General features: G+C 38.8%; 58 protein-coding genes and 1 pseudogene (2 of these 59 running past the window's edge). 44 read left to right on the top strand and 15 right to left on the bottom strand.

Annotation, left to right across the window (positions count from 1 at the left end; all coding sequences use genetic code 11):
* The 5 genes in view from BQ9859_RS12040 to BQ9859_RS12020 are tightly spaced (at most 44 nt apart) and all read left to right on the top strand, a layout consistent with a single transcriptional unit that may run on beyond the window.
* Positions 1-1617, top strand: partial view of an ABC transporter ATP-binding protein gene (locus BQ9859_RS12040; RefSeq protein WP_075878394.1) — the 3' portion only. 117 nt of this gene lie to the left of the window's left edge; only the last 1617 of its 1734 coding nucleotides appear in the window; the start codon falls outside the window, past its left edge; the stop codon is at positions 1615-1617.
* A complete protein-coding gene (locus tag BQ9859_RS12035; RefSeq protein WP_075878393.1) occupies positions 1607-3406 on the top strand; it encodes an ABC transporter ATP-binding protein in 1800 nt (599 codons plus the stop codon). Before BQ9859_RS12040 ends, BQ9859_RS12035 begins: the two co-directional genes overlap by 11 nt.
* A 44-nt stretch (positions 3407-3450) precedes the next feature.
* Positions 3451-4077: a hypothetical protein gene (locus BQ9859_RS12030; protein ID WP_075878392.1), complete on the top strand. Its 627-nt coding sequence runs from the start codon at positions 3451-3453 to the stop codon at positions 4075-4077.
* A 40-nt stretch (positions 4078-4117) separates the two neighbouring features.
* Positions 4118-4897, top strand: a complete 780-nt coding sequence (gene murI, locus BQ9859_RS12025; RefSeq protein WP_075878391.1) for a glutamate racemase — start codon at positions 4118-4120, stop codon at positions 4895-4897.
* Positions 4890-6272 carry an aminopeptidase gene (locus BQ9859_RS12020; RefSeq protein WP_202613499.1) on the top strand — a complete coding sequence of 461 codons (1383 nt, stop codon included), beginning with the start codon at positions 4890-4892 and terminating at the stop codon, positions 6270-6272. The genes murI and BQ9859_RS12020 overlap by 8 nt, the downstream gene beginning before the upstream one ends.
* Positions 6273-6311: 39 nt before the next feature.
* Here the strand turns inward: BQ9859_RS12020 and BQ9859_RS12015 are convergent, their stop codons facing one another.
* A complete protein-coding gene (locus BQ9859_RS12015) occupies positions 6312-6905 on the bottom strand; it encodes a TetR/AcrR family transcriptional regulator (protein WP_075878389.1) in 594 nt (197 codons plus the stop codon).
* Positions 6906-7080: 175 nt separating this feature from the next.
* Here BQ9859_RS12015 and BQ9859_RS12010 point away from each other — a divergent pair, with 175 nt between their 5' ends.
* Complete coding sequence (locus tag BQ9859_RS12010) at positions 7081-8028, top strand: flavodoxin family protein (protein ID WP_075878388.1); 948 nt, start codon at positions 7081-7083, stop codon at positions 8026-8028.
* Between the two features lie 51 nt (positions 8029-8079).
* Here BQ9859_RS12010 and BQ9859_RS12005 read toward each other — a convergent pair whose 3' ends face one another.
* Together BQ9859_RS12005 and BQ9859_RS12000 are read right to left on the bottom strand one after the other, a co-directional pair.
* Positions 8080-9147 (bottom strand): branched-chain amino acid aminotransferase, encoded by a 1068-nt coding sequence (locus BQ9859_RS12005; protein ID WP_075878387.1) that lies wholly within the window; start codon positions 9145-9147, stop codon positions 8080-8082.
* Positions 9148-9337: 190 nt separating this feature from the next.
* On the bottom strand, positions 9338-10216 hold the full coding sequence (locus BQ9859_RS12000) for a class I SAM-dependent methyltransferase (RefSeq protein WP_075878386.1): 879 nt from the start codon (positions 10214-10216) through the stop codon (positions 9338-9340).
* A gap of 165 nt (positions 10217-10381) precedes the next feature.
* On the opposite strand from BQ9859_RS12000, the gene BQ9859_RS11995 reads away from it, so the two are divergent.
* The 5 genes from BQ9859_RS11995 to BQ9859_RS11975 all read left to right on the top strand — a co-directional run bounded on the left by BQ9859_RS11995 (position 10382) and on the right by BQ9859_RS11975 (position 14717).
* Positions 10382-11545 (top strand): alanyl-tRNA editing protein, encoded by a 1164-nt coding sequence (locus BQ9859_RS11995; protein WP_075878385.1) that lies wholly within the window; start codon positions 10382-10384, stop codon positions 11543-11545.
* Between the two features lie 130 nt (positions 11546-11675).
* Complete coding sequence (guaA, locus tag BQ9859_RS11990; RefSeq protein WP_075878384.1) at positions 11676-13217, top strand: glutamine-hydrolyzing GMP synthase; 1542 nt, start codon at positions 11676-11678, stop codon at positions 13215-13217.
* Between the two features lie 215 nt (positions 13218-13432).
* Positions 13433-13618 (top strand): hypothetical protein, encoded by a 186-nt coding sequence (locus BQ9859_RS11985; protein ID WP_075878383.1) that lies wholly within the window; start codon positions 13433-13435, stop codon positions 13616-13618.
* A 20-nt stretch (positions 13619-13638) separates the two neighbouring features.
* A complete protein-coding gene (locus BQ9859_RS11980) occupies positions 13639-14184 on the top strand; it encodes a sugar O-acetyltransferase (RefSeq protein ID WP_202613498.1) in 546 nt (181 codons plus the stop codon).
* Positions 14185-14363: 179 nt separating this feature from the next.
* Positions 14364-14717 (top strand): helix-turn-helix transcriptional regulator, encoded by a 354-nt coding sequence (locus BQ9859_RS11975; protein ID WP_075878382.1) that lies wholly within the window; start codon positions 14364-14366, stop codon positions 14715-14717.
* A gap of 400 nt (positions 14718-15117) precedes the next feature.
* On the opposite strand, the gene BQ9859_RS11970 is transcribed toward BQ9859_RS11975, so the two are convergent.
* Both BQ9859_RS11970 and BQ9859_RS11965 read right to left on the bottom strand, forming a co-directional pair.
* Positions 15118-15642 carry a flavodoxin domain-containing protein gene (locus BQ9859_RS11970; RefSeq protein ID WP_075878381.1) on the bottom strand — a complete coding sequence of 175 codons (525 nt, stop codon included), beginning with the start codon at positions 15640-15642 and terminating at the stop codon, positions 15118-15120.
* Between the two features lie 29 nt (positions 15643-15671).
* Positions 15672-16076 carry a helix-turn-helix domain-containing protein gene (locus tag BQ9859_RS11965; protein ID WP_075878429.1) on the bottom strand — a complete coding sequence of 135 codons (405 nt, stop codon included), beginning with the start codon at positions 16074-16076 and terminating at the stop codon, positions 15672-15674.
* 799 nt (positions 16077-16875) lie between these two features.
* Here BQ9859_RS11965 and BQ9859_RS12685 point away from each other — a divergent pair.
* From BQ9859_RS12685 to BQ9859_RS11945, 6 genes are all read left to right on the top strand, one after another.
* Entirely contained in the window at positions 16876-17379 is a 504-nt protein-coding gene (locus BQ9859_RS12685) for an IS110 family transposase (protein ID WP_202613497.1), read from the top strand.
* A gap of 12 nt (positions 17380-17391) precedes the next feature.
* Positions 17392-18012, top strand: a complete 621-nt coding sequence (locus BQ9859_RS12680) for a transposase (protein ID WP_235846447.1) — start codon at positions 17392-17394, stop codon at positions 18010-18012.
* An 869-nt stretch (positions 18013-18881) separates the two neighbouring features.
* Complete coding sequence (locus BQ9859_RS12825; protein WP_268874606.1) at positions 18882-19013, top strand: hypothetical protein; 132 nt, start codon at positions 18882-18884, stop codon at positions 19011-19013.
* Positions 19014-19139: 126 nt separating this feature from the next.
* Positions 19140-22355, top strand: a complete 3216-nt coding sequence (locus BQ9859_RS11955; RefSeq protein ID WP_075878380.1) for a hypothetical protein — start codon at positions 19140-19142, stop codon at positions 22353-22355.
* A 503-nt stretch (positions 22356-22858) separates the two neighbouring features.
* The gene (locus BQ9859_RS11950; RefSeq protein WP_075878379.1) at positions 22859-23089 is read left to right on the top strand and encodes a hypothetical protein; all 231 of its coding nucleotides are present in this window, start codon (positions 22859-22861) and stop codon (positions 23087-23089) included.
* A 317-nt stretch (positions 23090-23406) separates the two neighbouring features.
* Positions 23407-23826: a DUF2871 domain-containing protein gene (locus tag BQ9859_RS11945; protein WP_075878378.1), complete on the top strand. Its 420-nt coding sequence runs from the start codon at positions 23407-23409 to the stop codon at positions 23824-23826.
* Between the two features lie 193 nt (positions 23827-24019).
* Here BQ9859_RS11945 and BQ9859_RS11940 read toward each other — a convergent pair whose 3' ends face one another.
* Positions 24020-24205 carry a hypothetical protein gene (locus tag BQ9859_RS11940; protein WP_075878377.1) on the bottom strand — a complete coding sequence of 62 codons (186 nt, stop codon included), beginning with the start codon at positions 24203-24205 and terminating at the stop codon, positions 24020-24022.
* Positions 24206-24235: 30 nt separating this feature from the next.
* Entirely contained in the window at positions 24236-24607 is a 372-nt protein-coding gene (locus BQ9859_RS11935; protein WP_075878376.1) for a hypothetical protein, read from the bottom strand.
* A gap of 123 nt (positions 24608-24730) precedes the next feature.
* On the opposite strand from BQ9859_RS11935, the gene BQ9859_RS11930 reads away from it, so the two are divergent.
* Positions 24731-25273, top strand: coding sequence for a TetR/AcrR family transcriptional regulator (locus tag BQ9859_RS11930; protein WP_075878375.1), 543 nt, complete (start codon positions 24731-24733; stop codon positions 25271-25273).
* 110 nt (positions 25274-25383) lie between these two features.
* Complete coding sequence (locus BQ9859_RS11925; RefSeq protein ID WP_075878374.1) at positions 25384-25896, top strand: helix-turn-helix domain-containing protein; 513 nt, start codon at positions 25384-25386, stop codon at positions 25894-25896.
* Positions 25897-26104: 208 nt separating this feature from the next.
* Here BQ9859_RS11925 and BQ9859_RS11920 read toward each other — a convergent pair whose 3' ends face one another.
* Entirely contained in the window at positions 26105-26650 is a 546-nt protein-coding gene (locus BQ9859_RS11920) for a PadR family transcriptional regulator (RefSeq protein ID WP_075878373.1), read from the bottom strand.
* A gap of 160 nt (positions 26651-26810) precedes the next feature.
* On the opposite strand from BQ9859_RS11920, the gene BQ9859_RS11915 reads away from it, so the two are divergent.
* The 5 genes and pseudogenes from BQ9859_RS11915 to rbr all read left to right on the top strand — a co-directional run bounded on the left by BQ9859_RS11915 (position 26811) and on the right by rbr (position 32922).
* A complete protein-coding gene (locus BQ9859_RS11915; protein ID WP_075878372.1) occupies positions 26811-28067 on the top strand; it encodes an L-lactate MFS transporter in 1257 nt (418 codons plus the stop codon).
* On the top strand, positions 28064-30010 hold the full coding sequence (locus BQ9859_RS11910; RefSeq protein WP_075878371.1) for an oxidoreductase: 1947 nt from the start codon (positions 28064-28066) through the stop codon (positions 30008-30010). The genes BQ9859_RS11915 and BQ9859_RS11910 overlap by 4 nt, the downstream gene beginning before the upstream one ends.
* A gap of 466 nt (positions 30011-30476) precedes the next feature.
* Positions 30477-30881: a Fur family transcriptional regulator gene (locus BQ9859_RS11905; protein ID WP_075878370.1), complete on the top strand. Its 405-nt coding sequence runs from the start codon at positions 30477-30479 to the stop codon at positions 30879-30881.
* Positions 30871-32211: pseudogene (locus tag BQ9859_RS11900) on the top strand ([FeFe] hydrogenase, group A); the annotation flags it as partial. The gene BQ9859_RS11905 and the pseudogene BQ9859_RS11900, both read left to right, overlap by 11 nt.
* 45 nt (positions 32212-32256) lie before the next feature.
* Positions 32257-32922 carry a rubrerythrin gene (gene rbr / locus BQ9859_RS12675; RefSeq protein WP_202613504.1) on the top strand — a complete coding sequence of 222 codons (666 nt, stop codon included), beginning with the start codon at positions 32257-32259 and terminating at the stop codon, positions 32920-32922.
* A gap of 116 nt (positions 32923-33038) precedes the next feature.
* Here rbr and BQ9859_RS11895 read toward each other — a convergent pair whose 3' ends face one another.
* Positions 33039-33887 (bottom strand): MurR/RpiR family transcriptional regulator, encoded by an 849-nt coding sequence (locus BQ9859_RS11895; RefSeq protein WP_075878368.1) that lies wholly within the window; start codon positions 33885-33887, stop codon positions 33039-33041.
* 284 nt (positions 33888-34171) lie between these two features.
* Between BQ9859_RS11895 and gnd the strand changes: the two genes are divergently transcribed.
* The 14 genes from gnd (at position 34172) to BQ9859_RS11825 (ending at position 46424) form a co-directional block, all read left to right on the top strand.
* Positions 34172-35074: a phosphogluconate dehydrogenase (NAD(+)-dependent, decarboxylating) gene (gene gnd / locus BQ9859_RS11890; RefSeq protein WP_075878367.1), complete on the top strand. Its 903-nt coding sequence runs from the start codon at positions 34172-34174 to the stop codon at positions 35072-35074.
* Between the two features lie 11 nt (positions 35075-35085).
* Positions 35086-36084 (top strand): D-isomer specific 2-hydroxyacid dehydrogenase family protein, encoded by a 999-nt coding sequence (locus BQ9859_RS11885; protein WP_202613495.1) that lies wholly within the window; start codon positions 35086-35088, stop codon positions 36082-36084.
* An 11-nt stretch (positions 36085-36095) separates the two neighbouring features.
* Entirely contained in the window at positions 36096-37205 is a 1110-nt protein-coding gene (locus BQ9859_RS11880) for an iron-containing alcohol dehydrogenase family protein (RefSeq protein ID WP_075878365.1), read from the top strand.
* A gap of 18 nt (positions 37206-37223) precedes the next feature.
* Positions 37224-38057, top strand: coding sequence for a PTS mannose/fructose/sorbose/N-acetylgalactosamine transporter subunit IIC (locus BQ9859_RS11875; protein ID WP_075878364.1), 834 nt, complete (start codon positions 37224-37226; stop codon positions 38055-38057).
* A 20-nt stretch (positions 38058-38077) separates the two neighbouring features.
* Positions 38078-38932 carry a PTS system mannose/fructose/sorbose family transporter subunit IID gene (locus BQ9859_RS11870; protein WP_075878363.1) on the top strand — a complete coding sequence of 285 codons (855 nt, stop codon included), beginning with the start codon at positions 38078-38080 and terminating at the stop codon, positions 38930-38932.
* Between the two features lie 13 nt (positions 38933-38945).
* Positions 38946-39446, top strand: a complete 501-nt coding sequence (locus BQ9859_RS11865; RefSeq protein ID WP_075878362.1) for a PTS sugar transporter subunit IIB — start codon at positions 38946-38948, stop codon at positions 39444-39446.
* Between the two features lie 66 nt (positions 39447-39512).
* Positions 39513-40394: a hypothetical protein gene (locus BQ9859_RS11860; RefSeq protein ID WP_075878361.1), complete on the top strand. Its 882-nt coding sequence runs from the start codon at positions 39513-39515 to the stop codon at positions 40392-40394.
* Positions 40388-40825 carry a PTS sugar transporter subunit IIA gene (locus BQ9859_RS11855; protein ID WP_075878360.1) on the top strand — a complete coding sequence of 146 codons (438 nt, stop codon included), beginning with the start codon at positions 40388-40390 and terminating at the stop codon, positions 40823-40825. Before BQ9859_RS11860 ends, BQ9859_RS11855 begins: the two co-directional genes overlap by 7 nt.
* Before the next feature lie 15 nt (positions 40826-40840).
* Complete coding sequence (gene uxuA, locus BQ9859_RS11850; RefSeq protein WP_075878359.1) at positions 40841-41920, top strand: mannonate dehydratase; 1080 nt, start codon at positions 40841-40843, stop codon at positions 41918-41920.
* Positions 41917-42531, top strand: a complete 615-nt coding sequence (locus BQ9859_RS11845) for a bifunctional 4-hydroxy-2-oxoglutarate aldolase/2-dehydro-3-deoxy-phosphogluconate aldolase (protein ID WP_075878358.1) — start codon at positions 41917-41919, stop codon at positions 42529-42531. Before uxuA ends, BQ9859_RS11845 begins: the two co-directional genes overlap by 4 nt.
* Positions 42503-43240 (top strand): HAD family hydrolase, encoded by a 738-nt coding sequence (locus tag BQ9859_RS11840; protein WP_083662893.1) that lies wholly within the window; start codon positions 42503-42505, stop codon positions 43238-43240. Before BQ9859_RS11845 ends, BQ9859_RS11840 begins: the two co-directional genes overlap by 29 nt.
* A 706-nt stretch (positions 43241-43946) precedes the next feature.
* Entirely contained in the window at positions 43947-44732 is a 786-nt protein-coding gene (locus tag BQ9859_RS11835) for a sulfite exporter TauE/SafE family protein (RefSeq protein WP_075878357.1), read from the top strand.
* A 15-nt stretch (positions 44733-44747) separates the two neighbouring features.
* Positions 44748-45899 (top strand): iron-containing alcohol dehydrogenase, encoded by a 1152-nt coding sequence (locus BQ9859_RS11830; RefSeq protein ID WP_075878356.1) that lies wholly within the window; start codon positions 44748-44750, stop codon positions 45897-45899.
* A gap of 12 nt (positions 45900-45911) precedes the next feature.
* Positions 45912-46424, top strand: a complete 513-nt coding sequence (locus tag BQ9859_RS11825; protein ID WP_075878355.1) for a heme-binding protein — start codon at positions 45912-45914, stop codon at positions 46422-46424.
* Positions 46425-46451: 27 nt separating this feature from the next.
* Here BQ9859_RS11825 and BQ9859_RS11820 read toward each other — a convergent pair whose 3' ends face one another.
* Complete coding sequence (locus BQ9859_RS11820; RefSeq protein WP_075878354.1) at positions 46452-47357, bottom strand: LysR family transcriptional regulator; 906 nt, start codon at positions 47355-47357, stop codon at positions 46452-46454.
* A gap of 75 nt (positions 47358-47432) precedes the next feature.
* Between BQ9859_RS11820 and BQ9859_RS11815 the strand changes: the two genes are divergently transcribed.
* From BQ9859_RS11815 to BQ9859_RS11795, 5 genes are all read left to right on the top strand, one after another.
* Entirely contained in the window at positions 47433-48851 is a 1419-nt protein-coding gene (locus BQ9859_RS11815; protein ID WP_075878353.1) for an SLC13 family permease, read from the top strand.
* 619 nt (positions 48852-49470) lie between these two features.
* Entirely contained in the window at positions 49471-50700 is a 1230-nt protein-coding gene (gene pnuC / locus BQ9859_RS11810) for a nicotinamide riboside transporter PnuC (protein ID WP_075878352.1), read from the top strand.
* 82 nt (positions 50701-50782) lie between these two features.
* Complete coding sequence (gene efp, locus BQ9859_RS11805) at positions 50783-51340, top strand: elongation factor P (RefSeq protein ID WP_075878351.1); 558 nt, start codon at positions 50783-50785, stop codon at positions 51338-51340.
* Between the two features lie 17 nt (positions 51341-51357).
* Positions 51358-52104, top strand: a complete 747-nt coding sequence (locus tag BQ9859_RS11800; RefSeq protein ID WP_075878427.1) for an SDR family NAD(P)-dependent oxidoreductase — start codon at positions 51358-51360, stop codon at positions 52102-52104.
* An 81-nt stretch (positions 52105-52185) separates the two neighbouring features.
* On the top strand, positions 52186-52851 hold the full coding sequence (locus tag BQ9859_RS11795; protein ID WP_075878350.1) for a transaldolase family protein: 666 nt from the start codon (positions 52186-52188) through the stop codon (positions 52849-52851).
* A 67-nt stretch (positions 52852-52918) separates the two neighbouring features.
* Here the strand turns inward: BQ9859_RS11795 and BQ9859_RS11790 are convergent, their stop codons facing one another.
* The 5 genes from BQ9859_RS11790 to BQ9859_RS11770 all read right to left on the bottom strand — a co-directional run bounded on the left by BQ9859_RS11790 (position 52919) and on the right by BQ9859_RS11770 (position 57351).
* Positions 52919-54190, bottom strand: a complete 1272-nt coding sequence (locus tag BQ9859_RS11790) for a methionine gamma-lyase family protein (protein ID WP_075878349.1) — start codon at positions 54188-54190, stop codon at positions 52919-52921.
* A 133-nt stretch (positions 54191-54323) separates the two neighbouring features.
* Positions 54324-55505, bottom strand: coding sequence for an iron-containing alcohol dehydrogenase (locus tag BQ9859_RS11785; protein ID WP_075878348.1), 1182 nt, complete (start codon positions 55503-55505; stop codon positions 54324-54326).
* A gap of 13 nt (positions 55506-55518) precedes the next feature.
* The gene (locus BQ9859_RS12775) at positions 55519-55842 is read right to left on the bottom strand and encodes an NAD(P)H-dependent oxidoreductase (RefSeq protein WP_235846444.1); all 324 of its coding nucleotides are present in this window, start codon (positions 55840-55842) and stop codon (positions 55519-55521) included.
* Between the two features lie 210 nt (positions 55843-56052).
* Positions 56053-56559, bottom strand: coding sequence for a cyclophilin-like fold protein (locus BQ9859_RS11775; RefSeq protein WP_075878347.1), 507 nt, complete (start codon positions 56557-56559; stop codon positions 56053-56055).
* 21 nt (positions 56560-56580) lie between these two features.
* Positions 56581-57351: an SDR family NAD(P)-dependent oxidoreductase gene (locus BQ9859_RS11770; RefSeq protein ID WP_075878346.1), complete on the bottom strand. Its 771-nt coding sequence runs from the start codon at positions 57349-57351 to the stop codon at positions 56581-56583.
* A 192-nt stretch (positions 57352-57543) separates the two neighbouring features.
* Between BQ9859_RS11770 and BQ9859_RS11765 the strand changes: the two genes are divergently transcribed.
* Positions 57544-57671 carry the 5' end (the start) of a YbjQ family protein gene (locus tag BQ9859_RS11765; RefSeq protein ID WP_075878345.1) on the top strand. It continues 994 nt past the right edge of the window, so the window shows 128 of its 1122 coding nt (coding positions 1-128); the start codon lies at positions 57544-57546; its stop codon lies off the right edge, out of view.

The following is a 57671-nucleotide window of genomic DNA, read 5'->3' as shown; positions in this document are numbered from 1 at the left end:
ATCGATGAAGGCGTTCTGCGTCAAGACCGTCAATATTTATTTCAAAGCGGGATGATCATTGCGATCATTTCGATCGTCGGTGTTTGCGGAACGATCTTGTTGGGGTATTGTTGTGCCAGGATCTCCACTTCGGTGACAAGAGATATCCGCAACGATGTGTTTGCGCAGGTACAGCACTTTTCGCATGCACAGATGAATCAGTTCGGCGTTTCCTCTTTGATCACCCGAACGAATAATGATGCGTATCAGATCATGATGTTCATGAATGTGATCTTGCGTACGGCATTGCTGACACCGGTGATGATCATCGTCAGTTTTGCCTTGACGATCCGCTCCAGCCTGCAACTTTCAATGATCATTGCTTCTACGATCCCCGTCATTGTCGTCGGCGTGGTCGTTGTCGGGAAAGTATCGCAGCCAATCAGCGAGCGTCAGCAAAGTTCGTTGGACCGTTTGAATCGGATCTTCCGCGAGAATTTGACCGGGATCCGCGTCATTCGTTCCTTTAATAATGATGCCTATGAGACCAGGCGTTTCGATCAGGAAAACCGTTTTTTCATGACACAGTCCAAAAATATCTTCAAGCTGATGTCTTCCACTGAACCGATCTTCTTTTTAGTGATGAATTTAGCGGCGTTGGCGATTTATTATGTGGCGGCAGGAATGATCGATGCCGATCTGCTGCAAGTTGGAAAACTGGTGGCTTTCATGGAATATTTATTTCATGCCATGTTGTCTGTGATGCTGTTTTGCACAGTATTCATGATGTATCCGCGTGCAAATGTATCGGCGAAACGCATCCAGAAGGTGCTGCATGCACAAAGCAGCATCCAGGACCCGATCGATCCCAAAAAACTGCAGAAAATCGAAGAAATCACTTTTGATCATGTAACGTTTGCCTATCCGGATGGCGAAGAAGCCGTCTTGAGCGATATCAATTTTACGGTGCGCAAAGGGGAAACGATTGCTTTTATCGGTTCGACCGGCAGCGGGAAATCCACATTGGTTTCTTTGGTACCGCGCTTTTATGATGTGAGCAGCGGCAGCATCCGGATCAATGGCGAGGATATTCGCTCGTATGCTGTACAAGATCTTCGCGCAAAGATCGGATATGTGGCACAAAAAGCAGTGTTGTTCCGCGGTTCTATTGCCGATAATATCCGCTTTGGCAACAAGCAGGCAGATAATGAAGAAATTGAGCATGCGGCAAAGATTGCCCAGGCGTACGACTTCATCATGGAAAAACCAAACCAGTTTGAGGAGCGTATCGTAGAAGGGGCAACCAATGTCTCGGGCGGGCAGAAACAGCGTTTATCGATTGCCCGTGCCATTGTACGCCATCCGCAGGTTTATATTTATGATGATTCTTTTTCAGCATTGGATTTTGCGACCGATGCCAGACTGCGCAAAGCGTTAAAAGGAGAAGTCAAAGATGCGATCATGATGATCGTTGCCCAGCGGGTCTCTACGATCATGCAGGCAGATCAGATCGTGGTGCTGGATGAGGGGAAAGTCGTCGGACAGGGCACCCATCGTGCGCTGTTAAAGAATTGTCCGATCTATCATGAAATTGCGGCGTCTCAGTTAAGCGAGGAGGAAATGGGCTATGGAAAGTAAAAAAGCAGCGGTTTCTTCCTGCATCCGCGGCGTGCTGTATTTTATGAGACCGTATCGTTGGAAAGCATTGCTTGCCTTGGGAATGGTCATCGTATCCCAGCTGACTTTCGCATTGAATCCAAGCGTAGAAGGGTGGATCACGACCCAGCTGACACAAGATGCAATGGAGATCATGCAGGGAGTGCCCGGGGCACATGTTCATTTCGATGTGGTGATCAAGATCATGATGATCCTGCTGGGACTGTATTTCTTAAAGACATTCTCCCAGCTGATCACGGCCTTTTTCTTGACCGATGCCATCCAAGGGTCCATGCATGATCTGCGCAATGCCTTGCAAAAGAAGATCCAGCGTCTTCCGGTGCGTTACTTTGATGATCATCCTTTTGGCGATGTATTGAGCCGGGTGACCAATGATGTCGATGCGCTCAGCAATGCACTGCAGCAAACATTGACCCGTGTCTTTGGCGGTATCTTGACATTTATTTTTGTCATTATGATGATGCTGAGCATCCATGCGACGATGACCTTGGTGGCAATGATCATCATTCCGCTTTCTTTATTGATCACGCGCATCATAGTGAAACATTCGCAGCGTCTGTTTGATGAACAGCAAACGACGTTAGGGGAACTCAATGCGACGATCACAGAGATGTATGGCGGTTTTAATGAGATCATTTTGTATGGCAAACAGGAAGATGCGATCACTGCCTTTCATGCGGTCAATGAACGCATGTGCCGTTCCAGTTTTTTGGCGCAGTTTGTCTCCAGTTTGATCTCGCCGCTGATCTCGCTGTGTACGTATCTGACGATCGGAAGCGTGGCGGTGCTCGGGTGTTTATTTGTATTGGATGGATCGATCCGGGTAGGGCAGCTGCAGGCGTTCATTCGCTATATCTGGCAGATCAATGATCCTTTGTCGCAGATCTCTCAATTATCTTCCCAGGTACAGGCGGCTTTTTCTGCCATGGGACGTATATTTGGATTGTTACAGGAAGAGGAAGAAATCCCGGACAAAGAACCTGCCGCCATGATCGAACAGGTACAGGGACAGGTTACGTTTGACCATGTGCAGTTTGGGTATGATGACACATTGTTGATGAAAGATGTCAATATCCATGTACAGCCGGGGCAGATGGTCGCATTGGTGGGACCGACCGGTGCAGGAAAGACCACGCTGATGAATCTGCTGCTGCGTTTTTATGATGTCAAAGGCGGTTCCATCCGTATCGATGGTGTCGATATTCGTGATATGAAGCGCGAAGATCTGCGATCCTTGTTCTCCCTGGTCTTGCAGGATACGTGGCTGTTTCAAGGATCGATCTATGACAATTTGCGCTATGGGCGTTTGACGGCACGAAAAGACGAGGTGATCGAAGCTGCCAAAATGGCCAATATCCATCATTTTATCCGTACATTGAGCCATGGTTATGATACGGTCATCAACGAAGAAGGAAATAATATCTCGCAAGGAGAAAAACAGCTGCTGACCATTGCCAGGGCCATCTTGAAAGATCCGCAGATCCTGATCCTGGATGAAGCAACAAGCTCGGTAGATACCCGTTTGGAAAAGATGCTGCAGGAAGCCATGGCGCGGGTCATGGAAAATCGAACGAGCTTTGTCATTGCCCATCGTTTGTCAACGATCAAAAATGCTGATCTGATCCTGGTCATTCAGCATGGGGACATCGTGGAACAGGGAACTCATGAAAGCCTGCTGGCAAAACAAGGCGTATACGAAAAACTTTATCATTCGCAGTTTGCGGATCAGGAAGAAGGAACGGCTGCATAAGCAAAGTTCCTTTTTCTGTTGCAAGGAAAAAAGAGATGTTTATAATGAATAGAGAGATAGAAGAGGTGCAGGATATGGAAAGAAAAGAAATCGGAAATTCAGGAAGCGTGCTGTATGAACAAAACAGCAGCCACTGTATCGTGCTGCTGCCGGGATTTGGCTATCTGTTTGACCGCCCTTTGTTAGCGGAAATGAAAGAGCTGGCTTTGCAAAAGGGATTCAATGTGCTCGAACTTTCTTTTGGAGAGCTGCCGTATGATAAAACAAAGATGAAAGAATCGATAGCAGCATGTGTTCCATTAGCAGCTGCCCGGGCAAAAGCAACATTGGAACAGCTGATACCCATGCAGTTTCATTTTGTTGCTAAGAGCTTTGGTACGATCATTGCCTGCATGCTGCGTGAATCTTACACAAATCAGCCGGCGATCTTGCTGACGCCGTTGAAACAAACGATTCCGCTGATCCAAACAAAAGATATCATCGCTTACGGAGATGAAGATCCGTTTTTGGATGAGGAAGATCTGTCTGCACTTTCGATGCTGGATTGCAAGACGAAGATCTTCTGTCCGGGTGCCAATCATTCTTTGCTGCATGCATCTCAAGGTTTGAGCGCATTCTATTTAGCGGATGTCAAAGACGAGATGCAGCGTTTCCTGGATGAAATTTCATAGGAAAAAGAGTATAATAAAGATTGCTATGAGAGGTGAAAGCATGGACAAGCAACAGCCCATCGGTATCTTTGATTCCGGCTTAGGCGGAATCAGCGTGCTCAAAGAAATGCGTGCATTGATGCCGCAGGAACATTTTCTGTATTTCGGCGACAGTGCCTTTGCACCTTATGGTGTCAAGGACAAGGAAGTGATCACACAGCGCTGTATCGAAATCTGCGATCATTTTATCGCTCAGGATGTGAAAGCCATCGTCGTAGCCTGCAATACGGCTACCAGTGCCTGTGTCAATGTGCTGCGTGCGCGGTATGATCTGCCGATCATCGGCATGGAGCCGGCATTGAAAGTCGCCTGTGAGCTGGGAGAGCGGCAGCATATCATCGTTATGGCCACACCGCTCACATTGAAAGAAGAAAAGTTTGCAAAACTGATGCAGCGCTTTCAGGATGCCCATACGATCTATCGTCAGCCATGTCCGCGTCTGGTCGAGATCGTTGAACATGATGAGCTGGGGAATGAGGAAGTAGTGACGGCCCAGCTGCAGGAATATCTGCAGGCATATGATCTTTCAAAGATCAACAGCATCGTATTAGGCTGTACACATTTTGTTTTTTACCGCTCATATTTTAAAAAACTGCTGCCGGCACACATTCACGTGATCGATGGAAATCACGGAACGGCCCTGCATTTGGAAGATCTGCTGCAGCAGCAGGGGAAAAGATGCAAAGAGGGAAAGGGCAGCGTACATATCGAAAACTCAAAACAGGATCCGCAGCTGATCCTGCTATGTAAGAAATTGTTAGGAGGTCATGATGATGAGTGAAAAGAATGCTTGGGAAACTTATGATGAAAAAGAATTAGAAAATGTATTTGCTTTAGCAGAAGATTACAAAAAATTCATCAGTGAAAATAAAAGTGAACGTGCTTGTGTAAAAACAAGCGTGGCCATGGCAAAAGAACATGGTTATCAAGATCTGCGGGAAGTGATCGCCAAAAACGAAACATTAAAACCGCAGGATAAGGTCTATTTGACGATGATGGACAAATCGATCGTATTGTTCCATTTGGGCAATCGTCCATTGGAAGAAGGAATGCATATTCTGGGAGCCCATATCGATTCCCCGCGCCTGGATCTCAAACAGAATCCGGTATATGAAAACACAGAGATCGCTTATTTAGATACGCATTATTATGGCGGCATCAAAAAATATCAATGGGTCACTTTGCCTTTGGCCATGTATGGCGTGATCGTTAAGAAAGATGGAACAAAGGTGGATGTCTGCATCGGCGATCAGGAAGATGATCCGGTATTTGTCGTATCCGATTTGTTGGTGCATCTCTCTGGTGATCAAATGCAGAAAAAAGCAACGACGGTCATTGAAGGAGAAGATCTGAATGTGACATTTGGTTCAATGCCTTTAAAAGGGGAAGAAAAAGAAAAAGTCAAAGCCAATGTCTTACAGATGCTGAAAGAACGTTATGATGTGGAAGAAAGTGATTTTATATCTGCAGAAATCGAGATCGTACCAGCAGGAAAAGCGCGTGATCTTGGCTTGGATCGTTCGATGGTGATCGGTTATGGACAAGATGACCGTGTTTGTGCGTATACGAGCTTAGTGGCTATGCTGGAGATGGAAGAAGTAGAAAAAACTGCTGTCTGCTTGCTGGTCGATAAAGAGGAAGTCGGCAGTCAGGGAGCAACCGGCATGCAGTCCCATTTCTTTGAAAATGCCTTGGCGGAAGTGATGGATCGTATGGGTGCATATTCTGAATTGAAACTGCGCCGTGCATTGCAGAATTCCAAGATGCTGAGCAGCGATGTTTCTGCTGCCTTTGATCCAAACTATGCAAGCGTCATGGAACCAAACAACTGCGCTTATTTTGGCAAAGGACTGGTATTCAACAAATATACCGGTGCACGTGGCAAGAGCGGCTGCAATGATGCCAATGCGGAATATATGGCAGAACTTCGCATGATCATGGAAAAAGGCAATGTTGCTTATCAGACCAGTGAATTAGGCAAGGTCGATCAAGGCGGAGGCGGTACCATCGCTTATATCTTAGCAAACTACGGCATGGAAGTGATCGACAGCGGCGTCGCTTTGCATAATATGCATGCACCATGGGAAGTCAGCTCCAAAGCCGATATCTATGAAGCAAAGAAAGGGTATGTCGCATTCCTGACATATGCTGGATAATAACAAAGGATGTCTCCAGAAATTGGAAACATCCTTTTTTCATGAACTTTTCTTTGTAAAATGTTTGAAGCTTTGAAACATGCCGATGCGCATGTTGGAAGCCATGATCGCTTCTAATTCATCGGCAGCGATCGTGTGGGGATGCTGTAGGCCCCAGCGGATGATCGAAAGCATGTCGGAAGCAAACAAAGAAGCATAGAGAGAGGCATACTTGTTTTTTGTCTGCATGGTAGCTACCAGCTTTTCCTGGATGATCGCCAGCATTTCATCATAGATCTTGCGCGGGATATCGGCTTCCCATAAAGTCATGAAAATTTCTCTTCTTTCATATAGAAATTGCAAGATCTGCTGAAAGCTGTCCATATAGATCGTATCGTGGATATGCATGGGGTTAGCCAGAATAAACTGCACATCGACTTTTTCTTTGAACAAAGATAACTGCTGTTCGATAAAGCGTTTTAGAAAATCTTCTTTGTCCTGATAATAACTGTAAAAGGTGGAACGATTGACCATTGCTTTTTGGCAGAGCTGTTCGATCGTAATCTTATGAAAGGGAGTTGTTTGTAAACAATTCAATAATGCCAGCTCTAACTGCCGGTGCGTTTTGATGATGCGCAGATCTTGTTTTGCCATAGTGCCTCCTTATCCAACGAAAATAAGAGGATCTGTTGGATATCCAACAAAATAAAAAAAGCTGATGATGGTTTTTGAAAAAAGTGTTTGTTAAAATGAGAAATTGGAAACAGACAGCTTTTTAATCAAAAAAATTATAGCACACAAATAGTGGGCGAGAAAGGATGAGAGAGGTATGACATATAAAATTATGGGAATTACCGCTGGCCGAAAAAACGGCAACAGCGAAATTTTGTTGAAAGAGGCCTTGATGCGCTGTGAGGAACAAGGCGCCGATGTGACGATGATCAATCTGCGTGATTATCACATCATGGATTGTACAGGATGTACGGCTTGTACAAAAGCAATGTCGCAGGGAAAACATATTGGATGTGTGCTGGATGACAAAGATGACAAGAAAAAGATCATGGATGTCATGCTGGATCAGGATGCGGTGATCTTCTCTGTGCCGACATATGATCTGATGCCGGCTTCCGTTTATTTATCATTTGCGCATCGCAGCTTGAGCTATGAAACTTCCTTTTTGGAAACGATCGGCGTCATTCCGCACAAAGATCGTGTAGCCGGCCTGATCGCGGTAGGAGGTTCTACACGTTCCTGGCAGTCAATGTCATTAGAAGGTTTACAGGCAACGATGTTTACGACCGATCTGAAAGTCGTGGATATGCTGTTGGCAACCAGAGTGCCGGGAAATGGACAATGCTTGTTGAATGAGGAACTGATGCAGCGTGCTACTTTGTTAGGCGATCATATCATGCAGGCAGTGCAGACACCGGCAGAACAGAGAAAGTGGTTGGGAGAAGAAGACAAGGGCTGGTGCCCGAATTGTCATTCCAATGCCCTTGTATTAGGTGAACCGCAATGGGACGGCGTCTATTATCCAGTGGAGTGCCAGGTATGCGGTGCCGGCGGTACCTTAGAACAAGATGAGAATGGAAAATGGAAGTTTGTCATCCAGTCAGACGGCTTGTTAAAAGATCGTACCACAGTAGCCGGCCGTGCAAAGCACTTGGAAGAAATCGCGGAAACACAGGGTACTTTCTACAGCAATCCGGAAAACTTAAAACTGGTACAGGAAAAGAAGAAAAAATATATCGCCAAGAAATTCAAGACGATCGAATAAATAAAAAATGTGCGGGCTGAATTGCCTGCACATTTTGTTTATCTGAATGATTTATTTGACTTCCTTTGTCCAGCCGAATGTATCTTCTACATTGCCCCATTGGATACCTGTCAGTGTATCGTAGAGTTTCTGTGTCAGTTCGCCTGTCTTGAAATCATTGATCGTAACTTCTTCCCCTTTATAAAGCAGTTCGCCGATCGGTGAAATAACTGCAGCAGTACCGGTACCGAAGGCTTCCTGCAATGTCTTGTCTTCGCCGGCTTTCATCAGATCGTCGATCGACAAGTGCATTTCATTGACTTTATAGCCCCAGGATTTCAAGATATGGATGATGGAATCACGTGTAACGCCCGGCAATACGGTTCCATCACAAGGAGCGGTGTAGATCTCGCCGTCGATCATGAACATAACGTTCATCGTACCAACTTCTTCGACGTATTTGCGATGCACGCCGTCCAGCCACAATACCTGGGTATAGCCCATCTTTTCCGCCTTGACCTGTGCAGCGATGCTGGCAGCGTAGTTACCTCCGCATTTAGTAAATCCGGTACCGCCTGGTGTGGCACGAACAAATTCGTCTTCTACATAGATCTTGACCGGATTGACACCTTCTGGATAGTAAGCGCCGACTGGTGATAGGATGATGATGAATTTATAAGAGCTGGCCGGATGTACGCCGACAGCAGCTTCTGTTGCGAACATGAATGGGCGGATGTAAAGAGAAGTTCCTTCCTGTGCAGGTACCCAGTCTTGTTCATAAGCAACTAATTTGGTAACTGCTTCTACAAAGTCTTCTTCTGGAACTTCCGGCATGCATAAACGACGGTTGGAATTGGCAAAACGTCTTGCGTTCATTTCCGGACGGAACAACAAGATGCGGTTGTCCTTTGTACGGTATGCTTTTAATCCTTCAAAAGTTTCCTGTGCATAGTGGAGAACCATGCTGGCAGGATCCATCGGGATCGGTCCAAATGGAACGATGCGTGCATCATGCCACCCCTGATCTTTATCCCAGTCCATCACAAACATGTGATCGGTATAATATTTACCAAATCCCAATACGGCATCAGCAGCTGGTTTTGGTTTTAAAGTTTTTGCTCGTTCAATTTTAATTTCCATGAAAATTACCCCTTTCGAATATCTATATTTATAAGGGTAGTACGAAGTATGTTATTCGTCAAGAGGAAAAAGAAACTAATTTCATTTTTTTGAAAATATTATTGAAAATAAATGAAAATATTTAAGAAAACGTGGGAAATACCGCAGGCTGATATAAAAAAGGAATGCAGCTGCACTCCTGTTGAAATAGTTACTTTTGTTTGACCCAGCGTCCATAGATGCCGCAAGGCAGAACAGTCTTTGTTTTGGTGATCGGCAGTCCGATCTCGCCGTATTCGATCACGCCGTTTGGATGCTGTTTGGCAACGGTTGCGCAAAGAATATTGTTTAAGACACTGGCCGGGAATCCGGTCGTATAGGAATTGATCAAAAAGAACAGCGCCTCAGGATCTAAGATCTGCATGCAGGCCTGTACCAGAGGATATAATTGTTCTTCGATCTTCCAGATCTCTCCTTTTGGACCTCTTCCATAGCTTGGCGGATCCATGATGATCGCATGATAGGTGCGGCCTCTGCGTTTTTCCCGTTCGACAAATTTTAAGACATCGTCAACGATAAAACGGATCTTATGATCTTCCAAGTGGGAGAGCATCATGTTTTCTTTGGCCCACTGTACCATGCCTTTGCTGGCATCGACATGCACGACTTCACGGGCACCTCCGTAAGCGGCTGCCATCGTGGCTCCTCCTGTATAGGCAAACAGATTCAAGACACGGATGTCTTGTTTGCTGCGGCGGATCTGATCGATGATAAAATCCCAGTTGGCTGCCTGTTCCGGGAATAATCCGGTATGTTTGAATCCGGTCGGACTGACCTTGAAACAAAGCTCGCGATAATGCACCTGCCAGCTTTCCGGTACTTTTTTCTTATATTCCCAATGACCTCCGCCTTTATTTGAACGATGATAGTGGGCATGGGGATGGATCCAAAGATCTTTTTCTTCTTCGATCGGCCATAAGGCGAGGGGATCCGGCCGGCGCAGGATCACGTCTTTCCAGCGTTCCAGTTTTTCGCCGTTTCCAGCGTCGATGCATTCATAGTCTTTCCATTGATCAGCTACTTGATTCATGTGCTCACTCCCGTCTGTCTTTGCGTATTATAGCATGCTTTGCCTTGAATGAACACAATATTTCACACAATTTAGAAAAGAGAATGCCAAGATTGCGGAAAGGTTTTGTGCTACAATGGGATTAACAAACATTTCAGGAAGGAATCATGGAATGGAGGTAAGCAGATGATCAATAAAATGTTAGATGATTGTTTTAAAACGGAGCTCAATACAAAAGTAGAGGAGGTGCGTGAAGATCACGGCCTGTACTGGCATTGTTTCAAAGATACGATCTTTTACCAGGGCAAGGGCGGCATGGCAGAAGACAGCGGTATGATCAATAAAAGACCGGTAAAAGGATTGAAAGTGGAAGAAGGCAGATTCTGGCATTTGTTAGATGAAAAGCTGGAAGGCAATGTCATGATGAATGTCAATCCGCATACGCGTTTCTTAAAATGTCAGGCCCATACCGCACAGCACTTGATCAGTGCGCTGGTAGAAAGCATTTACGGTGTACAGACAGTGAGCCACCATGTCGGCATCGATGAATGTAATGTTGAATTTGATCTCAAAGAATTTAATAAGAAAATGGCGATCGAGCTGCAGGTCACTTGCAATGGATTGATCCGGGATGATCTGCCGGTCACCATTTTGTATCCTTCACAAAAAGAAGCACAGCAACTGTGTCCGAACAAAAAATTGCCGGCACAGGATATCCGGTTGGTGCGAATCGGCAATCTGGATATCGAGCCTTGCGGCTGCATGCATGTTCCATCCTTGCGCTATCTGCAGATGTTACAGATCATCGGGTTTGAAAAGAGCTCGCGCGGGTATCGCATTTTATATGCCTGCGGGGATCAGTTGTTGAATAATATCACCCAGCGCTATGAGGTGCTGGATGAAGCCTGTGAGACATTGTCGGTACCGCATATTTATCTGAATACCGGCATTGCGAAGCTGATTGCACAGAAAAATGCCATGCAGAAAGAATTGGACGGATGGCGTCGTCTTTACTTTGACAAAGAATGCAAAGAGATCCAAGAGGCAGCCCAGCCATGTCTTTACCGTACCTATACGGACTACAGTGCAGCCGATATCCGCATCTTAGCAAAGATGATCGCGGAGAACAGCGAGAAAGCGGTGTGCTTTTTATGGAGAGAAAATGAAAAAGCAAAAGTCATGTTAGCAAAAGGGGAAAAGAGCACCTATGACTTGCAGCCGCTGAAACGCCTGTTGATCGATGCATTTCATTTCAAAGGCGGAGGAAGCCTGAGTTTTATGGAGTTTGGCGGAACGTATACAGAGCAATTGGAAACAGCATTGCAGGAAATGGTTCAAAAAGGCGAATGATCACAAAAGCAGGAACAATAGCATCCTGCTTTTTTTAAGGAAATTGCAGCCGTGTTTTGTCGGGTTTCTTGTTTTCTTGTAGTATTATTTATGATATGATATTCTAGAGAAAAATGAAGGAGTGTCCACAATGTCAGATAAGATTATTGTTTTAGATTTCGGCAGTCAATACAATCAGCTGATTGCCCGCAGAATACGTGAATTTCATGTGTATTCGGAACTGCATCCCCATACGATGACCTTAGAGGAAATCAAAGCGCTGGGCGATGTCAAAGGCATCATTTTCAGCGGCGGTCCAAACAGTGTGTATGATAAAGATGCGCTGTACTGTGATCCGGCGATCTTTACATCCGGTATTCCGATCTTGGGCATCTGTTATGGCATGCAGATGACACATTACATGAATGGCGGCAATGTCAAATCCTGTGAGGCAAAAGAATACGGCCGTACGCAGATCAAAGCCGATACGACCTGTCCACTGTTCAAAGGTCTGCCGCAGGAACAAGTGGTATGGATGTCACACGGCGATCAGGTTTCTGCATTGGCACCTGGCTTCCATGCAGTCGCAAGCAGTGAAACTTGTCCATATGCAGCAAGCGCCAATGATGAAAAGAAGATCTATACGCTGCAGTTCCATCCGGAAGTTCGTCATTCCGTGTATGGAAATGACATCCTGCGCAACTTCGTATTTGAAGTGTGTCAGGCAAAAGACGACTGGTCCATGCATGACTTTATTGAAGTACAAGTAGAAAAGATCCGTGCACAGGTCAAAGAAGACAAAGTGCTGTTAGCATTGTCAGGCGGAGTAGATTCCAGTGTCGTAGCGGCATTGTTGCATAAAGCAATCGGTCCACAGCTTTACTGCATGTTCATCGATCACGGATTGCTGCGTAAAGGCGAGGCCGAAAGCGTTGTTGAAATGTTTGGCAAGAACATGAAGATCAACTTGACCAAGATCGATGCCAAAGATCGTTTCTTAAGCAAATTGGCCGGTGTCAGCGATCCGGAAAAGAAACGCAAGATCATCGGCAACGAATTCGTTTATACATTCGATGAAGAAGTGAAGAAGCTGGTAGTTGGTGAAGATATCAAATGGCTGGCACAAGGTACGTTGTATACCGATGTGATCGAAAGCGGTACAAAGACTGCGCAGACAATCAAGTCGCATCACAATGTCGGCGGTCTGCCGGAAGATATGCAGTTCCAATTGATCGAACCGTTGAACACCTTGTTCAAAGACGAAGTTCGTGCATTAGGCATGGAACTTGGTTTGCCGGAAGAAATGGTATGGCGTCAGCCGTTCCCAGGACCTGGGCTGGGAATCCGTATCTTAGGGGATATCACCGAAGAAAAACTGGAGATCGTGCGTGAATCCGATGCGATCTTACGTGAAGAGATTGCAAAAGCAGGGCTGCAGAAAGAAATTTGGCAGTACTTCACCTGCCTGACCAACATGCGTTCTGTCGGTGTCATGGGCGATCAGAGAACCTATGACTATGCAGTAGCTATCCGTGCCGTAACATCGATTGACGGCATGACCGCAGACTGGGCAAAGATCCCATATGACGTGCTTGATATCATCTCCAACCGCATCGTCAACGAAGTTGCACACGTTAACCGCGTTGTCTACGACATTACATCGAAGCCTCCGGGAACGATTGAGTTCGAATAGTAGTATTCGGCTTGGACGTTGTCAAAAAGCCTTTATTTATCGGTGCTAGCCACGTGATTATTATTCTTAAGAGGATTTTTGCAACGATTTTGCAACGATTTATCTCAAAATCGTTTTTGCAACAGTTGCAATTGTTCCATTTGGCTTGTAGTTAAAGGTGTTAAAATTAGTTTTTTTAAAAGGGATGATTATGGATAATAAGAAAGAGATTAAAGATGAAACCAAAAACTTATATGTTAGAAGGAATGTCAATAGGAATGTGTATTGGAACATCATTGGGAGTTGTTGTAGGTATTTTTACTGACAACATCCCTTTATGTATATGTTTTGGTGTAGACATAAGTTTATGCTTGGGCTTGGGAATAGGTTCTTTAATCAAAAAAGATAAGAATAGTTTATAGCATTAAAAGGAACCATAAGATTGAAAACAGAAAAAGAAAAAATGATAGCTGGAGAAAAATACAATCCGGCTGATTCCAAACTTGTTCTTGATCGAGCACGAGCAAGCAGAATATGTACCAAGTATAACAAGAGAAGTTTCGATGAGATAAATATGAAATCACGATTGATGAGAAAATTAATCAATACTGATGGCGTATTTTGGATCAAACTACCTTTTTACTGTGATTATGGATACAATATCTCTATCGGAAAAAACGTAATGCTTAACTATGGCTGTGTGATACTAGATGTTTGCCCTGTAAAAATAGGAGAACATACTTTGATCGGACCAAACACCCATATTTATACTGCTTGCCATTCACTAGATCTAGAAGAAAGGATTGCGGGTGTTGAATTCGGGAAACCTGTAACTATTGGCAAAAATGTCTGGATCGGGGGAAATTGTACTATATTGCCTGGAGTTACAATTGGAGATAACTCAGTTATTGGTGCCGGGAGTGTTGTAACAAAAGATATTCCAAGCAATTCGATAGCATTTGGTAATCCAGCAAAAGTGAAATCATAATCAAAGGGATGTCTTCGGATGTTCCTTTTAAAGTCTTTAGACATTCATTTATTGAAGGGAAACAAGTTCATATACCTTTAAATTTACCAATGTTAAATATCTTTGACACAATTCCAAAGACCTTCGCTAGAAGGTAAAATAGAAAATTGGATATAGTGATGACTAAGGAGGATAACATTATGTTAGGTGAAAATATCTTAAGATTAAGAAAGGAAGCAAATCTTTCGCAAGAAGCACTAGGCGATATCATTGGTGTTACAAGACAGACGATATCCAATTGGGAGTTAGAAGAAACAGCACCTAATCCCGAACAACTAAAACTCTTGTCAAAAGCCTTTAATGTCAGTATTGATGATCTTTTAAACAACGATATCCAAAATATCATCGTCAAAAAAGTCAGCGATACTGAGATCGTCGTTAATGCCATTATGAAGGTACTTAAAGTCATTGGTATTGCCTTTGTAGTATTTGTGATCATTATTGCGATTGCAGCACTTGTCATTGTGCTTACTGCATCTGTGCCATCGTTATAAGAGGGAAAATTTAGCCAAAAATGAGCTTCTGTATTGTATGCAGGGAGCTCTTTTTTTAATACTAGTACATTAGATTAAACACAAAAAATCCTCTGAATTGAAGCGAGCATCTTCAAAACAGAGGGTTTGTTTTTTATAACGAAACTCTTTTACATTTCAACATTTTGATGAGGATATCATCAACCGCATCAGTATATCTTCCTTGTCTGATGAGATCACTCTTTAAATTGATCAAACAATGAATAATCAAGTCATATTCATCTTTAGATAGATGTAACCAATATTTCTTATTAAAGAACATCTTCACCACTCATTTATGATTTCATTATAGTCATAGATAAAAGAAGTGAGAAATGTGCGACGGGTACGTATAAGAATTCTATGAATTATGATTATGGGTTTATCGAATCACCTCTACAATTTGGTTTAGTGAATCATAATCAACAAAATCTACTTTTTTATTATAGGTTTCTATCAGTGCTTTGTCTTCTTGCGTAAGGTTTTCGATCGGCTTATTTTTAAGCGAATGATATAACATTTTCATTATAGTCTTGTGCTTGAAATTTAATTTACTGTAATCTATGCCGCCTCTTAAATGAAATACAGATGAAGCTTTTAGTAGATTCTCTGGCACTTGTTTTCTTATGGAATTTTGGATGTTGCTTATATTTTCTTTATCCGATACATCAGCTAATCCCACGGTCACGATTATCAGCTTTGTATTTGGAGACATTCTGCTAACTGTTTTCTTTAAACCTTTGACACCGCCTGCGTATAAAGCGCCAAAATAAATTATCTGCTCATAATCATCTAATGTCTTTACATCTTCATAGCTGGTAACTGGAAAATGTGATATTTCTGCCAATTTTTCTGCATATCGTTTTGTTGTGCCATACTGACTGCCATATATAATCAAAGTATTCATATACTATTTCCTCAACAAGTTGGAATTTATTATTCTTCATCTTTCTTTGCAAGAGAAGTTATTGCAAGACAAGCAAGACCTATTCCAAGCATTCCCATTCCCGAATTGACATCTAGTTCCTTGAGAATAGAAAGAACAACGACACCTACACCCATTGCAAGTGCAATTGCTTTCATAATCATATGGATCATCGGTGTTATATCTTTCCTGGTTTCATTCTGTGATTCGGCTTTGATCTGCATCAATTCATCAACACTGATTCCAAATACTTCTGCAAGTTTAGGAATCGTATTTACATCAGGACAAGAAAGATCTCGTTCCCATTTGGATACAGCTTTATCCGTCACTCCCATTTTCTCCGCAAGTTCAAACTGTGTCATGCCATTTTCTTTTCTTAATGACGCTATCATCATACCAAGTGTTTTCTTCTTCATATTTTCTTGGCTCCTTTCTTTTGATGCCTGCATCATATCACCTCCTTTTTGATCCTCTCAACCGACCTCTAGTTTAGTTTTGTAGACTCATGGTTTACTCACTATTCTACTGATTTTAATTTATACAACTTCCAATTTGATCGATCTTTAATGTTCTTATTATACCATCTGTTTTCGAGTTCTAAATAGGCGCAAGATTAAAAATTTTCAAAAAAATAAGAAATATTTGGCATATTTGGGTGTCCATTTCAGGGGTGCTTGTCTAAATAGGTGAAGGGACTAGTTTTATCTTCTCTTCGCTTGTTATTTGAAAATCGAATATACAGGTCACAAAGACTTTACTTTGGGTGACTTTAGCTACTTTATCAGGTACGCGATGACCCTATGATGGATATAGGCTAAGCGAGAACTCCTGATATAACTATCAAATAGCCTTTGATATTGGCAATGACAACCCAAATGATAATGATACTTCTCTACGGAGCTGGCGGAGAACCCGGCAGAGGTGAGATTCCTATGATGTAAGTAAGCTGATTACTACTTTGTGATTTCCCAATAGCTTATGGCTTGGCAAGGGGTGTTAGGAACAAATATTGCCATCGACCATTTAGGAAATGAAATGGTCAAGTGCATTAGACATAACTTTTATGCATCTAATGTAGACAATATGAAATGACGGAGGTGGTACAAAAAAAGTAACCATCCTTAATTTGTTGAAACGTGGATTTACCATTATACTTTGATTAGAAAAAATTCATAGTATTGTGGGATTACCGCAAACAAATAAGGAGGGTTACCTATGAATAGAATAATCAAAATTGGCATGGATGTCCATACTACAAACTATACTTTATGTATTTTTGAACCATCTTTTGAGAATAAAGGCACTGTTCACTTTGTTACTCAGGTAAAACCAAATGTTAAAAACATTGTTCGAGTTATTGATACCTTCAAGAGAAAAAACGAAAATGATGAATTGAGAATTACTTGTGGCTATGAAGCTGGATGCTTAGGGTATTCTTTGTATCGCGAATTGAAAGACAAGGGCATTGATTGTGTTATCTTGGCGCCAACAACCATGAAGACGGAAAAAGGCGGCCGTAAAATCAAAAACGATTACAGAGACGCCAGAATGATTGCCGAATGTCTTGCCTATGGTGGATATTCTGCTGTACATATTCCAAACGAATTGGATAACTCTGTGAAGGAATATATTCGTATGCGTGATGATATTCATGAAAACTTAAAAAAAAATCAAACAGCAGATCATTTCATTGATGACACGAAATGGAAAGCAATTTGATGGAAAAAGTTATTGGACAAGAAACATTTGGATTGGATCAAGGCTACAGCGTTCCAAGAAGAATTTCTGAATGAAACACTGGATGAATACATGATCGAATACCATCATCTAATCGATCGAGTAGAAGCCCTCGATAAGCGTATTGAAGAAATATCAACGAAAGAAGAATATGTAGAGAAGGTGCAGCAGTTACAATGCCTGATTGGAATCAAGACACATACGGCACTGTCTTTGATCGTGGAAACAAGTGACTTCACACGCTTTACAAAAGGAAATGTATTCGCTGCATATCTGGGACTGATACCAGGAGAAGATTCATCTGGTGAAAAAGAAAATCGACTAGGTATCACGAAAGCAGGAAACCGTCATTTAAGGAAATTAGTGGTCGAATCAGCACAAGGATATACAAGGGGCCAAATTGGATTCAAATCAAAAGATCTGAAAGCTCGGCAGTCAAAGTGCAGCAATGAAGTGATTGCCTATGCCGATCGCTGCAACGAAAGGTTAAGAAGAAAGTATTATCGAATGATAGCAAGAGGAAAAAGCTACAATGTGGCAAAAGTAGCTGTAGCAAGAGAACTTGCATGTTTTGTATGGGGAATCATGACAGATCGTATGGAATTAAGTAAATAAGAAGAAAAATTAACAAATCAAAGAATTTAATGAAGTAAAAGAAGTAGAAACGAATCAAGGACATTGGACAGGGAATTTCTAGAAACGGAAGGTTAAAGTTATTCAAGACCTCTCTATGTAGACAATCCTTATATCCATAAGAATTGATTCACGATGGTAGACAATGAAACTTGCGGTGAAACCATTGACCTGAGGTAACCAATCCACGAATAACAGAGTGGCCAACCACCGATAATTCTGTACAGAAGTTTCCTGTCTAATGTCCTTGATTTAAACAAATAGGCGATTATCAAAGGAAAATGATATTTCTACTTGACAATCGTCATTTCATAACAGAGAGGAGCCATAGAGAAGATCAAAAAAGGTTTTATAACAAAATAACGTTTTATTCCATAGAAGATGCACAGATACAATTAAAGAAATACCTGAAAAGATCCAATAACAGACCAATGAGACCTCTTGGTTATTTATCTCCAAATGATACAATCGTTAAGTTATCAAATGTGTAATACATCATTTACAAACCTACAATTTCATGTATAAAATGCTGTAGTTATACTAATTTTAATGTCTATAAATTCAATTAACTTTTTTTTAACACAGTTTTGATACAGATTACAAAAATATAAAAAAGATTGCTAATTAAAAATAAATTGCGAGTTTACAATAGGAAAGATGGAAAATTATTTATAAGGGAATGTAAAAATATAGCTTAAATATTTGAAAGTTGCTTTATGTTCTGATAATATTTTATTGAATAAATCTTAAAACATGAATTCATGAATTAAAGGGGGTAATTTCATGGTACAACACAAAACATCAAGACGTTTTTAGCAGTGTTCTTATCACTGATATTAGTGATGGGCATAATGCCTGTAACTGTATTTGCAGAAGATGGAGATGTGACTTATTCGGATGAAAATGGGGATGTGCAGACGATCAATAACCCAACGCTTGTTCAAAATATCACGTCTATGGGTGCCAATGGACAGACAACATGATATGCCGCATTAGAAAGCACGACTATTTCGGCGAATTATCTTGAAGTCTATGGGGACGTAAATCTGATTTTAGCGGATGGAGTTACACTGAAAACCTCAACGATAAAGCTAAATCAAAATAGTTCCTTGACCATTTATGGTCAGTCGGCACAAACCGGTCAGTTAATTGCGACAGGTTATAGCTATACTTATTTTACAGGTTATGGCAGTGCGGCAACCTGCTATTCAGGAATTTATGTTCCTCAGACGACGACGCTCACCATTAATGGTGGAAATATTGAAGCATATGGTACGTCTCGGGAACCTGGAAACAATGATGTAGCGGCTTCGCCTGGAATTGGCGATTATGATGATAGTGGCTACATAAAGTCTTCAGACGTTGGGACGATTGTTATTAATAGGGGTAATGTTTTGGCAAAGGGTACATCGGCCGGTGGATGGTGGACTACGGCACATCAGGCAGCAGGTATCGGATCTCGTAACGGTCAAAATGACACAGGAAGCCTCATTATCAATGGGGGCAGTGTTACCTCTACATCTGGATGGGGTGCCTTTTCTGTCAACTCCTTGGAAATGAACGGAGGTACAGTCAATACTGGTGAAGGCCTGAAAGGTCAAGCTAAGGGTCTGACTGCAAATAACTTTGCCTTGAACGGTGGTACCATGGTACTGGATAATGTAAATGTTGATGAGCAATTTACAGCCGATGGTACAAATGGCCCTGTGCTTAACTGTACGGGTCTTTCTGGTAAATACAATGAAGCAGATTTAAACCTTCTTGTTTGGATAGGCAGCAATGGTACCGTGTATGGGGGCTATCACCTTATAGAAGCTCTTACGATTGCTGCAGATGAAGTCTTGACCATCAATGATAATGCAGAGTTGAATGTGGGAGATCAAACATTTACCAACAATGGGACTTTGCGGTTTAATATGGGCAGCAGCTTGAGTGGGGCGAGCCCTTCTGGAAAAGTTGAGTACCAGACGCTTTGGGATACAGATGGTGATGGTAAGGTTGATGAAATTACTTATACTGAAAAGGGAACCGTGCCAACACATGATGATCCAGTAAAGGAGATGACAGAAAACACTGTTTATACCTTTGACACTTGGACTCCTGATCTTTCAGAAATCCAGAGTCCTACACAATACACTGCAAAATTTACAGAGAGCGAACGCAAATATACGGTGACGATTTCTTCTGGAGAAGGCTATGTGGTTCACTACAATGGGGAGTCATCAGTCGCTTACAATACGCCGATTGAGTTCACTGTAGAGATTCTACCAGGTTTTGAATTTACATGGGGTGATATGGTAACTGTGAATGATCAGCCGTTGTCTGCGGATGGTCAAGGTATCTATCGTTATACTGTGACGTCAGATACTAATATTCAAGTAAACAATGTCAGTGATTGGACTAATCCAGATGGAGATATCACTTTCCAAGGTAAATCTGTAAAAGAAGATCATCATAAACTAGAGGATAATAAGGACATTAACAGATTTGTCAATGAGGATGTGGAAATTGCTATCACAGGGTGGGATGTTGGTCGAGACCTAAAAAGTATTGAGTATTACCGCAGCACAAATGTTATAGATTATTATTATGTAGAGCATGAGATTCAAGACTGGGTTCCTTATACCGGACCGATTACTGAAAAAGTAAAGGATGGAGAGACTTTTATTTATTATGTTCGTCTAACAGATTTATCTGGAAACCGAACCTATTTTGCTGCAGGAGCAACATTTGACACAACTAAACCAGCGATAGCGGGTGTTAAAGATGGAAATACTTATTATACTACACAAAACGTCATGGTAACGGATGAAAATCTCGAGGCTGTTACCTTGAATAACAAGAAACAGGATACTAACACTTTTGTGCTTCCAGGAAATGTGGAAGATAATTATACCATCGTTGCTACCGACAAGGCTGGAAATAAAACGGAATATACCGTGGCCATGAAACCTATCAGCAGCCTTGAAGCTATTCTTAAAGATCTAACTCTTGAAAATGTTACTTCTGAAAATACCGATGAACTCGATGCTGTTCAAGACATCATCGATTCTATGGATTTGACAAATGCTACGGAGGATGAACGTTCAGCCGTTCAAGAATTAGAGAGTACATGTATGTCTTTGATCAGCAAGATCGATGAAGTTGCTGAGAAGATTCGATACTTAAAAGAGGCTGTTGCTGGCTACAGTCTAGATACCGTCACATCTTCAGATAAAGACGCTGTCATTTCATTGCAGAAAGATATCCAAGGCTTGATTTCTTCAGGCAATCTAACGAATGAAGAAATCAAAGAAATGCAGCTTCAATACCAACAATGTGAAAATCTACTTCAAAAGATAGAAGAAATAGAACAGATGCCAGATGATCTGGAAGAGGCCTTACAAAATTATGATTCATCTTCAGTTACTTCAGCTGATAAAGAATCCATTGAACAAATAAAAGAAACGATACAGGATCTGATAAATTCTGGCAATCTTACCGAAGAAGAAAAAACGAAGATGGAAGAATTATTTGAAAGCTGTGATGCTCTGCTTGAAAAGATAACAGAAGCAAAGCATACTGGCAATACCGAAAATATCAATAGGGTGGAGAATATTACTGCTGGTAATGTAAAATTGGAAGATAAAGAGAATCTGAGTGCAGCAAAAGAAGACATAGAAAATGCTTTGAAAAACTTTGGAAATAATTATACCGAAGAAGAAAAAGAAGAACTCCAAGGAAAACTTGAGCAGATCAATAACGCTTTGGCAAGCATCGAAAAAGCAGAAAGCACGCAAAATGTCATCAATGCTTTGCCAGAAACCGTAGAACCAGATGATATAAAAGCTGAAGCCTTGATTCATGCAGCTAAAGAACAGTATGATCAACTTACTGATCATGAAAAATCTTTAGTCTTTGATAAATTGCAGGCAAAACTGAAAACTTTGCTCGAAGATTTGACTGATTATAAGATTATTCAAGGCAATGGAAGCAAGTGGACTTTTGGAAAAGATGACACTTTGACAATCACGGCCAATGGTGCATTCTCTAAATTCACTGGAATCTTGATCGATGGCAACTATGTGGCTCCGTCGAATTATACAGCAGTTTCCGGCAGTACGATCATTACGGTACAGTCGTCTTATCTAAAGACGCTGTCTGCAGGAAATCATACTTTGACAGTATTGTATACAGATGGGAAAACGACTGGCGAGTTTGAGATCATAAAAGAATCTCCAGTAACTGGCATTAACAATGACGTCATGCTTTGGATAGTGCTGCTGTTTATGACCGGCGGTGTAATTGGCATCCTGATGCGGAACAGGAAAAAGAAACATATGTAGTTTTATGATGAAATGATCACATTTGTATGAGCAGATCATCCGAGGTTTTTGCTGATTCGGCAAAAACCTCTTTTTACTAGAAGACCCTAGATAAGAAAGTGACCGTCGCAGGAGCAGATTAGATCATAAGAAACCAACATTTTTCGGTAATTTAAAGGTGGGGGATCAAATCCACAATAATTTAAATTACCTCATTTAATCAAAAGAGAGCGGCTAAGACTGCTTTCTTTTTTTATATCATTTAGATCAATATAAATAACTATGTCATGTGATAGTCTGTATAAATTAGTGAAAAATATTTTTAGAATTAATAATAACAAATCAGAATATTGTGTGATTGATATATATGTTAGTATAGAGGCTGTCTATCCAATGCAATAGATAGATTAAGATTTTTTTTGAATTGTTTGAGAGAAGGAAGAAAGTTGGTTAGTGAAACAAAAGACTTTCTTTTTGTTTATAGTCTTGATATAATTTCTGCACATGAGAGGGAGGTGTGCCTAATGACTAAAAAAGAAAATGTTTGTTCCATATTGATGTTTATAGGATTAGCAATAATGGCAGTGTCATATCTTGACATTATTAGTATCATATCAAGTGTATTAAATAAATTGCTCAATTTAGGCTTGCCAGATGTATGGTTTAATTCATTTGTATTTAGAGGGATCATTGCTTTATTTGGCGGTTTGTTTTTGATTGCAGGTGGATTATTGTTAAAGAATAATAGAAAATAGAGTTCAAAAAGTAAAGAAGATGCATATTGAATTTAAGTTATCATTTTACAGTTGCGTAGCTCTGTTTGTTTTTTTTTGCGATTTTTTTCAGACATCATTTTGTCTATTTTATCAAAAAATATCAATAGCTCTTCATGTATTCTTTGTTTTCTCTTTTAAGGAAATATTTGCTTGAATCATCATCTTGTTGTAAACAAGACATATTCCTTGACAGAAAAAGAAATTGTTCATACAATGGACAATACCTTCATACAGATAATTGGATGCAAAGAATTATCCTGCATATAAAAGGTGAAGAGTAATTAGGAGGAAATAGAGTGAAACGTTTTATGAATGCAGCTTTGTTATATGCTGTCCTTGCGATGATTGGCGGTATTTTTTATAGAGAGTTTACGAAGATCTATGGCTTTACAGGTAAAACGACTTTGGGAGTAGTCCACGTGCATTACCTTCTGCTGGGTACTTTGTTTTTTCTTATGTTGATTCTGCTGGAAAAACAATTTTCTTTTATGCGTGCAAAGACGAATCGTATTCTTGCTGTTTATCATATAGGATTAAATTTAACAGTTGTAATGTTTGTTGTGCGCGGTGTGATACAAGTGTTGGGAACAATGTTGCCTTCGGGCATGGATGCAATGGTCTCCGGTATTGCTGGAATAGGCCACATTTTGCTTGGAATAGCTCTTATTCTTGTTCTGCTAGAGATTAAACGCAAAATAGCAGACGATAAGCAGTAATGCAATATTGTTTAAAAATATAAATGTAAAAATACATGGATATCCCCAGTATTTTTGATGGAGATATCCATGTAGATAATTATGCTCATATCCATATACTTCTATTCGAGTATCTATTGCATATGAGCTTTTTTAGTGGAATGTATTCACTGTCATAAAAGTGCAGCGTAAATGGTTTGTTTGTATATCTGAACTATTTATTTTTCAATCTTTCTTTTGCTTCTGCAATCGTTTCTCCCTCTTTTGTTAGATAATGGTCGACAAAAGTATCCTCTATTCTCGTATAGCTGTCAACAACTCGATCTTCAATTTGTTTGTATGTGTTCATAACTTTTTCTGCTATTTTTTCATTTGTTTTTACCAGTTTTGATTTTGCCATGGTCTTCATCCTTTCTTGTTGATTCTAACTTTAATCATGAATTCCCTTTGTCAGGGGAATGATACTAAGCAATATGACAATTCCGATACAGCCGATGAAGACTCCTAAGAACATATTGTTCCATAACATGCTGAAGCACATGCCTGTACCAAGTCCTATTAGGCCCAATATCGTAACTAAGGTAATAAAAAGAATTTTTACAGAAAAGTGGATAGGATCTTCATGTTCCATCTTTCGCCAAATAAAGATTGTGAGAAAACCGAAAAATAATCCAACACATCCTAATATGATTCCTGGCTGCAATGTGTCCCATTCTTGCATGAGAGCCATACACATTCTAACAGCGAATAAGATCAAACTGATCGTTCCCAGAATGAGGGAAATAAAGTTACTTTTTTTCATTTGTACATACCTCCATTTTCATTAAAACAACAGTTGTTGTTTTAATACAATTTGACTATAATCAAATTAGAAGTGAAAAACAATCATCAGATTTATGGCAAGTGTTGAGATAAAGGAGATTTTATGAATACCCCAAATAACAAAAGAAAAAAAGCATCGATCGATCGTATTGAAAAAGTTTTTATTAAACTGTTGCAAGAAAAGGAAATGGATAAGATCAGTGTGTCAGATATTTGCAAGAAGTCTAAATTGAATCGTTCAACATTTTATGCAAACTACACAGATATTTATGATTTGGCAGACACCATACGTGATAAACTCGAAAATGAATTGTTCCTCTTATACAAAGAGGATTACATGCAAGGAATCAACAGCAATGATTATGTAAAGCTTTTTAAGCATATCAAAGAAAATCAGTTATTATATCAAACATATTTCAAACTGGGTTACGATAATAACTATAAAATCATCAATTACGATGAAGAACTTGCAAAAACCTATTTTCCAAATGGATATGTTTCCTATCATATGGCTTTTTTTAAAGCAGGTATTACACAGATCATCAAGATGTGGCTGAAAAATGGATGTAAGGAAAGTCCGCAGGATATGTTCGAAATCATAAAAAGTGAGTATCGCGGCAGGGATGCCTTCTTTACAAATGAATGATGCGTGCGCTCATGTTTCTTTTTATAAGCGAAATGTGAATATGTGTTGCTTGTCGCAACGGCAGGAGTTTTTTACAATAACGATGACAACGAAAAAGGAGGTCATCTGGCATGTTAAGTGAAAACATAAGAGCAATTCGAAAATCAAAAGGTCTTTCACAAGAAGAGCTGGCAGTGAAGCTAAATGTAGTACGACAAACGATTTCTAAATGGGAACATGGTTTATCCGTTCCGGATTCTGATCTGTTGATTGCAATGGCGGATGCATTGGATACATCGGTAAGCACGCTGCTTGGTGAATCAGTGGTTGAAACACAACCGGATGATATAAAGGTCATTTGTGAGAAACTAGAACTCATTAATTTACAGTTAGCTCAAAGAAAAGATCAAAGACGAACGATCTTGCACTGGCTGTTTTTGTGTTCATTTCTCTTTCTGATCATGATAGCAATCCTATTGTTTATATTTCATGGTGCTTATCTGAGATGGGATTATCAAGATCCGGAAATGGCCGTCATGGGCACAATCATGCATGCGTTTGAATGGCTGTTCATCCGCTTATTGCCGATTTTATTGATTATAATAGGTGCAGCTGTTTTCTTGACACGAAGAGAGCATTCCTAAACTTCTGTTGTATTTCAGAAGGTTAATGTGATGCCTTAAAATTTGAATGAACAGAATTTTTGAGGGCTTCAATATAAAAAAGACAGGTCTCTTCTGAAGCAACCTGTCTTTTTTATATTATATGTGAAATACAAATATAGCAAATGCGCATAGTGCAAAGATCTGGGATAAGATTTTCATTTAGTGATAGAAAGGATAGAAAAGAAGTCTATTGATCAAAATTTTTATATAGTTCTATACATTGCTTGATCCATGAACAGGTAGCTTCTTCACGTGTAATAGCGCCAAGTAAAACTAAATAGTCAGAAAATGCAGAAGCTTCTTTCGGAGGAATAGAAGCAAAGCCTCTTTTGTTTTCTTGTAAATGATTCAAACGATGCTGGTGTTGGATCAATTTTGATTCTAATAATTTTAAACGCTCTTCGGGCGTTAAAAGGTGAGAATAAAATAATTGCAAACGAAATTCATCTTTTGGGGTCGGACGCATAGGATAGCTAGTTTGTAGCCATTTAAAAAAATCTTTTTTTCCTTTATCGGTTACTGTATACATTTTTTTTTCTAAAACGGAACCTGATATTTCAACATGATAGGTAATTAGACCCTCTTCAGTAAGACGTTTCAGTTCAGGATATATTTGACTATGACGTACAGACCAAAATTCAGACAATGGTCCTTCAAAAAGTTTCATTAATTCATAGCCAGTCATATTTTTTTGGCAAAGCATACCTAATAAAGCGTATTTTATTGTTCTCATAACATTTCCTTTCTATTCAACTATATAAGATCATTTTATTAATATCATAAAAAACATTAAATTTCTAGACGGTAATTTTATTATATAACATGTCATATATTGACATGTTATATAATAGTTGCTATGATTTCATTGGATTTGGAATTTAGGAGGAAAAGAGATGAATTTAACACAGAAACGATGGCTCATATTGGCTGCTTGCTGTTTAGCAAATTTATGCTTAGGTTCCATTTATACATGGAGTGTTTTTGCATCACCAATGGCAGACCATCTGTCCAATCTATCAGGGCTGCGTTTTACTTCTTCAGATTTAGCTATTGTATATACTATAGCCAATTCAGTAGGACCGATTACAATGATTTCCGGAGGATGGTTTAATGATAAATTAGGCCCTAGAAATGTCATTCTGGTAGGAGGGCTCATGTTTGGCTTGGGAATGTTTTTTTCAGGTTTTGCTACGAGTGTTTCTTTTTTGATCATCACATATGGATTGATCTATGGGCTTGGCTTGGGAATGGCATATGGGGCAACAATAAGTACTTGTGTGAAGTTTTTCCCGGATAAACGTGGTTTAACAGGCGGTTTGACTACTGCAGCTTATGGATTAAGCTCTGTTATTTTACCGCCGGTCGTTGCGAGTATTGTCGAAGTAGCTGATGTTTTGATGGCATTTAGAATCGTGGGAATTGTATTTTTGATCATCCTATGTGTTTGTGCATTATTTATTGAAAAGTGTCCGGAAGGTTTTGTTCCTGAAGGGTGGACACCGCCTTCAAAGCAAGCAAATGCTACTAGAATGGATAAAGATTGGAAAGGCATGTTAAAGAGTCCCATTTTCTATATTATGATGCTTATGTTGTGCTGTGGTGCATTCTCTGGAATGATGTACACATCACAGGCGCGTTCAGTTGCTGAAACTATGATTGGGATGTCGGTCCTTTCCGCAAGTACTGTCGTTTCTGTAGTTTCATTATTCAATGTTTTTGGCCGTCTGTTAGCAGGGTATTTATCAGACAAGATCGGCCGTGTGCAAACATTGGCTTTATCTTGTTCTTTATGTATTTTTGGCTTATTTAATTTATATATTTCAGCAATGGGCGACACGCTGACTTTTTATATAGGTTCCGCTATTCTAGGGTTGTGTTTTGGCGCATTTATGGGCGTGTTTCCAGGTTTTACTGCCGATCAATTTGGCCCAAAAAACAATAGTGTGAATTTTGGGATCATGTTTATTGGTTTTGCTGTTGCCGGTTATTTTGGCCCGACGATCATGGCTAGCACAGCAATGGATGCCTCTCCATATAAAAGTGCATTTCTGATTGCTGCCATTTTAAATTTTGCTGGAATTATCCTTACCTTCGTCTATCGATTCATGAACAAAAAGATAAAATTTGAAGAAAGGAAAGTAAATGTATGAAAAGAAAATATCCAAATTTGACAAAACCTATCCGTATTGCAGGAGTTACATTTCGAAATCGAATGTTTTCAGCACCAATGGGTGGAACGGACATTACCAATGATGGCTGTATCGGTCCAAAATCAACAGCATTTTATGAGCTGCGGGCAAAAGGCGGCGCTGGAGCAGTTACGGTTTCTGAATGTATGGTACATCCTGAAACAGATGGATCACACGCATATCATTTAGATACTAGTATCTTAAATTCACTGGCTTCTGCTACCTATACTGCAGATGCCATTCGACGTCATGGAGCAATCGCTAGTATTGAACTTTCTCATTCTGGAATGTATTCAGGAACATATATGACAGATAAGAATCGCAAAAATGGATTGGCTCAATGGGGACCATCGGCTTGTGTACGTCCAGATGGTGTAGAAGTTGGTGAATTATCCACAGAAATGATCCATGATATTGTTGAGGCATACGGCCGGGTTGCAGGCCTTGCAAAAAGAGCAGGTTTTGAGATGATAATGATCCATGGTGGCCATGGATGGCTGATTAATCAGTTCTTGTCACCTTATTTTAATAAGCGAAACGATCAGTATGGCGGGAATTTAGAAAATCGCTGCCGATTTGCAAAAGAAGTATTAACATCAGTACGCAATGCAGTTGGCGATGCATTTCCAATTGAATTTCGCATGAGCGGTTCTGAATTGTTTGCAGGCGGATATACTTTAGAAGATGGAGTAGAAATTGCAAAACAATTAGAACCTTATATCGATCTGTTGCATGTATCCGCAGGAACTTATCAGCGTGGTTTTGGAGATACGCATCCGTCTATGTTTAAAGAACATGGATGCAATGTATATTTAGCAGCAGAAATCAAGAAACATGTTACTGTGCCAGTTGCCACAATAGGCGGACTAAATGATCCAGATCAGATGGAAGAGATCATTGCCTCAGGTAAAGCGGATGTCGTGTATATGGCAAGAGCTTTATTGGCTGATCACGAGTTGCCACGTAAAGTGACAGAAAATCGTGAAGAAGAAATCGTAAAATGTTTACGCTGTTTTACTTGTATGGCGGAGCGTGCTGCAACTGCTACACGTCGCTGTACAGTCAATCCATTGATTGGTCGTGAATTGGATGGAGTGGAAGTCACACCAGCTCCGATCAAGAAAAAAGTGCTGATTGCTGGAGGAGGCCCAGGAGGATTATATGCAGCTTATACAGCAGCGCGTCGAGGGCATGAAGTAATTTTGTGTGAGAAAGAAAATGAATTAGGCGGTATCTTGAAAAGCGAACAAGCCATCCCGTTTAAAAAAGAGATGTACGAACTAATTGCTAGTTATGAAAGACTGGCTAGAAACGCCGGAGCACAAATACGTACAAATACGGAAGTCACAGAAGAATATGTCGCTAAAGAGAATCCAGATGCGTTGATCATAGCGGTCGGTTCATCTCCAATTATTCCCAATATCAAGGGGATCCATGGTGACAATGTAGTTGTTGTCAATAATTATTATTTAGAGAAAGAAAAAGTCTCTGATGAAGTTGTCGTACTTGGCGGCGGATTAGCAGGTTGTGAATGTGCCATTCATTTAGGAATGGAAGGAAAAAAAGTACATTTAGTGGAAATGCGGGATTCTCTAGCAGTTGATGCTAATGTTCGTCATCGACCTTTGCTGTTAAATGAAGTTGAAAAGTATGCAACGGTTCATACAGGATATAGAGGGATGGAAATTACTGATCAAGGCGTCATTTGCGAAAAATCGGATCATCAGGAAGTTCTTGTTCCAGGTACGAGCATCATATGTGCCTTAGGACAGCGTTCAAATAAGACAACTGTCGAAGCATTATGGAACAGTGCTCCTTTTGTACGTGTGATTGGAGATGCAGAGAAAGTATCTACGATTACAAATGCTGTCTATTGGGGACATTATGCAGCCTTAGATATCTAGATCGATCATATATCTAATGTTTTGCTTTGAATTTTAAGAGAAGGAAGAAAAAATATTCTCCTTCTTTTTTATTGCTATAAGCAGATGATCAAACGATAGATACATGAAAGAAGAATGCATGATAAATCCTAAAATGTAAATATAAATAAAACCGCTGAATGATAGTCAACTGTTCGTTTTGTTGTAAAATGTTAAAAATAATTCAAACATTGAATTTGTGCAGATGTGGTAAAAAAACGCTTGGTCGAAAGCCAAACAACAAATTATTGCTGAAAAGGTATTTGAAAGTGGCCGAAGAGATAAAAGCAGAATAGGAAAGCAATATGACTGATGATTGCAATGAAGACATTAAAAATAGATACATAACATTTCTGTAATGTTTCTGAAGATGAATTGACTTCCGCTCTATAAAAATTTATTGTTAAATAGTAATCATTATCAATAAGAGAGTAGAGGAAGAGGAGAAATGAAAAGGAATACTTTGCAGAGGCAGATCGTATTGCATACTTTAAAGGAAATGTATGATCATCCCAGTGCTTCTCAGGTTTATGAGCGTGTTCATAAAGATTATCCAAGTATTTCAAAAGCCACTGTCTTTCGTATCTTAAGTGCAGCATGTGAAGATCATGAAGTGATGAAAGTGATGACACAAGATCGAGAAGTACATTATGAAATAAAGCATCCAGCACATTATCATATGCGTTGCCGGCGTTGCGGGAAGATTCAAGATGCAGACCTGCTTTATCAAGCACAATTTGATGAGTTACAAAGACAAATGGGTGATTTTCTGGTTGAGGGGCATTCGATCGAATTCTTTGGATTATGTAGTGATTGCATGAAAAAAGAAAGAGAGGAGCTCAATGATGAGTAAGCATTTGCCTTTGGATGTTCGTGTAGCCATTGAAGAAGATAATCCATCAATTGTCAGAGATGAAAGCTTATGTATCAAGTGCGGACAATGCAAGCTGGTCTGCCAGGAAAAGATCCATGTACATGGCTTTTATTCGCTGGAAGATACAAACGACATGGCGATCTGCATTCATTGCGGACAATGTGCAAACGTTTGTCCAACAGACAGTATTCATGAAAGAGATGAATATCAAAAAGTAAAAAAGTGGATCCATGATAAAGATAAAATTGTGGTCGTATCCACATCTCCATCTGTTCGCGTATCTTTGGGAGAGGCCTTTCAGATGGAACCAGGTTCTTTTGTTGAGGGGAAGATGGTAGCGCTGTTGCGCAAACTGGGGTTTGATTATGTCTTGGATACAAATTTTGCGGCTGACTTGACTATTATGGAAGAAGCGAATGAATTGGTGGAAAGAATCCAAAATAACGGGACACTCCCGCAATTTACAAGCTGCTGCCCGGCATGGATCAAATATGTGGAGACATTTAAACCGCAATATATTCCAAATTTATCCACTGCAAAGAGCCCAATCGGCATGCAGGGACCAACAGTAAAAAGCTATTTTGCTAAAAAGATGGGCATTGATCCTGAACGAATCATCAATGTCGCCTTGACGCCGTGTACTGCTAAAAAATTTGAGATACGCCGTGAAGAACTCAATGATGCCAAAACATATCTGGAATTACCTGAGATAAAAGATATGGATCATGTGATCACCGCACGGGAACTAGCAAAATGGGCAAAAGAAGAAAATATCGATTTTTCATCGCTGCCAGACGATACATATGACCCTTTGATGTCGCAGGCTTCCGGGGGCGGAATTTTGTTTGGCAACAGCGGCGGTGTCATGGAAGCTGCTTTGCGCAGCGCTTATCACATAATGACCAACAAAGAACCAAAAGCAGAATTGTTGAATTTACAGCCGGTCCGCGGTTTTGATGATGTCAAAGCCGGTTCATTGGATATCAATGGCATAGAAGTAAAATTTGCAGTTATTTCTACAACAGCTAGTGCAGAAAGATTTCTACACCAGATAGAGCAGACAAAGGAAACTTATCATTTTATAGAAGTGATGACTTGTCCAGGCGGCTGCATCGGCGGTGGAGGACAGCCTAAAGAATGGCTGCAGGCAGATCCGGATACATTGAAAAAAAGGATGCAAGGACTCTATCAGCGTGATCAGCAAGCAGAGATAAGATCCTCCTATGCCAATCCGGAAATCATACAATTATATACGGATTTTTATCAACAACCATTAAGTGCATTTTCTAAACAGATGCTGCACACAAACTACAAGGATCGCAGTGAAGATCTAGTGAAAGGAAAGAACAAAACAATGAAAAAATTTAGATGTAAAATTTGCGGATATATCCATGAAGCAGAGAGCTTGGCACCAGACTTTGTCTGTCCATTATGCAAGATGGGGGCAGAACAGTTTGAAGAAATAATGGAAGAAAGCAAGAAAAACAGCAAATATGCTGGTACAAAGACCGAGAAGAACCTGATGGAGGCATTTGCAGGAGAATCGCAGGCTAGAAATAAATATAAATATTTTGCACAAAAAGCAACACTAGAAGGTTATGAACAGATTGCGTCCATTTTCATGGAAACTTCCGAGCAGGAATCGCAACATGCCAAGATGTGGTACCAGGAATTTCATGGCATCGGCGATACGATGGAAAACTTGGAAACAGCAGCACAAGGTGAAAATGACGAATGGACAGATATGTACCAGCGGATGGCCAAGGAAGCAAGGGAAGAAGGGTTCATGGATCTGGCCGAGAAATTTGAAAGAGTAGCAGCAGTAGAGAAAGCTCATGAAGCCCGCTATCGCAAACTGCTGGAACGTTTGCAAAATGGGGAAGTCTTTAAGGAAGCAGGCGCAGTATTCTGGATGTGCCGGCAATGCGGGCATTTGCATTTTGATATCCATGCACCGGAAGTTTGCCCGACTTGCGGATATCCAAAGGCTTATTTTGAAAGACAAGCAACAAATTATTAATGAAATAAACTCCATATTAAAGTGCCGTATTTCATTTAAATAAAATATTATTTAATTAGAATAGTCAGAAGAAAATGAGCATCTTTATGCATTCTTATACAAATAGATGCTCATTTTTATTTTGTTTTAATTGTGGATATTGAAGCACGTATTTTCTTAAGACGTTGCTGTGCTTGCTTTTTATGCATGAAGCATAAAATGACATATAAAGAGTCTAAAATGGCAAGCTGAGAAATACGAGAAGAAAGAGCCTCAGATCGAAACTCTATTTCTTCAGAAATGGAAATGAGTACTATATCACCTAATTTAGCTAATGGAGAGGTTTTATGACTGGTAATTACAATCACTTTGGCACCATTATTTTTAGATATTTCGGCTAGATGAATCGTTTCTTTTGATTTTCCAGTATGTGAAATACAAATAGCTACATCTTTTGGCGTCAATAAAGAAGATTCCATGACCTGAATATGATAATCCGAATCATGATGAGGACGAGTTGGGGAACGTAGAAACTTGTGATAAGCGTCTTGCGCAATGATTTCGGAACCCCCTACACCAAAAAAGTAAATATTATTTGCATCACTAATATATCGTGCAGCTTTTGCTAGATCATCTCTTTGAAGGACAGATGATGTTTGCTTGAGTGTCTTGATATTTGAATCAAATACTTTTTGAGCCATAGCTAGCTCATCATCACTGTCCATGATATTTTCAGGAACAGATAAATCAATATCATTGCGCTCAATCAATGCTGTCATCTTAAAATCTTTAAAACCTTTAAATCCAAGTTTTTTTGTGAATTGAAAAAAGGTAGAATCGGCAATTCCAAGATCTGACGAAAGGTCGCTAATGGAATAAGTAGCAATCTTTTTTGGATTTTCAAGAATATAGTTGGCAATCCTTTTTTCTGTAGGACTTAACTCAGAATATATGGATTTGATCTGCAAGGGAATAGGAATTTTCATGCTGCATCTCCTTTCTTGTTCTATATATATATTATAACACCACTAATTTAGGGTAGACAAAAACTAGGTGGAAAATAGAAATTTTTTTATTTTATGAAGTTTATGAAAAATATAAAATTTGATTTAAAGATTCATATGATTAACCATATTTTTTCAATACATCAAAATAATTAATCGCTTTCATAATTATATGATATACACTTAATAAAATATTTTTTTCATAAGAAAGCCTTTACAAAAAAATTTTTTTCGATATAATGGAGATAAAGAATGGAGGTGTTCCAATGAATATTGGACTCATTGGCTTGGGCAAGATGGGATCAAATCTTGCATTAAATCTAGTGGATCATGGACATGATGTTATCGGTTTTGATTTGAATGAAATAGCCAGAGAAGAATTATCTAAAAAAGGCATTTCAGTTGTTTCTACAGTCCAGGATTTGGTAAATTCACTCCCAGAAAGAAAGGTCATATGGATGATGGTTCCTTCTGGAAAAGCAACAGATGATTGCATTCAAGAAGTAATGAATCTGTTAGGGTCAAATGATATTGTTATTGATGCAGGTAACTCTAATTATAAAGACTCTATTCGTCATGCGCAAATACTTTCTGAAAAGGGGTTAAAATTTTTAGATGTCGGTACATCTGGTGGTACTTCAGGAGCTAGACATGGAGCTTGTTTGATGATTGGCGGAGATCATGAGGCATATGAATATTTAGAAAATGTGTTTATGGATGTCTCTATTGAGGATGGATGTCTTTATACTGGTAATGCTGGAAGCGGTCATTTTATGAAAATGGTACATAATGGGATCGAATATGGCATGATGCAGGCTATTGGAGAAGGTTTTCAGATTATGCGTCAATGCCAATTTGATTATAACCTGGCAGAGGTGGCAAAAAATTGGAATCATGGATCAGTAATCCGTGGATGGTTGATGGAAATTGCACAAAATCAATTTGAAGCACATCCGGATCTTGCAGATATTAAAGGTGTTGTTGCTGCAAGTGGCGAAGCAAAATGGACAGTGGAAACTGCCTTGGAACTTGAAGTTCCTGTACCAGTTATTGCTTTATCTTTAATGGTCCGTAATCGTTCACAAGAAGAAGATAATTATGCATGTAAAGTGGTTTCCGCATTACGCAATGGCTTTGGTGGACATGCAGTGGTAAAAACAGAGAAGTAAGAGGGTAAATCATGGAATATCGTATAGCAATCATCAATTCAAGCAGTTATGGAAAAATTTTTCCGAATCATATAGAACGATTGAAAAAGATTGGCCTTGTAAAACACTTTACGGTAGATCAACAAATTGATGGGAAAGAGTTGGCTGAATTACTGCATGGATATAATATCATTATTTCTAGTGTGACTCCATTCTTTACAAAAAAATTTTTTGAATATAAAGATGAATTGATTTTAATAGCTCGACATGGAATTGGTTATAACAATATTGATCTAGAAGCTGCAAAAAAGCATGATACAGTAGTAACAATCGTTCCTGCTTTAGTGGAAAGAGATGCAGTTGCAGAAAATAATATAACAAATCTTTTGGCAGTCATGCGAAAGACCAAACAATCAAATGATCGAGTAAAAGCGAACCGTTGGGAAGATCGTGCACAATTTGTAGGACATACATTGTTCAATAAAACAGTAGGGATCATTGGGATTGGAAATACTGGCAGCTGTGTCTGTGAAATCGTACGAAATGGATTCCGCTGCAATGTCTTAGCATATGACCCATATAAATCAAAAATGTATATTGAAAGATATGGTGCTAAGAAGGTTGGATTTGAAGAATTGTTACAAAAAAGTGATGTTATCTGCTTATGTGCAAATTTAACAAAAGAAAATTATCATATGATTTCACATGATGAAGTTATGAAGATGAAAGATAATGTATATATTTCAAATTGTGCTCGTGGTGCATTAGTTGATGAAAAAGCTATTATTTCTGCTCTTCGCTCTGGAAAGATTGCTGGATTTGCCACAGATGTGCTAGAAGAAGAACCTGGGCGATCAGATCATCCATATTTAGAGTTTGATAATGTTATCATGACACCTCACACATCTGCTTATACAATGGAATGTTTAGAAGAGATGGGTGAGAAATGTGTACGGGATGTAGAGATGATTATTGATGGGAAATTGCCTGAACGTGCCGTTCAAGCTATTAGTGTTTATATCAAAGAATAGGGGGGCTAAAAATGTTATTAGATTTACAAGTGAAAGTGGGACCGCAGTATTACCGCTATCATAAGGGTGCAATTGATTTGGTTCCACAACTATTGGACGAGTACAAAGCACAAAATATTTTGATTGTGCATGGGACAATTTCTTGGAAAAAAGCAAAACCGTTTTTAAAATTCTTAGATCTTCCTGATCGTACATTTTACTTCCATGAATATACAGGGGAATGTAGTTATTATGGAATGGAATTGATACAGAAGATTGTAGAAGAAAAAGATATCGATTTTATCATTGGCGTTGGCGGTGGAAAATTATCGGATCTCGTTGGTTTTGCAGGTCATTGTACAAATGTTCCTTTTGGATTGATACCTACCTTAGTATCCAATTGTGCTCCATGGACACCTCTGTCAGTTATGTATGAGGAGAATGGTGCATCAACAGGTGGAACAGAGCATTTTAAACGTCAGGCAGCCTTTTTGATTACTGATCCATATTTGACAATTGATTCGCCTGTTCGCTATTTCGTTGCCGGATTAGCAGACACAATTGCAAAATGGTATGAATCAGAAAGTATTTTGGCACAAGAGAAACTACAAAGCGAAACATTTCCGCAGTTGGCTGGTTATGTTGCAAAAGTATGCAATGATGCAATCGTACGTGATTCGAAAAAAGCGATTGAGGATATGAAACAGGGGAATGTCAGTGATGAATTTGTACGATTATCAGAAATAGTCATTGCTGTTGCTGGTTTATGTGGCGGATTAGGAGACAAATATGCACGTAACGCAGCGGCACATGCTATGCATGATGGAATGGCAAAGTTAATAGAAGATAGTCATCGATTCTTGCATGGAGAAAAAGTTGCATACGGGATCTTATATCAAATGGCTTTAGAAAAACATTGGTCAACGATTGATTCATTGATGCCTTTTTATAAGGATCTAAACTTACCGCTATCTCTGCATCAGATGGGGCTTTATCCAAAAGATGAAAAAGTGATTGACGAGTTAGTTGCATTTATCGATTCCAAACAAAAAGTACATTTGATACCGACTGAGGTGAATGTCACTACACTAAAACAAGCTTTATACGAACTTGAAGAATACATGAAAAAATATGAAGATTAAAAGGAGATGTAGAATAATATGGAAACCTTAAGTGTTATGCAAAGTTTGTTGATTGCCATCTGGGTAGCATGCGTTATGTCACGTTGGCTATTAGGTGGTGCTACATTAACATTGCGTTTTTCACCATTGATGACAGGACTGATCTGTGGTGTTGTAATGGGCGAAGTTGCACAAGCAATGGTTGTTACAGCTGCATTACAGTTGATTTACATGGGTGTCTTTTCACCAGGCGGTTCTATGCCTAGTGAGCCTTCAATTGCTGCAGCAATTGCTGTCCCGGTTGCATTATTAGGACATTTAAGTGCCGAATCTGCTATTGCTGTTGCTGTTCCAGTAGGTCTGTTAGGTAGTTATCTATACCAGTTACGTTTCTTCATCAATACTTTCTTAGGTAAATATACAGATAAAGCTGTTGAATCTTTGAATGATCGTGCGATTGCTCGCTCAGTCATTGCATACCCGACTATAGCTTCATTTATTTTGTTCGTACCTTTGGTATTTATTGCATTGTATTTTGGTGCACCAGTTATCGCAGATGTAATCAATGCATTGGAAGGAACTGTTGTGATTCATATATTAGATGTTGTTGGTGGTGGCTTGGCAGCTATCGGTATTGCAACTACTGTATATGTTATTGGACGTAAAGAATTTTTGCCATTCTTCTTCTTAGCTTATTTCATGAGTGTTAGTTTTGCTAGCTTAGGCATTACAATGGTAACTTATGCAATCTTTGGTGTAATCATTGCCATCATATTTGTACTATCACAAAAGAATACGAAAACGGGACCTTCAACTGAAACAGCTAATAATGTTGTTGAATTGTCAGATGATGATTATGATGATGGATTCTAGGATAAAGGGGGAGAATAGGCATGACAGATAAAATGAAAGAAGTACAAGCTCCTGAAGAGCTGACAAAAAAAGATATTACCAAAGCGTATTTAAGATGGCATTTTGCAAATGAGATTCCACATTCATTTGAACGTTATTTGGCTCCATCTTTGCTTTATGCAATGCAGCCTGTATTAAAAAAATTGTATAAAGATCCAGAAAAGAGACGCGAAGCATATCAACGTCAATTATTATTCTTTAATACGCAGTTGAGCTGGGGAGGTGGTGTTATCACAGGTTTGATGGCATCAATGGAACAACAGCGCGCTAAAGAAGAATATGAAAATGCAGAAATCACAATGAAAGACGACTTGATGTATAATACGAAAGCTGGTTTGATGGGGGCGTTAGCTGGAATTGGTGATGCAATTGATTCCGGTACGATTCAATATATCTTTATTGCTATTGCAGTTCCTTGGGCTGAACAAGGAAGCCCACTGGGTGCATTATTCCCATTTGTATTCTTTGCCTTATATCAGGTAATCCTTGGACTGTTTTTTGCACATAAAGCATTTGATATGGGGCGTAATGCAACAAGCCTCATGGGAAGTACGGGTGTACAAACAGCTATTGATACATTATCTGTATTAGGTCTTTATATGATGGGAATCTTAGCTGGTCAATACGTAAAAGTTTCTTCATCATTGCAATTTACTATTTCAGGGAAAGAGTTTATCGTACAAGATATTTTAGATACCGTGTTGCCAGGTATTTTACCATTAGCAGTCGTAATGGGTGTATTCTTCTATTTTAATAAAAAAGGTCTAAAAGTTACACAAGCGTTACTTTGGTTGACTTTGATCTTAATTGTTTTAGCAGCTATAGGAATTCTATAGAAGGAGGACAATGATGGGAACAATAAATTTAGCACGTGTCGATGAACGTTTGATTCATGGACAGGTTATGATGACGTTATCTCAAAAAGCAGGTGTAAATTCTATCTTTGTTGTCGATGATGTCGTTGCAAAAGATAAATTCATGCGTGAATTATTTAAAAATGCTGGTGCCCGTACAGGAAAGAAGACAATTGTCATTACGCTAGAAAAAGCAAAGATGTATTGGGATGAATATAAATATAAAGATTATAACTGCATTTTAATTGCAAAAACAGTAGATACTATGTATCAATTGGCAAAGCATGGTGTGCCTATGAAAGAATTGAACATAGGCGGAATTGCACAAAAGAATCCAGATACAGACAAATTTGTAACTAAATCTGTATACATTAATAAAACAGATGTTGATAAATTAGTCGAAATGAAAGAACAATATGGCGTAGAGGATATATATTTTCAATCCACACCTGCTGCATCAAAGACTGATTTAAAAGATGTTGTTAGTCAATTTTAGAATTGAATGAATTAATAAGGAAAAGGGGAATTTTACTTCCCTTACCTTCTTATTGGAGACATGAATATGAATGCGAAAGAACAATATAAAGACTGGATCTTACATTATCAATATATATTAAAGAATAGATCAACTCTAAAAAATAAGAAAAAGATGGTACAAGCACTAGTTCATGATATCTTGCAAATTACGAAGAACATTCAGGTCATAGAATTTCAATCTAATGGAAAGGAATCATCACAGAATGTGTATGTTGGAGATCTGAAGCATGCTAATGTAATGATTTGTACCTATTTCGATACACCGCTTTCCTATTGGGGCCCATACTATTTTTTTCAAATAGAGAGTCAAAAAAAACAAACTATGATTAAAAATATTTTTTATGCACTCATTACGTTAGCAATTGGTGTAGGATTAACGCTGTTTTATATGAAGAGTATTTCACAGGGATTTTCTTTCTTTTCTTGGAAGACCCTTGTAGTATCTATGCTTTTTGGTATTTATTTTGTTTTTTTAGCGAAAGTCTCCAAAGGTCAATTAAATAGAAAAAATCTGATACGCAATACATCATCCATTCTTTGCTTGTTACAGATGATACGTGATAATAAACGGAAAGATGTCGTATTTGCGTTTCTAGACAAAGGTTGTCAAGGTGATTTGGGATTGGAAGCAATGAAGGATTCACTTCCAAAGGACTGTAAGATTTATTATCTTGATTCAATTGGCGCACATGCTCCATTACATGTCCTTGGTCGAGATTTTTCACAAGAAATATTAGATAAATATTCAATTGATTGGTATACAAAAGAAAATGATGTAAATGTTTGGATCAGTGCAGATAAAAACTCAAAAGGATTGATGTTAACAAAAAAACAATTGAATCAGAAGGTAATTGAAGAAAAGAATATAGAGACCTTTATGAAGGTAATGAGGGAGATGCTATGTTAGGAATTGTAATTGCAACACATGGAACTTTTAGCAATGGTTTAAAAGATGCAGCAGAAGTAATCATGGGAGAAACAAATAATATTGCGACTGTAAATCTTTTGGCAGGAGAAGATGTTCAGAAATTGTCTGGAAAAATCACAGAAGCTATATCGAAAGTAAACCAAGGAGATGGAGTAATTGTGCTAACAGATTTAATTAGTGCTAGTCCATATAATCAATCATTGATTGCTACTTCATCATTGGAGAATACGTTAAAAAATGATGTATATGTCATCGGTGGTGTTAATTTGCCGGTTTTGTTAGAGGCAATCAATGCACAGATTTTGAATACCCCTATACATGAATTAGCTAGTGCAGCTGTTGAACAAGGTAAACAAAATATCGATTTATGGCATGCAGCTGACGATACAGAAGAGGAAGATGATTTTTAGAATGGAGATGATTGGATGAAGTGGGGATTTCGCTGGTATGGTGAAAAAGATTCGATACCATTACATCATTTTCGTCAAATTCCGGGTACGGATGGTGTTGTAGGAACTTTACTAGGCAAATTACCTGGTGAAGTTTGGGAAAAGGAAGAAATTAAAAAGTTTAAATCTTCTATTGAAAAAGAAGGATTAGAACTTCTTGGAATTGAAAGTGTAGCCGTACATGATGCAATCAAGGCAGGAACAGGTGAAAGAGATAAGTACATTGATAATTATATAGAAACGATAAAAAATTTATCTGCTTGTGGAATTCATCTTGTTTGTTATAGCTTTAAACCAATTTTCGGTTGGGCTAAAACAGATTTAAATTATAAAAATCCAGATGGAAGCTATTCATTGGTTTTTGATCAAAATACATTAAAAGATATGGATGCTTCACAAATGTTTCAATTGGTGAATTCGCAAGCCAATGGTTTTCAATTACCGGGATGGGAAGAAGAGAGATTGAAAAAATTTAATGTATTAGCGGATTTGTATAAAGGTATGACAGAGGAAGATCTGTTTAATAATTTAAAATATTTCTTAGAAAAAGTCATTCCGGTATGCGAACAGGTAGATGTAAAAATGGCAATCCATCCGGATGATCCTCCTTGGGAAATATTTGGTTTACCAAGAATCACAAAGAATTTACGAGATTATAGACGCATTTTAAAAGCTGTCGATTCTCCATACAATGGTGTTACTTTATGTACAGGATCTCTTGGGGCGAATCCAGAAACTAATTTGGTACAAGTAATACATGAATTAGCAGGTAGGATTCATTTTGTCCATTTGCGTAATATTGAGTTTTTAGGAGAACAAAAATTCCGTGAAAGTGCACATTGTTCGGAAGACGGGTCTTTTGATATGTATCAATTGATGAAGGCTTTAATAGAAATCCATTTTGATGGTGTCATTCGTCCTGATCATGGCCGAAAAATATGGGACGAAGTAGCTATGCCAGGGTATGGTTTATACGATAGGGCATTAGGTTTTATGTATCTGAAAGGGCTATATGAAGCTATTTGTAAATCAAGATTGGAAGAAGGGAAAAAATGATCGAGCAATTAGAAAAAGTAAAGTTATTACCTCTTTATACTGTGACAGATCTGCATTGCTTACCACAATTAGAAAGTATTTTAGTAAATGCGGGAGTGCCGTTTATTGAAGTTACTTTTCGAAGTCATCTGGCATTAGAAGCAATCAAGATTTTATCCCGTTCTGGTAAATTGATTGTTGGTGCAGGAACTGTTAGAACAAAGAAAGAAGCGGAGGATGCTATTGCAAATGGAGCACGTTTTATAGTGTCACCTGCTTTGGTTGACGAAGTTGTTCAATACTGTATTGAAAAAGATATTCCTGTAATACCGGGAGTGGCAACACCAAGGGACATACAATCAGCATTGAATTATGGTATCCATACTGTTAAATTTTTTCCAGCTGATATTTACGGTGGTGTGACAGCTATTCGATCATTAAGTGGCCCATTTTATGATGTACGCTTTTTGCCAACCGGCGGTGTAAACAGTGAAAACTGTTTGGACTACTTGGCAAATGATCGTGTAGTAGCAGTAGGGGGCTCTTTCATCATATCTGAAAAAGATGTCCAAAAAGATCCTCAGGAAGCGCAAAGAAAACTGAATGAACTTGTGCAAAAAGTTAATGGATGATATACAATTAGTCATATTTGATATGGATGGTCTAATGATAGAAACAGGACGTTTCTTATATCAAATATATTTGGAATCCGCACAAATATGGAATTTTGAAATGAGTTATGAGGTCTATGAATATCTGACAGGAAGAAATGATGAGGATATAAGGAAAGAGCTAATCACTTTATATGGAGAAGAGGCTCCTACACGGTCGTTTAGGGATACAATCATCGAAATACGTAATCAAAGGTTAAAGAGGCGGGTAAAGGTTGGAAAGAAAAAAGGATTATTAGAATTATTGAACTATTTAAAAGGAATAGGTATGAAAATAGCACTATGCTCAGGTAGCACAATGGATACAATTCTATATTGGTTAGATGTGGAACAGATTCCGATGATTTTTGATATTATCATAGATGGTAGTAGTGTTATTAAAAGCAAACCTGATCCTGAAATTTTTTTAAAGGCATGCACGTTTTTGAATATTTCTCCTTTGCATACAATTGTATTAGAAGATTCAATAGCGGGAGTAAATGCTGCATTAAGGGGTGAAATGCATCCGTTTTGGATCAAAGATGATTTATCTGATATGCCAAACTATGCTGGAAAGTATAAGCTGCTAAAAAAAATAGAAACGACTAAAAATCAAACTATAAAAGGTGCCCTAGAATATGAAAGTTTATTAGAGGTCAAAAAATATATAGAGACAAAATTAAGAGTGTGAATATAGCATCATGCTCTTTTTAATTTAGATGTGATGTACCATCTTTCATTTCAACTATTTATTAGTTATATTACTTTTTGAATGATGGAATTGCAATTTCTGTTAGTCTTTTCATCATGATTATGCTCGACTCTTGTTAATCTTAGGTTTGGAAATTATGTGGCGAGTGCATTGAAACCATCAAATAAAAAATGCAATATCTATGTGAAATTATTCAATAAATGCTAATCATGTAATATAACATGATACTGATAGCCATTTTAAATATATGGCATGTTTTTGTGCAGATGAAGCTCATAATAACAAATATTATTATTCATAAGTTATCATTTTCAAGTATACATTAATAGAAAATATGGATCAAACATGGATGTATATCAGTCAAATGAACATTTTATATGTTATTTTGGCTGTTTTTTATGAAAAATAAGATGACCAAATTAAAGGATTTATTCCTTTTGATTTATAGAATATAAGTTCGTATATAGAAAAGGTGATGATTATATAGAGATGTGATTGGGGAAGCGGATACTGCAAAAACCATGTAATAAGGGAATGAAACAGAAAGAACAAGAATGAAGAAACCCATAACATTTTGTTATAGGGAGGTTTCTTGATAAGAACTTCACAATGTATTGCCAATTCATTAAACTGATAATGTCATAACTTTGTTAATTAATTAACGAGCAAGTAGGGAGGAAGAGAAATGGTTTTTGACATTTCGTACATTTGGGTAGGTTTGATGAATTTCATCAGCTTTTTTATCCAGGGATGTACAGGTTTTGGTAGTACGGTCATTGCGGCAGCCGTAACGAATGGTATCTTAGGAACAGCAGTAGGTGTGCCTTTTGGAACAATGATCACGATTCCGTTATTTATTGTTTTATGTTTAAAAGAAAGAAAAAATGTAGCTTGGAAAGATTTGGGGAAAATCGTCGTTTTCTGTGTGCCTGGTTTATTCATTGGAAATTTCTTGTTCTATATGATGGATCAAGTTACAGCAAGCATCATCATTGGGGGCATCGTTACTTTTATAGCATTGATGAACATTTATAAATCTATTATCGTACCTCTTATTTTGAAAAAAGAAGTAAAAGAAGATGTTGAAGATACGACAGCAAAAAAAGCATTGCGTTATCTGTGCTTAGCTGTTGGCGGAATTGTACATGGTGCATTTAATATTGGAGGTCCTTTGATCACGGTCTATACGATCTATGCGGTAAAAGAAAAAGAACATTTCCGTAATACGATGACTTGGGTATGGCTGGTACTGAATTGTATCAATGCATTTAACCAGGTAAGAAATGGAGCTTGGACACCTGAATTAAGCAGTGCTTTGGTCGTAGGTCTTCCATTTGCTGCCGTAGGATTTATCTTAGGGGCATTGTTCTTGAAAAAGATCAACAAGGAAACATTCTTGCGTATTGTTTACTTAGTACTGTTATTTGTAGGTGGCAATATGTTATTGACAAACTTGATGTCTGTGCTTTAAAGGGGGAGATATATCATGAAAGATTTTAATTTTAAAGTTCCACAGGACATTCATTTTGGAGTAGGCAGTTTAAAAAAATTACCAGAGATCTTGAAAGAGAATCAATCCGATCATGTGCTGTTGATTTCAGACCATGGTCTGGAGAGTTTGGGCGTAGTTGCCAAAGTTGAAAAGATCGTGAAAGATGCAGGTATTGCATGCACAAGTTTCTTGGATGTCGTACCAAATCCAACGATAGAATGTGTTGAAAATGCAGTTAAGACTTATAAAGAATGCGGAGCTACAAGTATTGTCGCACTTGGTGGCGGTTCTCCGATGGATGTGGCAAAATCAACTGGTGTGCTGGTGAAATTTGGCGGTAAAGTAACGGATTATGAAGGTCTTTACAAGGTTCCAGGACCAATCGTACCAATGATCGCTATTCCGACGACAGCAGGAACAGGCAGTGAAGTTACGGCTTCTTCTGTTATTACGGATGAGGCTAGAAATTACAAGTTTTCTATCATCAGTTATGAGATCTTGCCAAAATATGCTATCTTGGATCCGGAATTAATTATGACAGCTCCTGCCAGTGTTGCGGCTTCTTGTGGTGTTGATGCATTCATTCATGCATTAGAAGCATATATTTCAAATTTTGCAACACCATTTACAGATGCAATGGCAGAAAAAGCAATGGAATTGATTGGAAGCAATATCCGTCGTTTTGTTGCAAATCGTAAAGATGAAACTGCTGCATGTGCAATGATGTTAGGTTCCACCTTTGCAGGAATGTCATTCGCTTGGGCCAAGTTAGGAAATGTGCATGCAATGAGTCATCCAGTTTCTGCTTATTTCCATGTTGCACATGGTGTGGCGAATGCAGTGTTATTGCCAACAGTAGTAGAATACAATGCTTTGGCAGACCGTGATGGAAGATATGAAAAAATCTATAACTTTATCCGCAGTGACAAGAAGCCTGCTGAGAATTTTAATACGCAGATGCTGGTAGATGAAATCAGAAAATTAAATAAAGATCTAGGTATCCCTTCTTCATTATCTGAGGTAGGCGTAAAAGAAGATAAGATCGAAGCGATGGCAGAAGATGCAATGAAGAGTGCAAATGTCATGGCAAATCCGCGTGCTACCAGCGTAAAAGATATTATTGCATTGTACCATAAAGCAATGTAACAGGTGTTTGCTATGGTAGAAATGGATTGTATCTATACGGAATCTGATTGGGCCGCATTATTAGAACAACAGGAAAAATTGTTGCAGTATGAGTCTTTTTCTCGAGAAGATGCTTTAGAATTAGGCTTATTGATCGAAAAAATTGCAAGAACAAAATTTCATGGCTCTGTTGCGATCCGCATCATTGAAGAAGATAATGATATTTTTCTATATCGGATGCCTGGATCAGTCAAAGATGCAGATTGGTGGATGCAAAATAAATACATCAATGCCCGTTTTATAAGAATGAGTTCTCTTCGTGCTCTTGTTTTAGCAAAGAATGGAGAATTTGATCCGCAATGGACCCCATGGAATCAATATCTATGTGGTGGTTGTATTCCTATCTTTAATAAAAATGGCGGTCGTCCATTTGGCTATGTGGTCATCTCGGGGATGAAACATTATGAAGATCATGAAATAATTGCAGAAGCAATGGCAGAACAATTACATGTAGATATACCCAAGATCACGAAGACAGAAAGATAAAAGAATTCCAGCTTAACGGCTGGAATTCTATTTGATGTTTTTTCTGGCAGTGTCAATGAAATCTTGCCAGATGCCTGGCAATGTTTTTCGTGGTTGATAACCAAATGACAAGGTTCGATGTGTTCGATACTGACTTTCAATATTCAATTTGATAGTGCCTTCGCTTGGGGTTTTAAAGATATCGGGCATGATGCAATAATATTGATTGCTGGGAATCAGTGAAAGGATCGTTGACCAGCTTTCACTTTTGAAAATCGGATTTGGTTGAAATCCTCCTTCTTTGTAGTATTGTTTGACCAATCGATTGAATCTTTCATGTCCGTTTCCTTCAGCACATGGATAATTTTTTAATGATTTTAAAGGAATTGAGCCTTTTTGGATATAGGAAGACAAATCAGGATGCGCATGATATGTCTCTGGTAAAAAAATGACAATGTCTTCTTTACAGATGGCAGTTGTATCCAGACGCGGATCACAATATTCTTCCTGCGTTAATATGATATCGATATCTCCATTGATACACATGGATTCAAGCACATCCGTTTTGTTAATGATCAAACTTACTTTGACTTCTGGATGCTCTTGAACAAAATATGGCAGGAACTGTGATAACAGTGTCTCTGAATAACAGTTTGCCAGACCAAAACGTAAGATCTTTTCTTTTTGTTTTGGAAGATCGCGGATTTCATTCAAAAGCTTATCTCGCATCTTAATGATCGATAACCCCTTGTTAGCAACAAGTTCTCCAGCTTTGGTCAATGTACATCCAGAAGGATGACGTTCGAGCAGAGGTTGACCTAAGTTTTCCTCCATCCTTTTGATATATTTTGATAAAGCAGGCTCGCTCATATAGAGATGAGAGGCTGCTTGAGAGATGCTTTTATATTTTTGAATTGCAATCATGACATCAATTGTCTGGAAAGAAAATGCCATAAAAAACTCCTTCTCTCGTCAAATATTCACTTTAATTATAATTCAAAATGAAATTGAAAAAAAGGGGGATTTTCTATGCAAAAGCACAATGTTTTTCATATTTGTATGGGCCCTGTTCTCGCTCTGCTTGCTTTCTTGTTCCTCCATCAGCTTTTTGACAGACAAAGTGCAATCGCAATTGCCACGATGTTATGGATGATCGATTGGTGGATCTTTCGACCGGTCAATATGTCGGTAACAGCACTTTTACCGATAGTTATCAATGCCATCTTTCCAATCGTCGATATGAGTGTACTTTTATTATCGTATGTTTCCAGCAGTATCGTATTAATATTTGGGACAGGACTCTTATCGATGAGTTGGGAGAATACAGGTCTAGACAGAAGGATCGCTTTAAAAGTCCTTTCTTGTATCGGACCATCGATTCACTCACAGATATTGGTTTGGTTTTCAGCCAGTGCCATTTTGTCTTCTTTTATGCCGAATGTTGCCGTATGTGCTTTATTATGCCCGATCGCAATTTCGATGTTTAAGAGCATTGGATATGACATGCATATGCGCAATGACAGTATAAATATCGTATTGTTGTGCATTGGATGGGGTGCCGGTATCGGCGGTGTCGGCTCGCCATTGGGAGGTGCGATGAACATCACTGCCATTTCTTATTTGAATGATTTTACACAACAGGAGTTTATGTATATTGATTGGGTGATCCGTATGATTCCCTATCTGGTGATCGTAATGGCTGTGTTGAGCATCGTCATGATACGGATAGGGAAAGACTGCGACCCGATCAAAGGTTCAAAAGCCTATTTCAATGAATTGCTGCAGCATCTGCCACCCATGCATAGAGATGAGAAAATAAGTTTAGTTTTATTTGTTCTCGCTGTTGTTCTTGCATTTGTCAGACCGCTTTATGCAGATTTCTTTATTGGTTTAGAACCAGCTTATGTTTTTTTGATCATCGGAGCATTATTATTCTTTTTGAGACGAGAAAACGGACAGCCTTTTCTTACCATGAAACAAGTAGAGAAAGAAAGCCTGTGGGGCATGATGATGTTGTTTGGAGGGGGCATGGCTTTAGGTACGTTAGTGAATGAATCACAAGCGGCTGGCTTTATCGTTGATCTGTTTTTAAATATACCAATTCATAATATGTTCCTGCTCGTGGTTATTATTTTTGTAATAGCTACATTATTATCCGAAGTGACAAATTCTACCGTATGTGCCGCAATATTGACCAGTATCGTTTTACATACGACAAGCAGCATGGGCTTTTCGCCGATCCCTTTTTGGTTTGGATTATGTATCGCCATGAATGCTGAATTCCTGCTTCCGATCAGTGTGAGAGCAATTCCTGTATCCTATGGTTTAGATCCAGGTTTCATGATGAAAAAGGGAACAAAAATGGTCTTGATTCGTTTGCTTATAGGAATTGGTTACACTTATTTATGCATGTCATTGTTTCCCGGATTTGGAAATTTGACAATATAGAAAGCTTTCATCATGCCTGGCAACAAAATAAGTCCTTTTATGATATCCGTTTGTTAAAGTTTCTCCTTGTATGTTCTGTTGCGAACAATCTTTTCTGGAGGTGAGAGCCAATAGCGATACCTGCCAAATTTCTCCCTTGGTATTACTAAAATGACATTAAAACATGTGTTTCATTTGTTCTGTTCATGCTAGATTCACAATTCACCTTATATTTTATATGTATGATACATGTTTTTTTAAAAAGGAATAGATAGCAGGTATCGATCTTCTCGAACAGTGGGTCCTGTTGACCAATTGATCATATCAATATCTTGCAATAGGCATTGTGATTGATAGAGAGAAGGGAATCGCAGGTTTTGGTAATACCAAGAATTGAATATGATCGGTCGCAAGAGAGAAGTTTGTTTGCGGCCATTTTTATTCGATGCAGAAAAATGTAGGAATATGTGTAAATCTATTTTTATAATTGCAATCGTACAATGCCGTATCTGTTCAGATAAAGCAAAGAAATGATTTGCATATTCATTTATTTACAAAAGTGCTGAAATTTATTATAATAACCCCGCGTTTGTAAGAAAAGAATCATTTGTTTCTTAAAAGAGAAGGGGGAATTTGAATTATGATTCGTTTTTTTCAAAAGAATATTGAACCTAATAAAAAGGTAAGAGTGATCGAACTGGTATTGCTTGCCTTATTGATCATCGGATCCATTGCTTCCTATGCAATTGGTTTCTCTAAGGTCCATTCAAATGTCGGACAGCTGCAATTTGTACAAAGCATCGAAATGCAGCGGGATACGAGCGTAGAAGATTATGATGGTGAAGAAGATACGGTTTGCGATGTGATCTATCGCAGCGGCGATAAGGAATTGATCGTTACATATACGTATGAGGAATATGAGCAATTGGACAGCGACTCGATCACGGCTTATGAATTTGAAGGAGCAAATGGTACTTATCTATATTTTGATCATCAAGATGTCACGCAGGAGCAGGCACAATATGCTTATGCTCAGACCATGGCCAATCAATCAATGCCGATCTTTAACTTTGCGAATGCATCTTTGATCCTGGTATTATCCTTATTGATCATGACATTGTTTGCAAAGCAATTTACGACCTATGAGAAATCCTGGTTCTTATCGATCATGGTATTGGCTACGATCTTCTCTGTGCTATTTCCTGAAGAGAGTGCCAATGGCGTCAATGGAATCATCATCATGTGGCTGTATCTATTGGATACATTCTTGAATATTCTTTGCGAATTGCTCATTTCAAAACAATCCCGATACAATTTCCTGGTATCTGTGTTCGTAGAAATCGTAGAAATCGTAATTTCCATCGTGTTGATGTATCGCTTTGCAACTTTGGCAACTACCTTGTTCTTCTGGCTGCCGATCGATATCATCAGCTACATCAACTGGTCAAGACATAAAGATGATGTCGAAGATGAATTGACGGTCGTACGCCGTTTAAAAGGATGGCAGGAAGTATTAGTGATCGTTGGTATCTTTGTCTGGACGATCGTAATTGGTTATTTGATCAGCGGTTTAGATATCGCTACAGATTTTTATCATAATCAAACGTTAGAAACAGCAGTGATCTATATTGATGCCTGTGCTTCTGCAGTCGGTATCGCAAATGGATTGTTTATTTTCTTCCGGTTTAGAGAACAGTGGATCGCCTGGTATATTTGTGCAGCATTAGAAGCTGCGATCAATATCATTTCTGGACAATATGTATTGTTGATCTTGAAACTTGGTTATTTTACGAATACGACTTATGGATATATCAAGTGGAGCAACTACATCAAGACGCATAAAGAAGAGAAACAATTGTCGATCTTTTAATAACATCTTGAGGATATTGGTAAAAACTGATAAAATAATACAGGATAAATAGTATAAATATAGAAAATAGGAGTGAAAAAGTATGGCAATTTCAGCAGGAGATTTTAGAACAGGATTAACTTTGATCGTTGACGGCGATCCTTGGCAGGTTTTGGATTTCCAACATGTAAAACCTGGAAAAGGTGCAGCCATCCTGAAAACAAAAATGAAGAATTTGAAGACAGGAAATACACAGGAAAGAAACTTCAATGCTTCTACAAAATTTGAACAGGCAAATATTTCCAAGAAGACTGCACAGTATTCATATAAAGCAGATTCTACTTATTATTTTATGGATATGGAAACATATGAAACATATGAGCTGACAGAAGATCAGGTAGGCTTCAATAAATACTTCATCGTAGAAGGTGCAGAAGTATCTTTGATTTTCTTTGAAAGTTTATTGTTATCAGTATCTGTACCGGAAAAAGTAGAATTGACAATTGCAGAAACAGATGCAGCAATCAAAGGAGCTCCATCCAATCAGACAAAAGATGCTGTAACTGAGACAGGTTTATCTTTACGTGTTCCACAATTTATTGAACCTGGAGAAAAGATCGTTGTTTTCTCAACAGATGGTAAATATGCAGGAAGAGCTTAATGAGCTCTTCTTTTCAAATGAACAAGATCGTATTAATTACAGGTGGAGCTTGTGGAATCGGCAAAGCAATTGCGTTGGAGCTGGCAAAAAATAAGTATGATATCGTGATTAATTATCTAACTTCCCAGCAGGCAGCGATTGCTTTGAAAGAACAGATCATACAGTCGTATGGTGTACGTTGTTTAACCATTCAGGCGGATGTATCAGATGAAGATCAAGTCAACTTGATGGTAAATGAAATAGAAGAAAAACTTGGCGGCGTGGATGTTTTGATCAATAATGCAGCCGTTGATCTCTCCAATCTGTTTCACTTAAAAAATGCAGAAGAATTCCGTAAAACGTTGGATGTGAATGTGATTGGTGCATTCAATTGCAGCAAACGAGTGTATCACCATATGTTGGAACAAGAATATGGACGTATCATCAATATTGGATCAACGAACGGCATCAATACCTATTATCCAATGTGTATTGATTATGATGCCTCTAAAGCGGCATTGATCTCTATGACGCATAACTTGGCCTTTGAGTTTGCCCCTTATATTCATGTCAACTGCGTCGCCCCGGGCTTTATTGGAACAGAAAATGAATTAGATGGTTATGATGAAGAATTCCTGAAGGAAGAGGTTGAAAAGATCATGGTCAAACGCTATGGGGATCCCAAGGAAGTGGCATATCTGGTAAAATTTTTGATCAGTGAAGAAGCAAATTACATTAATAATACGGTGATTCGCATTGATGGCGGTCAAATTGGGAGTTGTTAAGAAATATAGATATATAATAAGAATAGTTACAACAGTAGAAAGAATAAATCATGTTTGTTGTAAAAAGAAAGGAACTGGAAGATGGAATTCATTTTAGACTCAGCAGATATAAAGCAAATTAAAGAATTGAATCATATTTTAAGTGTCACTGGTGTAACGACGAACCCAACGATCATTTCAAATTCCGGGAAAGAAGTAAAAGAACTGATTTTGGAATTAGATACAATACTCAGTGAAGAACAGTTGATCTTTGTGCAGGTGGTAAAAACGGATTTTGAAGGAATCATGGAAGAAGCAAAATGGATATCTTCTTTGCGTCCAAAAAATATATTTGTCAAGATTCCAGTGACACATGAAGGATTATGTGCAATTAAAGAATGTAAAAAACTGGGTATTCCTACATTAGCAACTACGATCTATACGGCTGAGCAGGGATTTATGGCCGCAATGAACGGTGCTTCTTATTTGGCTCCATATGTTAATCGGATGGATAGTTACGGTGATGGTGTCGGTCAAGTCAAAGATCTTATCGAAATGTTAAAGATTCATGAAATGGAAGCAAAAGTGGTGGCAGCAAGTTTTAAAAATGTTCGCCAGGTACATGAATTGCTCTGTGCCGGTATACAGGCGGTGACCGTTCCTTGTGACATTGCCTATAAAATGATCGGCCATCCTGCGACAGAGATTGCGGTCAAGGAGTTTAGCGATACCTGGGAAAAGACTTATCATCGACAGGGGCTATTTTAATGTATAGGAAAAAAGAATGCTAGTTGGCAGCATTCTTTTTTTGATAGATCGTCATTAGAAATGATAATTATTTATGAGTTGCATTCGTTTGCTGTTTCATATTGGTGAGTGCCAATAAAATCGAAAGTTTTCCATATTCAAATGTCAGCCCGCCTTGCATATAGAGCGTATAAGGTTCTACGACAGGTGCATCTGCACTTAATTCAATGGTGCTTCCTTGTGTAAAGCTTCCAGCAGCCATGACTTCATCAAATGGATAGCCGGGCATCGGAGCAGGCAAGACGCGTACGAAAGAATCAATAGGACTGGTTGACTGGATTCCCTGCGTGAAGTTTACTAAATTTTCTTTCGTTCCCAGTTCTAATGTCTGGATGATATCTGTTCTTTCTTCATCATAAGCAGGAGAAACATTTTTATATCCTAGTTTTTCTAACATATAAGCTGTGAATACAGCAGTTTTCAATGCACTTTTGACTGCATTCGGAGCCATGAAGATCCCTTTGAAAAACGAAATATTTAAATTAAAGTTGGCGCCTAATGATTTGCCGATTCCAGGAGCTGTCAATCGCTCTGCGACCATTTTGATCAAATCTGTCTTACCAGCGACATAACCGCCGGTGCTGGCGATACCGCCTCCTAAATTTTTCATCAATGAACCGACAACGATATCTGCTCCGACATGACCGGGTTCTAATTTTTCAACTAATTCACCATAGCAATTGTCCACCATGATGATCACATCCTGATTGGCTTCCCGTATCTTTTGGATGATTCTCTTTATTTTTGCTATCGTAAGCGATAAACGATGGGAATATCCCCGTGATCGCTGTATTTCCACTAGTCGCACATTTTGTTGTCGCAAACGCGTAACGATCTTTTCATCATCAAAATCATCATTGAGCAGATCGATTTGTTCATAAGCGACCCCGTTTGCCTTTAAAGATTGGGTGGAATTGCCATATAGTCCAATCATCTCCTGCAAAGAATCATAAGGATTACCAGATAAAGAAATCATCGTATCCCCATGTTTTAACAATGCAGAAAGGGTAAGATACAAAGCATTGGTCCCGCTCATGATCTGTGGGCGTACCAAAGCATCTTCACATCCCAATACGGCAGCAAAGATCTTTTCCAACTTGTCTCGTCCTTCATCATAATTTCCATATCCGTTCATATCTGCAAAATCGGAATAAGAAACCTGATTGTCAATGAAAGCAGATAAGATTCGATTTGAATTATATAAACAGATATCATCGATATTTTGATAAATATCTTTCAATAACGTATCGGATTCTTTTGCCATAGCAAGCAGATCTTTATCAATTTGTTCATATATCATACAAATACCTCCTAAATCCCGTATTATTATACATGAATCTAAATAATTGCGAAATGGGTTTATTTCATTCCTAGAAAAAAAGAGAGCTTGAAGAAGAGAGCTTGAAGCTCTCTTTTTGAAGCTCTCTTTTTCTTTAAAGACTGGATTGCATGCTCTCTTTTAAGATCGTTATGATATCCTCCCTTGATAAGTCCTTATAACCGCCATTTAAATGAATCGTTGCATCAGCAATGCCTTCGATCATTTCATCTGTTACGCCTAATTCAGTGATGTTCATTGCAAGGCCTAATTCTTTCATCCATGTCTCCATGGCAGCAAGTCCTTTCTCTGCAATTTCTTCATCATTGAGACCAGACGGATCGATGTCCCATACATGGATCGCAAAACGTTTCATCTTCTCTAATCCATCTTTCATGATGAATCGATAATAAGGTAAGGAAACAGCAGATAATGTCATGCCGTGTGTCGCATTTGTGTAGGCACCAACTGCTTGTCCTAACATATGGACCATCCAGTCAGTGGTCTTTCCTTTTGCAATCAATGTATTCAGGGCCCAGGTCGCTGTCCACATGATATTGCTTCGAGCTTCATAGTTCTGTGGATCTTTGTTGGCGATACGGCTTGCATGCAGCAAGGAACGCATTAACCCTTCACTGATATAATCACTCGTATTATCGTCATTGCCGGAGAAATACTGTTCACAGATATGGTTAAAAATGTCATAAATTCCAGCTGTCATTTGATAATGCGGCAATGTGAGAGTATACTTTGGATTCAAAATAGAAAATCTTGGCATGATTTTTTCGTCTGCAAATACATGTCCGATTTTTTGTTTTGTGCTTGGATTGGTGATAACAGCACCAGCATTCATCTCTGATCCTGTACCGACCATGGTCAATACACAAGCAATAGGAACGATCTCACAATCAGGTTCTTCGAAACGAACATAATATTTTTCCCATGGATCTTGTGTGCAATGTACAGAAACTGAAACAGCTTTTGCATAATCACAAACGGATCCACCGCCGACAGCTAACAAAAGATCAGCTTGATGCTGGCGTGCAATTTCAATTCCTTCGTACAGTTTTGGTAAGGTCGGATTGGGCATGACGCCTGCAATCTCTACCACATTTTTTCCATTTTCGTTTAAAATACGGATGACATCATCATAGATGCCATTCTTTTTGATGGAACCTCCACCATAGATAAGAACAACATTTTTGCCGTATTTTGGAAGTTCTGTATGTAATGCATTTAAAGAAGTATCTCCAAAATATAATTTTGTTGGATTACAGTATGAAAAATTTCCTAACATAATTGATCTCCTCTTAATTTAAATTTTTGCCAAATAAATAGAATTCATCTAGTTTTTCTGATGTTTGATTGTGTTTTCCAAAGGCTGAGTAAATGCCCATGTCTTTTAATTTCAAATATTGAAGAAATGAATTTTGATACTCGTAGATTGCTCCACTATATACGTGATCACTTCCGGAACTCAATAACAATGCGGCTTTTTTTAGATGCTTTGGTTTATCTAAAGCATAAATGCGATTGACGGCACATTGCAATTGACCGCTGAAATGATGGTGATAGATCGGGGATGCTAGTATGATCATATCCGCATTGTCCAATAAAGGATATACTTGTTGCATGTCATCCTACTGCATACATTTTCTTTCATGATCGGTTGCTTCTTGATGACAGCATTCATATGCTAAGCAGTCATGGATTTGCATTTGACAAACTGAAATGACATCGATCTGATATCCATTTTTTGTGCCTCTTGGACAAATGCATCTATCATTAATGAAGCATTGCCATTCATATGAGGACTTTCGTTAAAGATGATGATTCGCATAAGTTCACTTTTCTAGTGAAAATGTCACATCTACATTTCCATTGCCGAGTGCTTCGCTCCAGCCATTTAAATCATCGATCCTTCCAATACGAGTATAGCTCCATGTATTGGAACCATAGAAGATGACGATCTGATTGCCTTGATACAATACGATATCACCTGCTTGTGTAGTCGTTTGTGTATCATCAGCAGGTAATTCCATTCCAAGTGGTCCCACTTTTTCAAATCCTGCATAATCACTCATAGAAAGAGTGATCGGTCCTTCTTGCAGTTGATCGATCAATGCCGAAACTGCCGAATTGTTTTCTAATGTTGCAGAAAATGTGTGTCCATTCACCTGTACATATAAGCGCATGACATCTACCTCCTTATCGCTTTCTTCTCGAGCGTTGTCAGGTTCTGCTGTTTCTATTTGTTGACTTTGTTCCTTCTCGCTCTGGTGGCTGCATCCGCCGACCAGCAATAAACCAATAGCCAGAATAGCTATGATTTGTTTATGAAATAGATGCATTCGGCCTACCTCCTTGGTATCCTATAGGAAAGCGCCGTTACATACTTGTAAAACTTGCCCTTTGACATGTCTTCCCATCTTGCTTGCCAGATACAAACAAGCATAGGCCTGGTCGATCGGATCACATTCAGGTCCTGGAAAGTATACATAATGTCCGCTGTATTTCAACATCTCAGCTCCGCCAGGCTGTTCACCAGCTTTGTTTGCCAAATGTGCCGGTGTCACTGTTGCGCCAGGGGCCACCGCATTACAACGAATGTTTGTATTGATCAAGCGCATGGCAACATTTTTCGTTAAGGTATTTAATGCACCCTTTGTAGATGTATATGTTGCTCCACAAAATGGACGAGTTCCGTTCACAGAAGAGACATTGATGATGACCCCCTCATTCTTCGGTAGAAATATTTTTAAGGCTTCACGAATGTAACGCATAGGTCCGCCTAAATTTGTGTTCATGACATACTGCATCCATTCATCATCTGTCTCATCGATCATTTTTTGTTCTCCAATGCCTGCATTATTGATCAGGATATCCACGTCACCAAATTCTTTTAATGCGGTTTCAAATACACGTTTTGTATCTTCGCTTGAACAGACATCTGCAACGACACCGACTGCTTTTCCCCCTTTTTGACGAATCTTCTCTACGACCTGATTTAATTTTTCTTTTCCGCGTGCAGTAATGACTACTGAAGCTCCTTCTTCAGCAAAAAGTTCAGCCATCGTTTGTCCCATACCATAACTGGCACCAGTAATAATGGCAACTTTATCTTTTAACATTTGTTTTTCCATCGTAATTACCTCTCTTTACGATCTTACTGTAACATCGTATTAAATAAATAGCTAATACTTATTGATTATCATATAATATAATTAAAAATTATAGAAATGAAGGATTGCTTTTTTTATCCTGCTTTTTTATGATAAAGAAAAGAAGGGTATGAATAGTATTGTCCCATTGGATGATCTAAAAGGAGAACAATAATGGAAAAAGAGATTCTGCTTGTTACAACGAATTGTTTGCAAGGTTATGAGATTCGCAAGTATTACGGTTATATCAGTGAATCGGTCGTAATTGGTACCGGGTTTGTCACTGAATTTTTTTCATCTGT

The organism is Merdibacter massiliensis (genome assembly GCF_900155395.1).
GTDB classification, from domain to species: Bacteria; Bacillota_I; Bacilli_A; order Erysipelotrichales; family Erysipelotrichaceae; genus Merdibacter; species Merdibacter massiliensis.
The sequence above is the reverse complement of the archived record's forward strand: the minus strand, read 5'-3'. Positions and strand labels throughout refer to the sequence as shown.

Bases quoted from the DNA above. Each gene is read 5' to 3' on its own strand.
- BQ9859_RS12035 (WP_075878393.1), top strand. From the start codon at position 1,607: ATGGAAAGTAAAAAAGCAGCGGTTTCTTCCTGCATCCGCGGCGTGCTG.
- BQ9859_RS12030 (WP_075878392.1), top strand. From the start codon at position 3,451: ATGAATAGAGAGATAGAAGAGGTGCAGGATATGGAAAGAAAAGAAATC.
- murI (WP_075878391.1), top strand. From the start codon at position 4,118: ATGGACAAGCAACAGCCCATCGGTATCTTTGATTCCGGCTTAGGCGGA.
- BQ9859_RS12020 (WP_202613499.1), top strand. From the start codon at position 4,890: ATGAGTGAAAAGAATGCTTGGGAAACTTATGATGAAAAAGAATTAGAA.
- BQ9859_RS12015 (WP_075878389.1), bottom strand. From the start codon at position 6,905: ATGGCAAAACAAGATCTGCGCATCATCAAAACGCACCGGCAGTTAGAG.
- BQ9859_RS12010 (WP_075878388.1), top strand. From the start codon at position 7,081: ATGACATATAAAATTATGGGAATTACCGCTGGCCGAAAAAACGGCAAC.
- BQ9859_RS12005 (WP_075878387.1), bottom strand. From the start codon at position 9,147: ATGGAAATTAAAATTGAACGAGCAAAAACTTTAAAACCAAAACCAGCT.
- BQ9859_RS12000 (WP_075878386.1), bottom strand. From the start codon at position 10,216: ATGAATCAAGTAGCTGATCAATGGAAAGACTATGAATGCATCGACGCT.
- BQ9859_RS11995 (WP_075878385.1), top strand. From the start codon at position 10,382: ATGATCAATAAAATGTTAGATGATTGTTTTAAAACGGAGCTCAATACA.
- guaA (WP_075878384.1), top strand. From the start codon at position 11,676: ATGTCAGATAAGATTATTGTTTTAGATTTCGGCAGTCAATACAATCAG.
- BQ9859_RS11985 (WP_075878383.1), top strand. From the start codon at position 13,433: ATGAAACCAAAAACTTATATGTTAGAAGGAATGTCAATAGGAATGTGT.
- BQ9859_RS11975 (WP_075878382.1), top strand. From the start codon at position 14,364: ATGTTAGGTGAAAATATCTTAAGATTAAGAAAGGAAGCAAATCTTTCG.
- BQ9859_RS11970 (WP_075878381.1), bottom strand. From the start codon at position 15,642: ATGAATACTTTGATTATATATGGCAGTCAGTATGGCACAACAAAACGA.
- BQ9859_RS11965 (WP_075878429.1), bottom strand. From the start codon at position 16,076: ATGAAGAAGAAAACACTTGGTATGATGATAGCGTCATTAAGAAAAGAA.
- BQ9859_RS12685 (WP_202613497.1), top strand. From the start codon at position 16,876: ATGAATAGAATAATCAAAATTGGCATGGATGTCCATACTACAAACTAT.
- BQ9859_RS12825 (WP_268874606.1), top strand. From the start codon at position 18,882: ATGCCTGTAACTGTATTTGCAGAAGATGGAGATGTGACTTATTCGGAT.
- BQ9859_RS11950 (WP_075878379.1), top strand. From the start codon at position 22,859: ATGACTAAAAAAGAAAATGTTTGTTCCATATTGATGTTTATAGGATTA.
- BQ9859_RS11940 (WP_075878377.1), bottom strand. From the start codon at position 24,205: ATGGCAAAATCAAAACTGGTAAAAACAAATGAAAAAATAGCAGAAAAA.
- BQ9859_RS11935 (WP_075878376.1), bottom strand. From the start codon at position 24,607: ATGAAAAAAAGTAACTTTATTTCCCTCATTCTGGGAACGATCAGTTTG.
- BQ9859_RS11930 (WP_075878375.1), top strand. From the start codon at position 24,731: ATGAATACCCCAAATAACAAAAGAAAAAAAGCATCGATCGATCGTATT.
- BQ9859_RS11925 (WP_075878374.1), top strand. From the start codon at position 25,384: ATGTTAAGTGAAAACATAAGAGCAATTCGAAAATCAAAAGGTCTTTCA.
- BQ9859_RS11920 (WP_075878373.1), bottom strand. From the start codon at position 26,650: ATGAGAACAATAAAATACGCTTTATTAGGTATGCTTTGCCAAAAAAAT.
- BQ9859_RS11915 (WP_075878372.1), top strand. From the start codon at position 26,811: ATGAATTTAACACAGAAACGATGGCTCATATTGGCTGCTTGCTGTTTA.
- BQ9859_RS11910 (WP_075878371.1), top strand. From the start codon at position 28,064: ATGAAAAGAAAATATCCAAATTTGACAAAACCTATCCGTATTGCAGGA.
- BQ9859_RS11905 (WP_075878370.1), top strand. From the start codon at position 30,477: ATGAAAAGGAATACTTTGCAGAGGCAGATCGTATTGCATACTTTAAAG.
- rbr (WP_202613504.1), top strand. From the start codon at position 32,257: ATGAAAAAATTTAGATGTAAAATTTGCGGATATATCCATGAAGCAGAG.
- BQ9859_RS11895 (WP_075878368.1), bottom strand. From the start codon at position 33,887: ATGAAAATTCCTATTCCCTTGCAGATCAAATCCATATATTCTGAGTTA.
- gnd (WP_075878367.1), top strand. From the start codon at position 34,172: ATGAATATTGGACTCATTGGCTTGGGCAAGATGGGATCAAATCTTGCA.
- BQ9859_RS11885 (WP_202613495.1), top strand. From the start codon at position 35,086: ATGGAATATCGTATAGCAATCATCAATTCAAGCAGTTATGGAAAAATT.
- BQ9859_RS11880 (WP_075878365.1), top strand. From the start codon at position 36,096: ATGTTATTAGATTTACAAGTGAAAGTGGGACCGCAGTATTACCGCTAT.
- BQ9859_RS11875 (WP_075878364.1), top strand. From the start codon at position 37,224: ATGGAAACCTTAAGTGTTATGCAAAGTTTGTTGATTGCCATCTGGGTA.
- BQ9859_RS11870 (WP_075878363.1), top strand. From the start codon at position 38,078: ATGACAGATAAAATGAAAGAAGTACAAGCTCCTGAAGAGCTGACAAAA.
- BQ9859_RS11865 (WP_075878362.1), top strand. From the start codon at position 38,946: ATGGGAACAATAAATTTAGCACGTGTCGATGAACGTTTGATTCATGGA.
- BQ9859_RS11860 (WP_075878361.1), top strand. From the start codon at position 39,513: ATGAATGCGAAAGAACAATATAAAGACTGGATCTTACATTATCAATAT.
- BQ9859_RS11855 (WP_075878360.1), top strand. From the start codon at position 40,388: ATGTTAGGAATTGTAATTGCAACACATGGAACTTTTAGCAATGGTTTA.
- uxuA (WP_075878359.1), top strand. From the start codon at position 40,841: ATGAAGTGGGGATTTCGCTGGTATGGTGAAAAAGATTCGATACCATTA.
- BQ9859_RS11845 (WP_075878358.1), top strand. From the start codon at position 41,917: ATGATCGAGCAATTAGAAAAAGTAAAGTTATTACCTCTTTATACTGTG.
- BQ9859_RS11840 (WP_083662893.1), top strand. From the start codon at position 42,503: ATGAACTTGTGCAAAAAGTTAATGGATGATATACAATTAGTCATATTT.
- BQ9859_RS11835 (WP_075878357.1), top strand. From the start codon at position 43,947: ATGGTTTTTGACATTTCGTACATTTGGGTAGGTTTGATGAATTTCATC.
- BQ9859_RS11830 (WP_075878356.1), top strand. From the start codon at position 44,748: ATGAAAGATTTTAATTTTAAAGTTCCACAGGACATTCATTTTGGAGTA.
- BQ9859_RS11825 (WP_075878355.1), top strand. From the start codon at position 45,912: ATGGTAGAAATGGATTGTATCTATACGGAATCTGATTGGGCCGCATTA.
- BQ9859_RS11820 (WP_075878354.1), bottom strand. From the start codon at position 47,357: ATGGCATTTTCTTTCCAGACAATTGATGTCATGATTGCAATTCAAAAA.
- BQ9859_RS11815 (WP_075878353.1), top strand. From the start codon at position 47,433: ATGCAAAAGCACAATGTTTTTCATATTTGTATGGGCCCTGTTCTCGCT.
- pnuC (WP_075878352.1), top strand. From the start codon at position 49,471: ATGATTCGTTTTTTTCAAAAGAATATTGAACCTAATAAAAAGGTAAGA.
- efp (WP_075878351.1), top strand. From the start codon at position 50,783: ATGGCAATTTCAGCAGGAGATTTTAGAACAGGATTAACTTTGATCGTT.
- BQ9859_RS11800 (WP_075878427.1), top strand. From the start codon at position 51,358: ATGAACAAGATCGTATTAATTACAGGTGGAGCTTGTGGAATCGGCAAA.
- BQ9859_RS11795 (WP_075878350.1), top strand. From the start codon at position 52,186: ATGGAATTCATTTTAGACTCAGCAGATATAAAGCAAATTAAAGAATTG.
- BQ9859_RS11790 (WP_075878349.1), bottom strand. From the start codon at position 54,190: ATGATATATGAACAAATTGATAAAGATCTGCTTGCTATGGCAAAAGAA.
- BQ9859_RS11785 (WP_075878348.1), bottom strand. From the start codon at position 55,505: ATGTTAGGAAATTTTTCATACTGTAATCCAACAAAATTATATTTTGGA.
- BQ9859_RS12775 (WP_235846444.1), bottom strand. From the start codon at position 55,842: ATGCAACAAGTATATCCTTTATTGGACAATGCGGATATGATCATACTA.
- BQ9859_RS11775 (WP_075878347.1), bottom strand. From the start codon at position 56,559: ATGCATCTATTTCATAAACAAATCATAGCTATTCTGGCTATTGGTTTA.
- BQ9859_RS11770 (WP_075878346.1), bottom strand. From the start codon at position 57,351: ATGGAAAAACAAATGTTAAAAGATAAAGTTGCCATTATTACTGGTGCC.